Source organism: Mediterraneibacter sp. 210702-DFI.5.30, from assembly GCF_020560115.1.
In the GTDB taxonomy this organism is placed as follows: Bacteria; Bacillota; Clostridia; order Lachnospirales; family Lachnospiraceae; genus Mediterraneibacter; species Mediterraneibacter faecis.
This window is the reverse complement of the sequence record NZ_JAJCME010000007.1, coordinates 115,344-173,014: the sequence shown is the minus strand read 5'-3', so window position 1 is coordinate 173,014 and position 57,671 is coordinate 115,344. Positions and strand designations below refer to the sequence as shown.

Annotated in this window: 50 protein-coding genes (2 of these 50 cut by a window edge); 4 read left to right on the top strand and 46 right to left on the bottom strand. The window is 46.4% G+C overall.

Features of this window, described 5'->3' with window-relative positions:
- From LI126_RS09530 to LI126_RS09495, 7 genes are all read right to left on the bottom strand, one after another.
- Positions 1-386 carry the 5' portion of an ABC-F family ATP-binding cassette domain-containing protein gene (locus LI126_RS09530; RefSeq protein ID WP_227165272.1) on the bottom strand. Its footprint begins 1,144 nt before the window's first position, so only the first 386 of its 1,530 coding nucleotides appear in the window; it begins with the start codon at positions 384-386; its stop codon lies beyond the left edge, outside the window.
- 630 nt (positions 387-1,016) lie between these two features.
- Positions 1,017-1,487 (bottom strand): GyrI-like domain-containing protein, encoded by a 471-nt coding sequence (locus LI126_RS09525; protein ID WP_117494627.1) that lies wholly within the window; start codon positions 1,485-1,487, stop codon positions 1,017-1,019.
- Positions 1,484-1,726, bottom strand: a complete 243-nt coding sequence (locus LI126_RS09520) for a DUF3781 domain-containing protein (protein WP_006777329.1) — start codon at positions 1,724-1,726, stop codon at positions 1,484-1,486. Before LI126_RS09520 ends, LI126_RS09525 begins: the two co-directional genes overlap by 4 nt.
- Positions 1,727-1,956: 230 nt before the next feature.
- A complete protein-coding gene (locus tag LI126_RS09515; RefSeq protein ID WP_094030748.1) occupies positions 1,957-2,217 on the bottom strand; it encodes a competence protein TfoX in 261 nt (86 codons plus the stop codon).
- A gap of 430 nt (positions 2,218-2,647) precedes the next feature.
- Positions 2,648-3,061 carry a sigma-70 family RNA polymerase sigma factor gene (locus LI126_RS09510; protein WP_015540976.1) on the bottom strand — a complete coding sequence of 138 codons (414 nt, stop codon included), beginning with the start codon at positions 3,059-3,061 and terminating at the stop codon, positions 2,648-2,650.
- 452 nt (positions 3,062-3,513) lie between these two features.
- Entirely contained in the window at positions 3,514-4,725 is a 1,212-nt protein-coding gene (locus LI126_RS09500; RefSeq protein ID WP_118604644.1) for an MFS transporter, read from the bottom strand.
- Positions 4,718-5,572 (bottom strand): GNAT family N-acetyltransferase, encoded by an 855-nt coding sequence (locus tag LI126_RS09495; RefSeq protein WP_006777384.1) that lies wholly within the window; start codon positions 5,570-5,572, stop codon positions 4,718-4,720. The genes LI126_RS09500 and LI126_RS09495 overlap by 8 nt, the downstream gene beginning before the upstream one ends.
- 258 nt (positions 5,573-5,830) lie before the next feature.
- Here LI126_RS09495 and LI126_RS09490 point away from each other — a divergent pair, with 258 nt between their 5' ends.
- Positions 5,831-6,187 carry a helix-turn-helix domain-containing protein gene (locus tag LI126_RS09490; protein ID WP_117920631.1) on the top strand — a complete coding sequence of 119 codons (357 nt, stop codon included), beginning with the start codon at positions 5,831-5,833 and terminating at the stop codon, positions 6,185-6,187.
- Between the two features lie 222 nt (positions 6,188-6,409).
- On the opposite strand, the gene LI126_RS09485 is transcribed toward LI126_RS09490, so the two are convergent.
- Positions 6,410-7,822: a relaxase/mobilization nuclease domain-containing protein gene (locus tag LI126_RS09485; RefSeq protein ID WP_118604649.1), complete on the bottom strand. Its 1,413-nt coding sequence runs from the start codon at positions 7,820-7,822 to the stop codon at positions 6,410-6,412.
- A 121-nt stretch (positions 7,823-7,943) separates the two neighbouring features.
- Here LI126_RS09485 and LI126_RS09480 point away from each other — a divergent pair, with 121 nt between their 5' ends.
- The gene (locus LI126_RS09480) at positions 7,944-9,353 is read left to right on the top strand and encodes an ATP-binding protein (RefSeq protein WP_227165271.1); all 1,410 of its coding nucleotides are present in this window, start codon (positions 7,944-7,946) and stop codon (positions 9,351-9,353) included.
- A gap of 73 nt (positions 9,354-9,426) precedes the next feature.
- Here the strand turns inward: LI126_RS09480 and LI126_RS09475 are convergent, their stop codons facing one another.
- The 6 genes from LI126_RS09475 to LI126_RS09450 form a co-directional block, all read right to left on the bottom strand.
- Positions 9,427-9,726, bottom strand: a complete 300-nt coding sequence (locus LI126_RS09475; protein WP_117552929.1) for a CD1845 family protein — start codon at positions 9,724-9,726, stop codon at positions 9,427-9,429.
- Positions 9,723-10,025 carry a hypothetical protein gene (locus tag LI126_RS09470; protein WP_015529855.1) on the bottom strand — a complete coding sequence of 101 codons (303 nt, stop codon included), beginning with the start codon at positions 10,023-10,025 and terminating at the stop codon, positions 9,723-9,725. Before LI126_RS09470 ends, LI126_RS09475 begins: the two co-directional genes overlap by 4 nt.
- Positions 10,026-10,176: 151 nt before the next feature.
- Positions 10,177-10,515, bottom strand: coding sequence for a plasmid mobilization protein (locus LI126_RS09465; RefSeq protein WP_227165270.1), 339 nt, complete (start codon positions 10,513-10,515; stop codon positions 10,177-10,179).
- Positions 10,516-10,517: 2 nt separating this feature from the next.
- Positions 10,518-11,336: a DUF3849 domain-containing protein gene (locus tag LI126_RS09460; protein ID WP_227165269.1), complete on the bottom strand. Its 819-nt coding sequence runs from the start codon at positions 11,334-11,336 to the stop codon at positions 10,518-10,520.
- Between the two features lies 1 nt (position 11,337).
- Positions 11,338-17,496 carry an SNF2-related protein gene (locus LI126_RS09455; protein ID WP_442919972.1) on the bottom strand — a complete coding sequence of 2,053 codons (6,159 nt, stop codon included), beginning with the start codon at positions 17,494-17,496 and terminating at the stop codon, positions 11,338-11,340.
- 1,496 nt (positions 17,497-18,992) lie between these two features.
- Positions 18,993-19,337, bottom strand: coding sequence for a TnpV protein (locus LI126_RS09450; RefSeq protein WP_430392975.1), 345 nt, complete (start codon positions 19,335-19,337; stop codon positions 18,993-18,995).
- On the opposite strand from LI126_RS09450, the gene LI126_RS09445 reads away from it, so the two are divergent.
- Positions 19,336-20,103: a hypothetical protein gene (locus tag LI126_RS09445; RefSeq protein ID WP_227165267.1), complete on the top strand. Its 768-nt coding sequence runs from the start codon at positions 19,336-19,338 to the stop codon at positions 20,101-20,103. The genes LI126_RS09450 and LI126_RS09445 overlap by 2 nt on opposite strands.
- Before the next feature lie 96 nt (positions 20,104-20,199).
- Here the strand turns inward: LI126_RS09445 and LI126_RS09440 are convergent, their stop codons facing one another.
- From LI126_RS09440 to LI126_RS09320, 25 genes are all read right to left on the bottom strand, one after another.
- Positions 20,200-20,415 carry a transposon-transfer assisting family protein gene (locus tag LI126_RS09440; RefSeq protein WP_044907647.1) on the bottom strand — a complete coding sequence of 72 codons (216 nt, stop codon included), beginning with the start codon at positions 20,413-20,415 and terminating at the stop codon, positions 20,200-20,202.
- 1 nt (position 20,416) lies between these two features.
- A complete protein-coding gene (locus LI126_RS09435) occupies positions 20,417-23,701 on the bottom strand; it encodes a YodL domain-containing protein (protein ID WP_227165266.1) in 3,285 nt (1,094 codons plus the stop codon).
- Between the two features lie 6 nt (positions 23,702-23,707).
- Complete coding sequence (locus LI126_RS09430; protein ID WP_120094612.1) at positions 23,708-23,986, bottom strand: immunoglobulin; 279 nt, start codon at positions 23,984-23,986, stop codon at positions 23,708-23,710.
- Positions 23,983-26,091 (bottom strand): type IA DNA topoisomerase, encoded by a 2,109-nt coding sequence (locus LI126_RS09425; protein WP_227165265.1) that lies wholly within the window; start codon positions 26,089-26,091, stop codon positions 23,983-23,985. The genes LI126_RS09430 and LI126_RS09425 overlap by 4 nt, the downstream gene beginning before the upstream one ends.
- On the bottom strand, positions 26,078-26,761 hold the full coding sequence (locus LI126_RS09420) for a conjugal transfer protein TraG (RefSeq protein ID WP_227063872.1): 684 nt from the start codon (positions 26,759-26,761) through the stop codon (positions 26,078-26,080). Before LI126_RS09420 ends, LI126_RS09425 begins: the two co-directional genes overlap by 14 nt.
- Positions 26,758-26,952, bottom strand: coding sequence for a hypothetical protein (locus tag LI126_RS09415; RefSeq protein WP_004797798.1), 195 nt, complete (start codon positions 26,950-26,952; stop codon positions 26,758-26,760). The genes LI126_RS09420 and LI126_RS09415 overlap by 4 nt, the downstream gene beginning before the upstream one ends.
- Positions 26,949-27,713 carry a DUF4366 domain-containing protein gene (locus LI126_RS09410; protein ID WP_227165264.1) on the bottom strand — a complete coding sequence of 255 codons (765 nt, stop codon included), beginning with the start codon at positions 27,711-27,713 and terminating at the stop codon, positions 26,949-26,951. The genes LI126_RS09415 and LI126_RS09410 overlap by 4 nt, the downstream gene beginning before the upstream one ends.
- Positions 27,703-27,954: a DUF4315 family protein gene (locus LI126_RS09405; RefSeq protein ID WP_006777886.1), complete on the bottom strand. Its 252-nt coding sequence runs from the start codon at positions 27,952-27,954 to the stop codon at positions 27,703-27,705. The genes LI126_RS09410 and LI126_RS09405 overlap by 11 nt, the downstream gene beginning before the upstream one ends.
- 29 nt (positions 27,955-27,983) lie before the next feature.
- The gene (locus LI126_RS09400; RefSeq protein WP_227165263.1) at positions 27,984-29,720 is read right to left on the bottom strand and encodes a C40 family peptidase; all 1,737 of its coding nucleotides are present in this window, start codon (positions 29,718-29,720) and stop codon (positions 27,984-27,986) included.
- Entirely contained in the window at positions 29,713-30,093 is a 381-nt protein-coding gene (locus tag LI126_RS09395; RefSeq protein WP_009322011.1) for a DUF3851 domain-containing protein, read from the bottom strand. The genes LI126_RS09400 and LI126_RS09395 overlap by 8 nt, the downstream gene beginning before the upstream one ends.
- Complete coding sequence (locus LI126_RS09390; RefSeq protein WP_134107572.1) at positions 30,093-32,492, bottom strand: VirB4-like conjugal transfer ATPase, CD1110 family; 2,400 nt, start codon at positions 32,490-32,492, stop codon at positions 30,093-30,095. Before LI126_RS09390 ends, LI126_RS09395 begins: the two co-directional genes overlap by 1 nt.
- Positions 32,449-32,904: a PrgI family protein gene (locus LI126_RS09385; RefSeq protein ID WP_002576235.1), complete on the bottom strand. Its 456-nt coding sequence runs from the start codon at positions 32,902-32,904 to the stop codon at positions 32,449-32,451. Before LI126_RS09385 ends, LI126_RS09390 begins: the two co-directional genes overlap by 44 nt.
- A 20-nt stretch (positions 32,905-32,924) precedes the next feature.
- Positions 32,925-33,794, bottom strand: a complete 870-nt coding sequence (locus LI126_RS09380) for a VirB6/TrbL-like conjugal transfer protein, CD1112 family (protein ID WP_002576236.1) — start codon at positions 33,792-33,794, stop codon at positions 32,925-32,927.
- A gap of 68 nt (positions 33,795-33,862) precedes the next feature.
- Complete coding sequence (locus tag LI126_RS09375; protein ID WP_003525154.1) at positions 33,863-34,081, bottom strand: Maff2 family mobile element protein; 219 nt, start codon at positions 34,079-34,081, stop codon at positions 33,863-33,865.
- A 217-nt stretch (positions 34,082-34,298) separates the two neighbouring features.
- Positions 34,299-36,128 (bottom strand): VirD4-like conjugal transfer protein, CD1115 family, encoded by a 1,830-nt coding sequence (locus tag LI126_RS09370; RefSeq protein ID WP_227165262.1) that lies wholly within the window; start codon positions 36,126-36,128, stop codon positions 34,299-34,301.
- Positions 36,125-36,625, bottom strand: coding sequence for a PcfB family protein (locus LI126_RS09365; protein WP_227165261.1), 501 nt, complete (start codon positions 36,623-36,625; stop codon positions 36,125-36,127). The genes LI126_RS09370 and LI126_RS09365 overlap by 4 nt, the downstream gene beginning before the upstream one ends.
- 98 nt (positions 36,626-36,723) lie before the next feature.
- Entirely contained in the window at positions 36,724-37,035 is a 312-nt protein-coding gene (locus LI126_RS09360; RefSeq protein ID WP_008728385.1) for a DUF5720 family protein, read from the bottom strand.
- Between the two features lie 50 nt (positions 37,036-37,085).
- Positions 37,086-37,946, bottom strand: coding sequence for a DUF6017 domain-containing protein (locus LI126_RS09355; protein ID WP_007886611.1), 861 nt, complete (start codon positions 37,944-37,946; stop codon positions 37,086-37,088).
- A gap of 67 nt (positions 37,947-38,013) precedes the next feature.
- Complete coding sequence (locus LI126_RS09350; protein WP_442919970.1) at positions 38,014-38,205, bottom strand: hypothetical protein; 192 nt, start codon at positions 38,203-38,205, stop codon at positions 38,014-38,016.
- A 23-nt stretch (positions 38,206-38,228) separates the two neighbouring features.
- Positions 38,229-38,504, bottom strand: coding sequence for a DUF5720 family protein (locus LI126_RS09345; protein WP_008728382.1), 276 nt, complete (start codon positions 38,502-38,504; stop codon positions 38,229-38,231).
- A gap of 12 nt (positions 38,505-38,516) precedes the next feature.
- The gene (locus LI126_RS09340; protein WP_227165259.1) at positions 38,517-39,446 is read right to left on the bottom strand and encodes a ParB/RepB/Spo0J family partition protein; all 930 of its coding nucleotides are present in this window, start codon (positions 39,444-39,446) and stop codon (positions 38,517-38,519) included.
- Positions 39,403-40,224 carry a ParA family protein gene (locus LI126_RS09335; protein ID WP_004797470.1) on the bottom strand — a complete coding sequence of 274 codons (822 nt, stop codon included), beginning with the start codon at positions 40,222-40,224 and terminating at the stop codon, positions 39,403-39,405. Before LI126_RS09335 ends, LI126_RS09340 begins: the two co-directional genes overlap by 44 nt.
- A gap of 465 nt (positions 40,225-40,689) precedes the next feature.
- The gene (gene rpsI, locus LI126_RS09330; RefSeq protein ID WP_020437258.1) at positions 40,690-41,082 is read right to left on the bottom strand and encodes a 30S ribosomal protein S9; all 393 of its coding nucleotides are present in this window, start codon (positions 41,080-41,082) and stop codon (positions 40,690-40,692) included.
- A gap of 19 nt (positions 41,083-41,101) precedes the next feature.
- Positions 41,102-41,530 (bottom strand): 50S ribosomal protein L13, encoded by a 429-nt coding sequence (gene rplM / locus LI126_RS09325; RefSeq protein ID WP_005609864.1) that lies wholly within the window; start codon positions 41,528-41,530, stop codon positions 41,102-41,104.
- A 336-nt stretch (positions 41,531-41,866) separates the two neighbouring features.
- Positions 41,867-43,618, bottom strand: coding sequence for an AMP-binding protein (locus tag LI126_RS09320; protein WP_055147744.1), 1,752 nt, complete (start codon positions 43,616-43,618; stop codon positions 41,867-41,869).
- A gap of 350 nt (positions 43,619-43,968) precedes the next feature.
- Here LI126_RS09320 and LI126_RS09315 point away from each other — a divergent pair, with 350 nt between their 5' ends.
- Positions 43,969-45,396, top strand: a complete 1,428-nt coding sequence (locus LI126_RS09315; RefSeq protein WP_227165258.1) for a hypothetical protein — start codon at positions 43,969-43,971, stop codon at positions 45,394-45,396.
- A gap of 74 nt (positions 45,397-45,470) precedes the next feature.
- Here the strand turns inward: LI126_RS09315 and LI126_RS09310 are convergent, their stop codons facing one another.
- The 7 genes from LI126_RS09310 to LI126_RS09280 all read right to left on the bottom strand — a co-directional run.
- On the bottom strand, positions 45,471-46,607 hold the full coding sequence (locus LI126_RS09310) for a DUF3048 domain-containing protein (protein ID WP_055147738.1): 1,137 nt from the start codon (positions 46,605-46,607) through the stop codon (positions 45,471-45,473).
- Positions 46,608-46,797: 190 nt separating this feature from the next.
- Positions 46,798-51,420: a hypothetical protein gene (locus LI126_RS09305; RefSeq protein ID WP_227165257.1), complete on the bottom strand. Its 4,623-nt coding sequence runs from the start codon at positions 51,418-51,420 to the stop codon at positions 46,798-46,800.
- Positions 51,421-51,761: 341 nt separating this feature from the next.
- The gene (rfbA, locus tag LI126_RS09300) at positions 51,762-52,658 is read right to left on the bottom strand and encodes a glucose-1-phosphate thymidylyltransferase RfbA (protein WP_055157730.1); all 897 of its coding nucleotides are present in this window, start codon (positions 52,656-52,658) and stop codon (positions 51,762-51,764) included.
- A 25-nt stretch (positions 52,659-52,683) separates the two neighbouring features.
- Positions 52,684-53,760, bottom strand: coding sequence for a dTDP-glucose 4,6-dehydratase (gene rfbB / locus LI126_RS09295; protein ID WP_055147732.1), 1,077 nt, complete (start codon positions 53,758-53,760; stop codon positions 52,684-52,686).
- A 96-nt stretch (positions 53,761-53,856) separates the two neighbouring features.
- Positions 53,857-55,149: a lipopolysaccharide biosynthesis protein gene (locus LI126_RS09290; protein WP_227165256.1), complete on the bottom strand. Its 1,293-nt coding sequence runs from the start codon at positions 55,147-55,149 to the stop codon at positions 53,857-53,859.
- Positions 55,146-56,597 (bottom strand): GH25 family lysozyme, encoded by a 1,452-nt coding sequence (locus tag LI126_RS09285; RefSeq protein WP_227165255.1) that lies wholly within the window; start codon positions 56,595-56,597, stop codon positions 55,146-55,148. The genes LI126_RS09290 and LI126_RS09285 overlap by 4 nt, the downstream gene beginning before the upstream one ends.
- A 54-nt stretch (positions 56,598-56,651) precedes the next feature.
- Positions 56,652-57,671 carry the 3' portion of a glycosyltransferase family 39 protein gene (locus LI126_RS09280; RefSeq protein ID WP_227165254.1) on the bottom strand. It continues 897 nt past the right edge of the window, so the window shows 1,020 of its 1,917 coding nt (coding positions 898-1,917); its start codon lies off the right edge, out of view — the gene reads right to left on this strand; it ends in the stop codon at positions 56,652-56,654.

Below are 57,671 nucleotides of genomic sequence, written 5' to 3'. Positions count from 1 at the left end.
TGGGCTTCAAGCTGTTCCTGATAACGGGCGGCCAGTTCAAGGCTTTTCATATCACCGTCAGCAGCTTTTTCATAGAGCTGCAACGCCTGTGCCTCCATTTCAAATAACTTTGTGAAAGCGGATTTGAGAAATTCTTTCATCGTTAAGGTATGGTCGATTTCCGCATATTGGTCTAAATAGCCAATCGTAGCATTCGGTTGCCAGACAATGCGCCCGCTGTCTGGTATGATCTGCTCTGTACAGATTTTGATTAAAGTGCTTTTGCCGGTTCCGTTCTGCCCGACAATGCCAATATGTTCTCCTCTATTGAGTGTGAAGCCTGCATTTTTGTAAAGCAGGTTTTCACCAAAAGAATGTGTTAGTCCTTCAATTTCTAATAAGCTCATTTTTAAAAAACCTTTCTTAATATATTTGGAAAAAAGAAAAGGCAGAAAGCAGAGATACACAAGTGTATCCGCCTTCTGCCTTTGGCATAGCAACGCCAAAAACAAAAGGCTATGGACAAAACATTGTCCATAGCCTCGTACACATTATAACTGCATGGAAAGCCATTTTCTCAAAATGGGTATAAAATCCCCTTTATGGCTTCCCGATGAAATCGAAATGCGTCATTTATACGCTATACTCTGCACAATGTTTCATCGGTTTGGATTGTACAGAGTTGATTTTCTTTTTACGCTGATCGGTTAAATGAAAGTTCATATCTTGCTCCCCTTTGGAGATATATTTTTATATAGAATAGCACAAACATTCTTCTTTGTCAATCTTATGAAATAATATATCATGTAATATCAATTTTATATCTAATTTTGGATTATTCGCATAACCACTATACTTTCAAGCATTTTGGAGTATAGAAAACCATTCATTTTACCACTAATTTACCACGATTGAATGAGCCTTGATATGACTATAAAATAACACCCAAAAGACATCATTACACCTAAATGGTGTCTTTTTAAAAAGCAGTCAATCCTAAGACTAACTGCTTTGTGTGTATGGATATGGAATTGCTTCTAATCTTGAATAGGTATCCAAATTTCAATAACTGAATTATCTCTATTCCAATGGAAACGGTAATCATATTTTTCAAAGTGCAGGATAATATTTTTTATAGGGGTATATGGTGTATTAGGAATAATTTCCTGATAAATTTTTCTATAAGTTTCATATATTTTCCCCATAGCACCAATATGCTCCACGACCAAATATTTATATGACGGTATTTCTTTATACAGAAAGTTGTCTGGAAGAATAGTTCTCTTTGGTATAGAACAGAAATAATAAAGGTTTCCATTTCTTCGTTCCATAAAAGCATATTTTACCCAATTTCCCGATTGTGAAAGATATGATTTCTTCAAACTACTGTTAAATTTTCTCCAAAACTGTGTACTAATCTGAATATTCTTTTTTTGATAATTAGTCAGTTCTACTTCCTGCCCAATAACTGCAAATGCATTTAATTCCTTTATAGAAAAATTCATCATTTTACTTTGTGAGCAGTGATAACGGTATAACTGTACGCATTTACCGTTATAATACAATTATCAATCGTTATATACCAGTTTTTCCCTTTTCTTATGATTTTCGCATTAGAAAGACTGATTTTTTCTTTACACCATTCAATCACGTTTTCTACATTCAAAGATAAGTTCTTTTTAATTCGAATAACGCCAAGTTCAGTTGTATGAAGTCTATCCAAGTTTTCCAGTAATTCATTTGCCATATTTTGACACCTCATTTTTCAACAGATTTATTTGTATATTTCATATCCCAATTATATCATTCTCATATCAGCACTACAATAAAATTTTATGCTTCAATAATCTTGTTAAAAAGTTCTAAGAGTATATCATTTCATCACTCCAATCTATAATTTTGGTAAGAAAAAAGCAGTCAATCCTAAGACTAACTGCTTTGTGTGTATGGATATGAAATTGTCAAGTTAGAAACTGTTTATTTTTTCTTTTTAGGTTTTGGCGTTGGTAGTTCATCATACATCACATTAAATAACCCCGTCAGAAAATCTTTATTATCAATTTCTTCCACCAATAACATTTCTTTGGCATTTTCGTATGGAATTTCATAAGTAACTGTTGGCATATAAGAAATTGCAGACTTTGTTGGTTTTACCAGTAACCTATCATCATATATACCGCCAACGATTTTTCCACGATAATAGATAATAAATTCTCCCATCATTGCACGATATGTTATTTCTTGTAAATCATATTACATTGCCTACGCTAACAAAAAAATTGAAGAACTGGACACCCGACGCCAGACCATTTCAAAGGCAATCGCTGAATTGAGCGTTGAAATCATATCTCCCCAGCAGATAAAGAAGTTATCCTATTATCTCGACAACTGGGACAGTATAGATTTTGACGACAAAAGAAAAGCCGCCGATGGTTTGATCTCTACGATCAAGGCCACCAGCGACCGTGTTCAGATAGAGTGGAAAATCTGACATTTCTGCTCTATCGCCCCTCATTTCTATTTTATCTTGTTTGTACCCCTTGTACACCGATGTTTTCTTCACTCAAAGATAGCTTTACAAAATACACCTCTAAGGCTACTACAATAGGTAGGGCACAAGGTCTTATGCAGAAGCACTTTGAGACCTTGCGCCCTCTGTTATTCTACCCTAAAAATACTTTGCCAGCTGCTTCAGACCACGCCGGATGCTGTCACGGACACGGCTTGGATCTACACCTTCTACTTCGGCAATTTCATTTACCGTCATTCCCAGATAGTATCGGGCATAAATTCGCTTTGCCTGCTTCTCCGGCAGCTTCATCACAGCGGCATAAACCTGCTCCTGAAACTGTTTTTCCTCCAGAACCATCTCCGGTGTTTGCGGCTTCAACAGCACCGCATTTTCAATGCCATTCTCGCAATCCAGAGAATACTGTGCTTTATAACGATACATCTTTCGCTCATACGCAGCCTCCGCACGTTCAGCTGCTCGAATAGTCTCCATTACTTCCTCTGTCACATCTACAAAAAAGTCTGTTGTATAAACATCAGGATAAAGTTCCCGAAGGTTAATTTTCTTCATTATGTACCTCCATTTCGATTCACGGGTGATTGACGGGTGAAGCGAATGGAGGCGGAGACCGACACCGGCAGACAACCGGGTCATCTCCGAAAAAATGGCAACAAAAAACGCCAGATTTCCGTGAGGGAAAACTGGCGCGCCAAGAACAGCCATTATTATACTGAATTACATGGAACGATAATGCCGATAAGTAGCCATATCTCCCCGGAGGAGGAGCAAGACTTTTTTTAATTGGTGCAGCTCATGAGTGCTATGAATGACGAAAATTGACATGGCGGTATCCTCCTATATACCGCCCTCCTGATCGCATGAGCATCGTCGAAAAAGAAACGGCGGCTCTGAAATATGTTATTTCAAAACCGCCGTAAGGCCACTGTATTTTGTTTTGGCGCATAAATATCCAGCCGCCGAAACAACGGTTTTTTTTATTCCCGTTGGGCGACTTTTTTCTTTTAGATTGTTTTGAGTTCCCGACTATAATAAGCTATACCTGCAATTACAATAAGGGCTATACCTGATCCAACCATAATCCACTGCAAGGGAAGAATATCAGCCAAAGGGCCAAACATAGCCATACCAATCGGTAAAAAGCCAGCATACATCGTGCCAAGTAATCCAAATACACGCCCCTGCATAGAGGTGTCCGTTTTTTCTTGTAACATAGTGGTAATTACTGTTTGCACCATTGTTAATGCGACTCCATAACATACCATTAGGCCAAGGTAAAAAATAAAATTCTTTGAAAAGCCCATTCCGATTGCAAAAGAGCCAAACGCAAAAAGTCCAACTGCCAAAGTTTTTCCTCGGTGCTTAAAACCTCCCCATGTACTCATAATAACTCCGCCTGCCATCATACCTGCGAACCCTACTACTTCCACTGCGGTAAGATACCAGTAAGTATCACCGAATACTCGCCGAACAAGAAGTCCTGCAAGATAGCCTGCTGGAACACAAAAGAAAGTGAATAGTCCGTAGATGATTAAAAGCTTTCCAATTAGTTTGTCTGCAAAAGCGTATTTGACGCCAATTTTCATGTCAGAAAAGACGCTGGCCTTCTCAATGGAAATATTTTGTTTCGGAAGTGCCAAGCAGGACAATAGGCCCGTTCCCAAGATCGCCGTTACAATGTCTATCATAAGCGTCATTCTCAATGTGCTGATTGCAAAAACTGCACCTGCCGCCGCTGGAGCCGCAAAATTAACAATAGACTGCATTGTTGCATTGATGCCGTTGTACCGCATAAGCTGATCTTCCGGGACAAGCTGTGGGATAACGGCATTGACTGCTGGAGTTTGTATTCCTGCCCCCAAGGATCGTATGACCGACATAACAAGCAAACCGCCGAGCAAAGCAGGCTCCGATGAAATATGCGGAATTGCCAATACCATTACGAAAGTGACAAATGCAATCAGCAGATCTGCGCCTATAATCAATTTTTTCCTGTGGTATCGGTCTGCCCATACGCCGCCTATAAATGAAATGAGAAATTGCGGCAGATAGGAACAGACTGTAAATGCAGCCACCCACACGCCGCTGGATGTTTGCATGGTTGCATACCAAACGAGTGCCATTTGAACAAGCGTAGAGCCAAAGAGTGTGATACATTGACTGGTTAAGAAAAGGAGTATTCTTTTCTGCCAGCCGGTGCGTTGCGTGTCATCCATGTTGTATATCCTCCTGTTTTTTAGGAGGGAGCACAAAGCGCTGCGTGGGATAGCCAAACTCTGTCAGCAATTCTTTTTCGGCAAAACCAAGTTGCAATAGCATATCTCGATGCCCTGTATCGGCCTTGTCCTGTTCTCGAAAGGTTGTTGTGCTGATTTCCTGCCCTTGAAGATATGTTTCCAATAAGGCATCCAAGAATAACTTTTGAAGTCCGCGATTTCGATATTGCGGATGTACGCCAAGAAATTCTATACTGCCTGGAGAATAGGTAAATGCCATCGCTCCAATGAGAATATCTCCCTCCCTTAGCACAAGCGCACGCTTTTCGTCAATACTTTCTTCCAGCTTAGCTAAGTAGTCATCTTCATCCATTACAGGATACCCATCAATAACAAGCCGCATTAAGTTCATCCAATCGACAATATCTTTCTTTTCTGCTAACCGAATATCCTGTATTGTAAATTCCATAGCCGTCGTTCTTCGATGTAAAATGAACCGCAACTGCAAAGGATAAAAGCTCCGTTCTTCACGATACTCCGCAGGCGGCGATTTATACATAGCCTTAAAAGCTAATGAAAACGATTGCTGGCTCTCGTATCCGCAGATAAAAGCAATTTCGATAATAGGTTTATCCGAAAAGACCAGAAGCTTTGCCGCCTCTGTAAGCTGGCGGCGTTGCACATAATCATGAATTGTCATTCCTACGGTTTCGGTAAATAGTCGGTGTAAGTGATATTTTGAATAGTGAACAGCCTCCGCAACCGTTTCTAATTCCAGCTTTCCGTCAAGATGACTTTCGATATAGTCAATGACTGCCTCTATGCTGATGACTGATTGATTGCCCATTTATGTTCCCTCCTTTCCATCAAGCATAATAACAAAATCAAAAAAGATTGTTTTAATAATTATTGCGAATTTTGAAAATCCTCTCTAAATTCAGATGGGTCATTTATTATACTGCAATTATACTTGAAAAACAAATATTAAAAATAGTCTTTGGCTCTCGTTCTACCAAAATCAGTATAATCATTCCTATCAACAGGCATAATAAGGTTATTCCTTTGTGCAAATCGGCACGATAGAATATATTTGAGGTGAATGATTATGCCGATTGATGATTTAACTGCTTTAGGGCTAAAAATGCGAGAAGCCCGAAAGAATAAAGAGCTAACACAACAGGAGCTATCTGATCTGAGCCATGTTTCTGTAAAGCAAATCGCCAACATTGAAAAAGGGAAAATGAATCCTTCCTATTTGATTTTGAGAGCATTGGCAAAAGTCCTACACATCTCTTTAGATACGCTTATAAATCCAGATATTTCTCTGGAGGATGAGGGTGTCAATCAGATGAAAATGCTTTATTCCAGCTGTCCGCCAGAAATGCGTGACACCCTGTTGCATCACACCCAGGAAACGGTGAAAGAACTGACAGAGTTGTCCGAGAAATTTGAAACGAATTGAGCCAGTGAGTGAAATTTAACGATTCTCTCACTGGTTCTTTTCATTTTCGGAGAAAAGGGGCAAGCAATGCCTGTGTTAATACACACAGGCCCGCAGAGAAGAAAATCCCTCCGTGATTTTCCTCTCTGCTTGCTTGTTGAGGGCAGCGCCCCCAAGCCCCTTTGAACACAGAATTTCATTCTGTGGCTGCGCGTTCTGCGAACGCTTTTGACCAGGACCAGCTTACCGCTGGCCGTGGTCTTTTTCTTTTTCAACATCCTGTTCTACCTCCATTTTCAGGACCCGATCCACATTGGCCTTTGCCGTTAAAAGCTCTCGCATTTCTTCACGGGAACGCCGGTACTCGGCATAGGTCTTTTTCTTTTCTTCCAGCAATTTCGCATACTCTGTCTGCAACTCTTTGACCTTGGGCAGCTTCTTGACGCCCATCTCATCAAAGGCATTCTTAGCAGCCTGGTGGAGCAGAATTTCTTTCTCATGTTCTTCCCTGAATTTCTTAGAGTAACCCGCCTTGCGGTATGCCACATAGACCTCACGGGTCTTTGCATAATTTACGATGTGAGTACGCAGAACAGCGATCTCTGCCATGCGCTTTTCAGCCGCTTTGATCTGCGCCGAAAGCTCATTGTGATGTGCCGTGGCAGCCGCAGCCTTTTCTTCCAAAACCGCATACTCCAGCAGGTTGTGCTCTGACAGGTAATTCATGGTCTGCGCCATCTGCTTGAGGTTGAACACCTTAGCCCATCGAGCATAGCCAGCGCCTTTTCCAGCCTGCAATTTTGCCTGAATGTCCACCAGCAGATTGACCTTCGGCGGCTCTGCCTGTGTGACTGTTTTCTTTCGCGGGGTATGTGCTTTCTTCCCTAAGAGAACTGCCCGCAAATCTTCCAATCCATATCCTTCGCCCAGACTGTCCATGCGGGCGGCTTTCTCCCAACCAGAGAGCTTCAGTCGATACGATTTTCCGCGCTTTGAGACTTCACAACCATACTCTTGCAACAGTTTCAGCAGTTCTTCAAAGTCAGCAGGACTTTGTGATAATGCGTTGTCAATTGCCACACGAAGCAGCTCTCGGTGAGAGGGCTTTGCCTGATCTCCCAGCCACTTGTTATAGCTTTTTCCGTGAAGTTTCGGATTCTCTACAATGGACAGTCCGTTTTCAATGCAGATGGTATCACTTAACCGGCGAACCGCCTTGGTGCTGCCCCAAAAGTTTCGGAATTTCCGGTCATATTCTAAGCTGACCGATGACCAGATAATGTGATTATGAATGTGCGACTTGTCTATGTGGGTGCAGACCACAAAGGCATGATTGCCCTTGGTAAACCGCTTGGCAAATTCTACACCCAGACGGTTGGCTTCTTCCGGCGTGATTTCACCGGGTTTGAATGACTGGCGCACATGGTAAGCGATCACATCGTCCGCCCCGCGCACCCGCCCGGTGGCGGCGATATACTGCCGCTTCGCCAGAAGGAACTCTGCATCCGCAGTCCGGCTGTCACACGCATAGCCGGTAATGAGCTTGCCGTTATCTGTTTTCTGTGGATTTGCTACATAGTCGATGATATCACTGATTGCCCGACTTTCTGTGCGACCCTTGCCAACATGAAGCGGCATGATTCTTGTAGTTGCCATAATAGAAGGCCCTCCTCTCATAAATATTTTTTCGCTGAACTCTTTGCTTCTATCGTTGCAATAACTTTCTCCGCTGGGTATAATAAAAAAGAACATTCTACAACCTCAAAGGAGGGATTTTATGATAGAACAGCTCATTGCCGAAGCAACGGAATGTGATTTCAAAGTTGCTCTCGAAACAAAAAAGCCAAAAAGCTGGTTAAAAAGTGTCAGTGCCTTTTCCAATGGGATCGGCGGCACTCTGTTTTTCGGAGTCTCTGATGACCGGGAGCCTATCGGCTTGTCCGATGTTCAAAAGGATGCTGAAGCGATCAGCCGCTTAATCAAAGAACGTATCACACCATTACCGCAGTTTATCTTAAAGCCATTGCAGGAAGATGGTAAAAACCTGTTGGCTCTGGAGGTTTCTCCTGGCCGCAGCACCCCATACTATTACAAGGCAGACGGAGTAATGGAAGCATACATCCGTGTTGGAAATGAAAGCGTAATTGCACCGGATTACATTGTGAATGAACTGATCTTAAAGGGAACCAATCAGTCCTTTGACACCTTAACAACAGAAGCTGTGAAAAAGGATTACAGCTTCACACTCCTGGAGGCAACCTATCTGGAACGAACCGGCCTCCGCTTCGAGCCATCCGATTATGTCTCATTCGGTTTGGCTGACAAAAATGGGTTCCTGACCAATGCCGGAAAGCTCATGACCGATCAGCACACAGTTTATAACTCCCGTATATTCTGTACCCGGTGGAATGGCTTGGAAAAAGGCTCTATCTTTGATGATGCGCTGGACGATAAGGAATACGAGGGGAATTTGATTTATTTACTGAAAAGCGGCAGTGAATTTATTCGCAATAATTCCAAAGTCCGTTTTGTCAAAGAAGCTCAGTATCGGGTAGACAAGCCGGATTATGCTGAACGAGCTGTAACAGAGGCTCTTGTCAACGCTCTCATCCATCGTGATTATATTGTGCTTGGCAGCGAAGTCCACATTGATATGTTTGATGATCGGGTGGAAATCACATCTCCGGGCGGTATGTTTGGCGGCGGCTCAATTCAGGAATACGATATTTACAGTATTCGTTCGATGCGACGAAACCCTGTGATCGCTGATCTGTTCCACCGCATGAAGTACATGGAACGCCGTGGAAGTGGTCTGCGCAAAATCGTCAGTGAAACTGAAAAGCTGCCTGGATACACAGAGGCATATAAGCCCGAATTTTCCTCAACAGCGACAGATTTCAGAGTCATCTTGAAAAATGTAAATTACCATCATGGTCCTTCTATCATAGAAACGACCCATGATAAGACCTATGACGCAACCCATGATGCAACCCATGATAAAATCCTTGCATTTTGCATAGAACCACATTCAAAATTAGAAATCGCAGAACACTGTGGATACAAAAACACAAAAAACTTTACACAAAAATATCTGCGTCCGCTATTGAACAATGGAACACTCAAAATGACACTTCCCGATAAACCGAAAAGTAAACATCAAAAATATATTACAGTTCGTTCCGAATAAACAGAGAAGCAGGGCATTGGGTCTCATCTCCCATTGTCCTGCTTCTTTTCATTCCAAATTATATTCACATCATTTACCCATACACCCAATCCTGGATCGCAAATTTCAAACTCTGTACCTTGCCCAGCAGCCAGATCGCAGCCAGCGGCAGCCCCATCGGGCTAATCAAAAATGCCATAACCAGCAAAATTGCACCATTCTGCGGGGAATAGGTAATCAGCACAGCCACGCCAAGCAGAGCAATTACCGTGCTTAGTAGACCAAGCACCAGACCGGATATGTAGATCAGCCCCGTGCAGAGCCAGACAAAAAGCGTCAACGCCAAAATGACCGGTGCAGTTACGATCATCAGCAGACATTTCAAAATCTTCATTTCTGTTCCTCCTTCCAACGCTCCAGATACTGTTTGCATAGGGCATCCGCTTCTCTCTCATCATCTTCCGTCACTTCCCGTTTTCCTTTGGTCAGTTCAATCTCCAGATAAGTCCGGTAATCATCGGCTAAGAGGTCGAACAGTTCCTTGGGAGTATGGCACACCTCGCCAGAGCAATAGTGAAAATCTTGGTCAAATTCAACTCTTACACATCCATGGCGGCTGATATAAACTTCTATGGTCTCGTCTGCGGTTAGGTAATCCGCAAAAATCTCCAGCACCTTTTCAAAGGTCAGCATCTGTTTTCACTCCTTTGCTACGCTTCTTATTCTACTCATATTATCCGGTACAGACAGGCAAAAGACAAGGATACAGACAAAAAGAAAAAGCGGAGGAAGGTGCGGCGAAGAAACGCCGTTCCTCCCTCCGCAAATGGAGTATCTATCCCTGTTATGAAAGTTTGGAGAGTTGGGTAAGGATTTCCTTCACACCCTCCCACAGTTGTTCCTGCCGCTGGAATATATCCTCCAAGTCAGCATTATAAACCCGCCCGGTCTCATGCACTTTGCGGGTCAGCTGGTTCAAGTTGTTGCTGCTTCGGCGCATCAGGGAGACCAACTCCTTCATCTCTGGCAGTTCCAGCTTGACCACATAACCATCCAGCGCCATTTTCCGCAGATAAGCGCTCAAATTCTCTGTCCCGTATTGCTGCATCTTTTGATGGATCAGTTCCAGTTCTTCTGCGGACACCCAAAACAAAACCGGCACATCCCGCTTGCGCTTTGCCATGGTTATCGCTCCGGCTCCCGTTTTTTCGGGGCGGCAGACTTATGGGCGGGCAGCTCCTGTTTGAGCTTATCCCGTACTGAGGGACGGGACGGTTCCAGTTTTTCTCTCTGGGTACGGCTGCGCTGCTGTTCTTCTCGCACCAGATCAATAAAGCCATCCAGCACAGCAGGGTGGCTGTTTAAGGCATAACCACAACGGACGGTTTCGGTATTATCGTTAGGAATGGTCTTGGCCCATTCTTTGTTGCGTCGGGAGTAACGCCCATCCCAGTCCTGAAGCTGGACCGTGTTAGACAGAACCATGGACACACGCTCCATGCCATAGGTCTCGATCACACCCTTTGCCGCATCGTGGCTGAGATACATTCCGTCGAAGTGCTCCCGCACCGCCGCTTCAATAGATTCCTTGCATTGGCGATTTACATTGTTGGAAGCTCGGTACTGCTCCAGCTCCCCATGTTCTCTCGCATAGGCAGCTGAATGGGGATAGATCGGTGTTGTTCGCAGTTCCTCTTTAGCTCTGCACACATCGTCGGCACGGTTCTCAATACTGTCCCGGATCACATCCATATAGCCGGTCTCCAGCTTTTCAAAATAGCGGTACACATCCGCCAATGGAGAGGGAGATTCCAAAAGTGCCTTGGCCTGGGCGTCGGTCAGCTCCAGCTCCTCCATCGCCATCACAATATCCTCACGGACAGTATATTCATAGGTGTGGTGCAGGATTTCTTCCGGGGGCTGGCTTTTCAGCCAGTCCCGGAACTTATCCTGTTCGGCAGCCATCTTTTCATAAAGGGCTGTATTCAGATCGTTAGTATTCATGTTATCGCACCTCCTCATGCTGTTTTGGTTTCTTGTCTGTACTGCGGGGTTGCGCCGGGCGTTTTAGGTTATCCAGCACCGAAGTCCGTGTGCTTTTGGCAACAACAGACTCGGTGTGTGCCTGCCCCTTTCCGTCGATGTTGAGCAGGGTATCCAACTCCACCAGACGGGCATTTTTGCTTCTCAGTTCTTCTTCATAAAGGAATGGCTTTCCGACTTCCTCCTTTGCCGCAGCTTGCTGCTGACAAAGGTTATCCAGCTGTGCCTTTGCCGACTCCAGACGCTGGGGCATCTGAGCAAGGGCATTGTCGATACGGGTAAGATTTCCGCGAGGGTCTGTACCAAGGGTTGCCCGGTGGGTCATCTGTCCTTTCAGCAGGAGCGTATACTCCTGTTTCCAAGCGGAAAATTCCACGGACATGGCATAACCCCGGTAGTTGCCGATCTGCACCGGATCGGAGGTTTTAACCTCCTTGCAGGCATCCAAAAGGGCTGCACCGGCGTTCTCCTTATCGGTCAGCAGGTCTCCACGAATCTCCATACCGGCAAAGCCGTCCTCCGGGTGCGGGTGAGCTGCCAAAACCTCCAGGTCAGATTCAAAGCCCTTGATAAAACCCTTGTGCTTTTCAATCTCCTCTGGGAAGTATTTGAGCAGCTGGTCCTCCAGACGGTACTGCTTGCTCTGGTGGTCAGCTTTCATCAGCTTCAGGCGGGATACCTCCACATCCAAATCCATACGCTCCTTGATGCGGGGATCTCCGGCACACAGAGCCTTGATCTCGGCAAAACTGAGGGCTGTTTCGTCCACATCATCGCAGGAACGCACCGGTGATTTAGAAGTCATGATCTGACTGATAAATTTTTGCTTATTCTCCACCGTCTGCCAGAGGTATGCGTCAAAGGTTCCTTCGGTCACATAGCGGTACACATGGACAAGAGGATTCTGGTTACCCTGGCGCTCGATACGGCCCTTGCGCTGGGCAAGGTCTCCCGGTCTCCACGGACAGTCCAGGTCATGAAGTGCCACCAGACGGTCCTGCACATTGGTGCCTGCACCCATCTTGGCGGTGCTGCCCAAAAGGACACGCACCTGACCGGTACGGACTTTAGAGAACAACTCCTTTTTCCGCACTTCGGTGTTGGCTTCATGGATAAAAGCGATCTGGTCGGCAGGCATTCCCTGAGCAATGAGTTTCTGACGAATATCGTCATATACCGTAAAGACAGGTTCCTGCTCTGGCAGAGACACAGCATCTTCCAGTGCATGAAGCAGTGGATTATCCAGCGTTTTTGCCGCCTTGCTTGCAGGAGCTTTTGCCTGCGGTGTAGAAATGTCGCAGAACACCAGCTGGGTCAGCTTGTCAGCTTTGCCGTCCCGCCAGATCTGCATGATGTTGTCCACGCACTGATTGACCTTTGTGCCAGGTTCATCCGGCAGCATCTGGTTGACGATTCTCTGGTCAAGCCCCAGCTTGCGGCCATCCGAGGTAATCTTGAGCATATTGTCCTGAGACGGGTCAACGGTTCCGCTGTGCACCAGCGATGCACGCTCCGAAAGAGCTTTGACCATTTCCTGCTGATGTTCGGTGGGCTGCGCCACAACATTGTGGTATTCCACCTCCGGGGTAGGCAGATTCAGTTGGTCGGCGGTCTTGATGTCCGCCACTTCTTTGAACAGGTTCATCAGCTCTGGGAGGTTGAAAAACTTGCTGAATCTCGTTCTTGCCCGGTAGCCGGTTCCCTCCGGTGCCAGCTCCAATGCTGTGACGGTCTCCCCAAATCGGGAAGCCCAGCAGTCGAAGTGGGTCATGTTCAGTTCTTGCAGGCGTTCATACTGAAGATAACGCTGCATGGTGTAAAGCTCGGTCATGGAGTTGCTGACCGGCGTTCCGGTGGCAAAGATCACGCCACGGTTTCCGGTAATCTCATCCATATAGCGGCACTTGGCAAACATATCGCTGGACTTTTGGGCATCGCTGGTGGAGAGACCAGCCACATTCCGCATTTTTGTGTATAAAAACAGGTTCTTGTAGTTGTGGGCCTCGTCCACAAACAGCCGGTCCACACCCAGCTGCTCAAAAGTTACCACATCATCTTTTCGCCCCTCGGCTTGCAGCTTTTCCAGTCTGGCTTCCAGAGACTTTCTGGTACGCTCCAGCTGCTTGACGGTAAAACGCTCGCCGCCGCTGGCCTGCACCTCTGCAATCCCCTCGGTGATCTCGTCGATCTGCTCATAGAGAAGCCGTTCCTGACGCTCCCGGCTGATGGGGATACGCTCAAACTGGCTGTGTCCCATGATGATGGCGTCGTAGTCACCGGTCGCAATACGGGCGCAGAACTTCTTTCGGTTATGGGTCTCAAAGTCCTTTTTTGTGGTGACTAAGATATTGGCGGAAGGATAGAGACGTAGAAACTCCGACGCCCACTGCTCGGTCAAGTGGTTGGGAACCACAAAGAGAGATTTCTGGCACAAGCCCAGGCGTTTGGCTTCCATCGCAGCGGCCACCATCTCAAAGGTTTTGCCCGCGCCTACTTCGTGTGCCAACAGGGTATTTCCGCCATACAGCACATGGGCGATGGCACTTTTCTGGTGTTCCCGCAGGGTAATGGCCGGGTTCATGCCACCAAAAGTGATATGGCTGCCATCATACTCGCGGGGACGGGTAGAGTTCATTTCTTCGTTATACTGGCGCACCAAAGTCTGGCGGCGCTCCGGGTCTCTCCAGATCCAGTCCCTAAAGGCTTCCCGGATAGCCTGCTGTTTTTGGGCAGCCAGAGTGGTCTCCTTGGCGTTCAGCACGCGGCGCTCTTTTCCATCCGCATCCTCTATGGTGTCATAGATACGGACATCCCGCAGGTTCAGACTGTCCTCCAAAATCTTATAAGCATTGGCGCGGCTGGTCCCATAGGTGGTATAAGCTGCCACATCGTTGTAGGATACGGAAGATTTCCCCTTGATCTGCCATTCAGCAGTAAAGGAGGAATAGTTGACCTCTATGCTGCGCTGGAGATAAAACGGGGTGTTGAAGGTCTCGTACATAAACTGCTGGATATATTCCTTGTCGATCCAGGTGGCACCAAGGCGCACCTCGATCTCCGACGCATCCAGGTCTTTGGGCTGGGCGGCGGTAAGAGCTTCCACATTGACTGCAAAAGAAGGGTCCTGCTGTGCCGCCCGCTGCGCCTGACGCAGCTTGCGGCGCACATTCCCGGACAGGTATTCATCAGCAGTCACAAAATGGGGTGTGCCGTCCTGTTCCAGCTGTCCCGGTACACGGAAGATCACGCCTTGCAGCTCTCCGGCCAGTTCTTCTTTTGTTTTTCCGGTAAGCCGACTCATATAGCTCATATCTACGCAGGCCTTTTCCGAGATGGACACCGCCAGTGCTTCGCTTGCCGTATCCACAGTAGCCACTGCCTGATGGGGCTTGATGGTCCGTTTGGTGAACATATCCGCCTTGCGCTCCAGCTTTCCGTCCTCGTCGATAACTTCCAGCGCACAGAGCAGGTAATAGGAAGAATCGTCTGCATAGGCCAGACGGTTTGCACGGTCATTGATGAGACCGTATTTGGAAGAAAAGCTGTCATAGAGACTGTTCAGTTCCGCCTGCTTCTCCCGAATGGTGCTGTCCGGAACCGCTGCATCCATCTGAAGGTCGATCAGTTCCTGCACACAATCACGCAGTCCCACAAGACCTTTTACACGGGCTTCGGCGGTGGCGTTGAGGTCAGGGCGCACCATACGGCTGTTTTCCCGGTAGTACACCTGCCCGTCTACAATGGCATAGGAATAGTTCTTCACATTGGGGTCGGCAGGAATGGAGGTGTCAATAGCTTCGCCTTCGCCCAGCTCCGGCAGCTCTGCCTCCTGATAAGTGCCATGAATGTACTTCACAGCATCATGCAGCTGGTCGGAAAGCTCCAGTCCCTCGATAGGGTTCACGGTGTAGTCCATACCATGAGCAGTGCTTACCGGCTCCTGTCTGCCCAGCACCATTTCTGGGTGGTCGATAAAATACCGGTTGATGGCAAACCCGTCCTCCGTCTGTCCGGTCTGGGTCCATTCCGGCACAATGTCCAACGGGCGGTCCCGCTTTTGGAGGAAGATGATGTCCGATACCACCTCGGCACCGGCATTCTTTTTGAACGCGTCATTAGGCAGACGGATAGCTCCCAGCAGCTCGGCACGCTGGGCAAGATAGCGGCGCACGGTGGAATCCTTGGCGTCCATGGTATATCGAGAGGTCACAAAAGCTACCACACCGCCGAGACGCACCTGATCCAGTGCTTTGGCAAAAAAATAGTTATGAATACTGAAATTCAGCTTGTTGTAGGCTTTGTCATTGACCTGATACTGACCAAAAGGCACATTGCCGATGGCAAGGTCAAAGAAGTCCCGCCTGTCAGTGGTCTCAAAGCCGCCTACTGTGATGTCCGCCTTGGGATAGAGCTGCTTTGCGATACGCCCGGAAACCGGGGCAAGCTCCACACCGTACAAACGGCTGTTTCGCATTTCCTCCGGCAGCATACCGAAGAAATTGCCCACACCCATAGATGGCTCCAAAATATTTCCGGTCTCAAAGCCCATGCGCCCCACCGCTTCATAGATTGCCTGGATAACCGTAGGGCTGGTGTAATGGGCATTGAGGGTGGAGCTTCTGGCGGCGGCATATTCCTCCGGGGTCAGCAGCTCTTTCAGCTGGGCATACTCGGAAACCCATGCCGGTTTTTCCGGGTCAAAGGCATCTGAAAGACCGCCCCAGCCCACATAACGGGAAAGAATCTCCTGTTGTTCGGGGCTTGCCTGCTGTCCGGCAGATTCCAGCTCTTTCAGCAAACGAATGGCATTAACATTTGCCTGGAACTTGGCTTTTGGACCGCCTTCACCCAAATGCTCATCGGTAATGCGGAAGTTCTGTGCATTGCGGCGCAGGTTAGCCTTGTATTCCTCATAGGAGGCTTCCTCGGCAGTTTTGGCATTGGGGAAGGTCTGCCACTGGCCGTTGACCTGAATGGAAACCGGGTGTTCATCCAGAACTTCCTCAAAGGTTTTCTCCGGCTCTGTTACAGGGGCTGGCGGCTCCGGCTCCTCAATATGCAACCGTTCCACCACCACATCATAAGGTAGATGGTTCTTATCGCCCGGATAGACGGCCACGGTCTCGGAATGAAAGGCCGGGGATTCAGCAGACGGTTGGGGCTGTTCTTGTCCAAAGCCATCCAGCTGACGGGCATACATCCCGCGCAGCAAAGGCGCAACCTCATCCCAGCGGAAATACAGCACAGCCAGACGCTTTTCCTCTGCATCCATGACTTCCAGCTCCATGCCCTGTGCCGTGGTACGGTAATCGGCAATATCGCCGGTCTCCAGATTCAGGGTCTCGATCTCACCGGAATAGGCTCTGCTCAGCCAGTAGGCGATCTCACTGTTGCTCCTGCCGGATTGCAGTAGCGTGGAAAGCTGCTGTTTATCTGCTTCATCCATCAGTCCATGGGACAATACATCCCGCAAGTCTTGATCTGCCTTGTCCGGGTCAATGGGAAGAAACTCGGTATAGTAAGCATTGCGGCGGTCTGCCCGAAGCAGCTGCTCGAACTGTTCTTTGCGCTCTGCCCGATAGGTGGGATATACCATGCCGGTAGGCAGAAGCTGCACGGTGTCATCCCGCAGCTCGGTGATCTGATAGGCGTCATCCTCGATATACACGGTATCGCCCACGGCATAAACCGGGGCGGCAGGATCATAGGAGGTTCTTCGCGGAGTCGGGCGGCGAACTGCATCATATTCCTCATCGGAAATGGAAACCTCGAAAGTCTGTTCTGTCTCGGCAGCTGCGATCTGCTCGGCATCCGACATCACCTGTTGGATAAACGGGTCATTGTCCAGTTTTTCCGGGTCTGCCACCTGTCCGTTGACGATCCCTCTTTCCTCCAGGGCTTCCCGGATGGCGATAGGGTCGATATTGTCAAAACGATCCTGTTCTTCTTCGGTATAGAACCGGTCCTCCTGAATCAGCTGGGCAAGCCTGCGCTGTACCTTCGGCCAGGGCAGCTGTGTTTCCTCCGGGCTTCCGGCACGGACAACGAACGGGCTGTTGCTGCCACCGTATTCCTGAGCCAGCCATGCAGCTGTATCCTTCTCTCTTGCATGGTCTTTCATATAACGGACGACAGCGTGTTTACTCTCGATATTGCCGTTCCATGCACAAAGGGCAGTATCAATATCTTCCTGAGAAAGAGGGCGCAGAAGCTCATGGAGCTTTGGATAGGTTTCGTCGATCACTTCCCGGTGCAGGCGCTGGCGGAACTCCGGCACATCCGAATAAAGGCGGATCAGCTCCATATCCTTAGAGCCAAGAACCGCACGGCGCACAGCGGCATTGCCCTCGATGACAGCATTTTCACGGTCGGAATGACCGCAGGCATTTCGATATGCCACATCCTCAGATATGGCGGCAGTCACCACAGGCTTATACTGCTCAAACTGCTCCCGAAGGGTAGGCTTTGGCGTTTCTTCCTCCACCTCCGGCTGCTGGGCTTGAATGGCATCTTCTTCTGCCAATTCCTTTTCAGCCTGAATTTTGTCATACTGCGCCTGTTCCTGTTCGGTAAGATAGCGGCCTTTCTGGACAAGAGAGGTAATGCGCTTGGCAACCTTTTCCCAGTTCAAGTGAACATCCGGGCAGTCCTGCTTTTTATAGTGCAGTCCTTTCCCATCGTGATCTTCGCCGCTGTGTATTGCACCGGACAAGGCATGAGAGCGTCCGCCAATGCCATACTCGTCTTTGAGGAATCTCACTTTCTCCTTATCCGTATGGTTTGCCATGAAGAACGCATAGATACGGCCTTTTCCTCCGGCGAAACTGCTTCCGCCGGTCATGGCGGCGTCGATCTCATCCTCGGTAATAAAGTGCTGGACGGTTGGCACTTTGGAAAGATCCGAAGCAAAGGTTCTGCGTGGCAGGTCAAGATCCTTCAGGTTCTCCCAGATCTCCCTTGGTCTATGGTAATGAAAGCGCAACAGGTCACGGTCCTGCTGATAGGCAGTCCAGAAGGCGGCGTATTCTTCCTTGAGGATCTGGCGGAAAGCCGGGTCATTCAACTGCTCCGTCAGGCGGCGGGTCTCCTCCGGGAACCCATTGCCTCTGATTTCTGACAGGCAAGACAAATATCCTGCTTCTCTGGCTTCCTCGCTGAAATCGTGGTACAGATACCAGAGCTTTTCTGCAAGGAGGGAGCGTTCATAGCCTGCCGCTTCTGCAAGCTCCACATTGGAGGCAAACTGGCCGCTCTCCAAAAGCTCCCCGATACGCTCTGCGGCGCTCTCCCAGGAAATGACCTGGGCAGACCTGTCATAACGGACAGACTTCCCGTGGGAAAGATGGATACCATCCTCGGCATACCATGCGCTCACACTGCCAAGGCCGTTGCCGCCGTGGTACAGCGTTTTCAGTATCTCGGCAATCTCAGCGGTGGTTTTTTGCTTTTCAAAGGCAGCAACCACACGCTCTCTCTGGCGGTCTGTATTGCCGCCCAAACGCAGCACATGGTCAATATCATTTTGGGCAAAAGAAAAAGCAGAGGATGTATGCGCTACATTCTCTGCTTCATCTATGGATTGGATCTGCTCCGCTTCGGAGAGGAACAGGTTTAGGGTCAGCTGTTGATAAGCTCCGCCATCAGGATCTCCTCTGCCTGGGCTTTGCAGGTGTTCATCAGGCCCACCCACTTCATGGGATCGCTGGCTTTCAGTTCCTCGGTGGCTCCCGCTTCCTTCGCCAGCTGGGGCATCATCTGTTCCAGTCTGCTCTGGGCGGTCTCGTCGATCTCGATGAGGTGCGGGTACAGCTTCTCGCTCAGCAACATCTGGTTGTAGAGGATGGGACGGTGTTCTTTCAGGTAGGTTTTCCTCATCCTGCCGTACTTGCCCAGGGGTTTCTCTGGCAGCTGGCTCAGCTTCAGGTCGGGAATCTGATAGTCTCCGTTCTGGATGTAGGTCATGGGATTGTTCATCTTGCTTGCTCCTTTCTTGGTTGGCTTCGCGCTCTGCATTTCGGACGGTAACGCCGATCTGCCGCAGCACCTGCTGGTTGATCTGGCTGACCGCTGTTCCCAGCGCCCCGATGGTGGACGGGGTGTTGAAATCAAAGATCGCCATGAAATCTTCGTGGTCGAAGTAGCGTTCCGGCTCCAGTCCACAGCGGGACATCAAAGCGTAAGTGATGCTGACGGTGGCGGCTGCCTTGAACTGCACTCCGATGTTATACTCATCATATTCCTCCAAAAAGGAACCGTCAACGATATAGAAGAAGTCCTGCTGATGCTCCGTCCAGTATTCCTCGGCCAGTTTTCCGGCTACCTCAGTGAGCTGTCCGGCAAGATCATCACCGGAAACATCATAGGTGCGCTCCAGCATGGCCTGCACGGAATCCAGATGGCGCTCCTCCAACTGCCACAGCCAGGGAGTGCGGGAATGTTCACGGGTTCCGGTGTCGGAAATGTCAAAGACATAACGCAGGCGAGGTCTGTCCCCGGAATCATCCACCAGAGCAATTCCCTTGGAACCGCGCCTTATATAACGGCCCATCTTTTCATTCCACAAATCGTACTCCGCACAGGCGGTGGCGTCCGGTCGCTGGGCATAGATCATCAGCTGCTCATGGAACGGGTACTTGTAAAGGCGGGAAGCAGTAGTGAGAAACCCTGCCCATTCCTGCCAGCTCCCCGTGAGCTGTGTTGCCACCTTGTCCGCCATCTGTGCATATAGTTCAGCTTTGGTTGGCATAGTGTTCTGTCCTCCTTTCAGTTTTGGGGTAAAAAGGCGGGGTGGCAGATCGCCACCCCATCCCTGCGATTATGGTGTTTACTGGTCAAAATCCGGGTACAATTCCAATTCCGCAAATTCATCATCCGTCATGGTTTGGAGCTTGCCCAGTGCACCGTCGGTCAGCTCCCGCAGCTCGGTTTCCTCCGGGGCCAGCTCGCCGCGCATCTCACGCAGGCTGTCGATCAGTCCGGTGCGGCTACCGGTATTGTAAATGCACATCAGGTTCATTTCCTCAAAAGTAAAATTTCCCATATCAAATCTCCCTTTCCGCACTCTTTTTGGGTGCTGTCTTTTTGTGTTCTGCCTTGGGCTGGCTTTTCAGCTGGTCCACAACGGATTTCTTCTTTTCCCGTTCCTCCCGATGAACGGCGTCAGCCAAGTCCATGAGGGAGATAGGCTGACCGCTTCGGACCTGCTGTTCCAGATCTGCCACCGTAGGCTCTTTTGCGCCATTGTTGATGATACCGTCGATCATGCCGTAATCGTCCTCCATGGCCATCTCCGCATTTTTCAGCGGATTTTCCGGCAGGAATCCGGGGATCTGGGTAAAACCAACACTGTCACAGTAATGACAGGATACCTTACCATCCTGCTTGATCGCAACGATGTCACTGACACTCATAGAAGGACTGTGAAAATCCGCCGGTTTTTGCAGATTAAACTGCTCATATAGTTTTTCCAGCTGCTCCGGCACAGTGCAAGACTCACTCAACGGAGCAGTGTAGATGAGGTCATAATTACTGCGGTCTATGGAAATGGCATGGGACTTTAACCAGTCCAAATTCATAAAGCGCACATTCTGCGGATCGTCACGGCTCACCTGATAGATGGCAAAGCAATCTCTGTTCTGAGCGAGAAATGCTTGTTCCCGTTCCTGCTGATGTTCCTGACGCTCCATGACCTTTTCGTGGAACTGAGGGCTTTTCTCCCATTCCTCACGGTCCACACCGAAAAGTCCGCCATGATCCATGATTTCCTGCGAGTCAAATACCATACTCTCCGTATTGTCCTCATGCAGCACATAGACAGTCAAACCAGCAGCATCCAGTTCCAGCGCCCGTTCTCTGGTGACAGGGAGCATCCCATCATAGAAGTAGCCGTATTCCTGCATATCCGGTGCAGATACCTGCTCATCAGGCATAGGGTATTCATCCAGCGTCTGCTCTTGTGCTTCCGGCAGCTGAGAAGAAGCAGTCATCTGACTGACCTCTGCCTGCATCTGCTGATAGGCAGCATCCTGCAAGGTTTCAATCATAGACAGGGGCGCATACTTTACTGAATCGCTGCTCAAATCGTTATCATCACAAATCTGGAGAGCTGCCTTCATGCAGGAAAGCTCCGGCATATCCAGCTGACCACCATCCAGTTCTTTCATGGATGCGGAATCGTAAAGGGTATAGTCCCAGCCGCTGTCACAGGACTGGATATGAAGATAGGTGGCATTGTCGATCAGAAACAATGCCTCCTGCTGGTTGGCGTCCGCCCCCAGCACTTCCATTTCCGGCATTGCCGCAGCCAGTTCCTTTACTGCTTTTTGTACCAGAGGATTATCACGGTAATAGTCGATTGCCTGGATGGTGTCCAGATCAATGGTATGGCCGGTCAAAATCGGAAAAGGTCCTTCATAGTCGCTTCCGTCTTTCAGCTCAAAACCAATACCCTTGATCCCGTTCATTCGCTCTGCCGGAATTTCTTGATAAATGCGGATTGCTTCCTCCAAAGACAGATTATCGTGGTATTCTCCGAGGTTTGGAAATTCCATGCACTCTGCTACATAGTAGGTCAGATCGCCGGTCTGCTGTCTATCAGATACCTTAGCGGCATCTTCTGGCTGCTCTATCGGGGCGGGTTCCGGCTCTACCTTTGCATGAGGGTCGATTCCGCGCTCTTTGCAGATTTCCTTATAGTGGCGCTCAATGTCGGAGATCAAAGTGCCGGAGGTTTTGTTGATGGTCTCCAAACTGGCTCTCAGTTCTTTCAGCTCCTTGCCCTGACTCCAACTGGCAATATAGCCAAAGCTGTTTTCTCCTGTCTCAATTCCAAAATATTTGCAGACTGCATAGGAGATGCTTTCAGCCTCCACTTCTTCCGTGTGACGATTTTTGATTGCTTGTTTTTCTGCGGTTGCATCTTCCTCGACTGCAAGACGCCATTCAAACTGATTTTCGTCCACATAGCGCCAATCCATATCAGAAGCAAACTGTTCGGCTTCTTTTTCTGTGGCAAAATCCAGCTTGAAATCATGCTTGGTTCCACCTTCACTCTCCTGCACAACCTTCCATGACGGTAGCATTTCATATTTTTTAGGGTCATGAAGCTTGCTGTGGGCAATCTCATGTACTGTGGCTGAAACCGTCTGCACCTCACTCATGCCCTGACGAATGGCAATTTTCTGATGATCAGCAGAAAAATAGCCGTCCGTATCGGCAGCCATTGCTTCAAAAGTAATCGGCACCGGTGCGCTGCGGCGCAGGGCCTCCATGAATGCCTCATAATTTGGCACATTGCCGGAAAGGGATGATGCAAGCTCAGGCAAAGGTTTCCCGTCAGTCTGACTCACATCAAAGACCTTGACAGGGCGGAACATGGGAATCTCGATTTCTTTTTCCTCTGTAACGATCTTTCCGTCTTTATCCAAAATCGGAGCCTTGGTATCCGGGTCCAGCTTCTGCTCCTCGATTTTCTTCTTATACGGTGTCGGGGCAATGATAGTAATGCCATGCTCGCCCTTTTTTACATGACGCTCAAACTGGTCTTTCCACTTATTGTATCCGGCTACCAAAGTGGCATCCGGCTTCTGCATATAGATGAGCATGGTGTTGTTTACCGAATAGCGGTGAAATCGAGACATGACGGACAGATAGCGCATATACTTTTCGCTTTCAAACAGTTCTTTGATGCCCTGCTCGATGCCATCTGTGATTTCCCTTAGCCGTTCTCGGTTGGTGGGTTTATTCTCAGCCATGATTTTCAATCTCCTTTCCAAGTGTGTGATTTCTGCTGTGTGTTCTGCAATCCATGCCTTTTGTTCTTCTTCACTTTCATAAAGAAAAAGGTCCAGCAGGTACTCTACATAGGCTTTCTTCTGGATTGCTTCCACAAAGCGGTGGTGCGGTTCTTCCTCCGGTGTCCTGGGAGAACGGTCGGCTTCCCATTTTTTCAACAGATAGTAGTAATCGGACAGTACACGGTAACAGCGCTGTCGATCCTCCCGAAACTTCTGTGCCTCGGTTTTTTGCCGGACATATCTCCTGCGTGGCGGGGCCTGACTGTCATAGAGCAGGCCAAAGTCCTGTGCCAGTTTCTCCGCCGCTTCTTTTGGGGAGAGGTCAAAGAGCTTTGCGGTAAAGTCGATCACATCCCCATCTTCACCGCAGCCAAAGCAGTGGAATCGCTGGTCTACCTTCATGCTGGGGTTCTTATCATCGTGAAAAGGACAGCAGGCCATGCCATTTCGCCTGACTTTTATCCCATAAAACTCTGCCGCTTCTCTGGTGCTGACCGACTGCTTGACTGCTTCAAATACATTCTCTGCCATGTGCCTTTAACTGCTGGACTTTCTCACAGGGGGCTGGTATCCGGCAGCTTTGGCCCGTTCACTGGCAGCTTTGCGACGCTCGGCGCTGTATGGCTCCCGGACTGATACACACCGCTTGGGAACGGTAAAGTTATGGGCGTCCTTTCGGGTGATCTGGTCTGGGTGCTTTTTTGCCAGCAGTTCCAGCTTCTCCATCAGACGGGGATCATGAGTATAGATCTCAGCCATTGGTTCTGCCTGGTTATAGAGGAGAATGGTTTCCCGTTCCACTAAAGAGAGCTTCATCGGCTGCCTCCTTTCCGCTGGTCAAATTCCAGCTTAAAGTTGGCGTACTGTCCATCGTCCTCCAAAACCACAGTGGCATCGTAGGTCTTGCCGATTTTCTCCGAATATAGGCCCGTCACACGGACACGGCCATCGTTCAGCAGCGCAGACACCACAGCTTTGGTCGGCTGTTTTTTCTTGGCAGCCCACCATTTATTGTTTTTCCAGATTGCAAATTTGCAAGAATCATTCTGACAGAAGAAGCCTTTTTGCAGTTCTGCAACTTCCCCACCGCAGCGAGGGCATTTGCCTACCACCTCACGGGGCGGGGCAAACAGGTACTCGGTTCCCTTGATGACCTGATAAGTCCCCACCAGATCTTTCAGCATGGTGCTGATCCCGTCCAGAAACTCCTCCGGGGCAAGCTGCCCGTGCTCGATTTCCCCCAGGCGGTACTCCCACTCGGCAGTCAAAAGCGGAGATTGCAGCTGTTCCGGCAGAACGGTAATCAGGGAAACTGCATCGTGGGAAGGGAGAAGCTGCACCGTTTTCCTGCTCTTTTTTCGTTCCAGAAAACCGGCAGATACCAGCTTTTCCAAAATACCGGCACGGGTGGCCGGTGTCCCCAAACCTTTTCGCTCGGCATCCTCCGGCATATCCTCTTTTCCGGCAGTCTCCATCGCGGACAATAGGGTATCCTCCGTAAAGTGCTGAGGCGGACTGCTTTTGCCTTCTTTGACGATTGCCGCAGCAACCGAAAGGGTCTGTCCTTCGGTCAGTTCCGGCAGGGCTTTCTCTGCGCCCTCTTTTTTCGGCTCTGCATCCTTCATTTTGGCACGGTAGGCGTCCTCCAGTGCTTTCCATCCGGGGTGCTTCACCGTTTTTCCTTTGGCGGTAAACTCCCTACCGACATACGCTGCAATCACAACGGTTTCCGAATAGATATGGGGCTGGGCCACGGCACACAGCAGACGCAGGGCCACTAGCTCCAGCACCGCTTTTTCTCCCGCAGGAAGGGCAGAAAGGTCTGCATCCTTGAGATTTCTGGTAGGGATTACTGCGTGGTGGTCGGTTACTTTCTTATCGTTGATGACTGTCTGCGGATCACAGGTAATGGCGATCCCTTTGCGAAACGGCATAGCATTGGCAACCAGATTCACCAACACCGGCAGGCTGTCTGCCATATCACCGGTCAGATAGCGGCTGTCAGTACGGGGATAGGTGCAGAGCTTCTTTTCATACAGGCTTTGCAGATAGTCCAGGGTCTGCTGGGCCGTAAATCCAAGCAGGCGGTTGGCATCTCTTTGCAGGGTAGTCAGGTCATAAAGGGCAGGTGGCTTTTCGGACTTTTCCTTGCGCTCCACCTTTTTGATTGTGACATTTGCACCCTGACAGGCTTCTTTCAGCTGTTCGGCAGTAGCTTTATCCGCCATGCGCTCCCCGGATACGGTAAGACCGGGCAGCTCCAGCGCCACGGTATAAAAGGGAACCGGCTTAAAGGTGTCGATCTCAGCTTCTCGCTGGACAATGAGCGCCAGCGTTGGGGACATAACGCGCCCGATGTTGAGGGTGCGGTGGTACAGCACGGAAAAAAGCCTTGTGGCATTGATCCCCACCAGCCAGTCGGCCTTGGCACGGCAGAGAGCAGCATCCCGAAGTCCATCATAATCTACACCTGGGCGCAGGTTTGCAAAGCCCTCCCTTATGGCGGAGTCCTCCATCGAAGAAATCCAGAGCCTTTTCATCGGCTTTTGGCAGCCTGCCAGCTCATAGACGCTGCGAAAGATCAGCTCGCCCTCGCGTCCGGCATCACAGGCATTTACTACCTCCGTCACATCCGGGGCGTTCATCAGCTTTTTGAGAATATCAAACTGCTTTTTCTTATCCTTTCCCACTACCATCTGCCAATGCTCCGGCAGAATAGGCAGGTCATCATATCGCCACTTGGCATACTTGGGATCATAACTGTCTGCATCCGCAAGACCGGCCAGATGGCCCACGCACCAGCTGACACGCCAGTCGTTCCCCTCCAGATAGCCGTCCTTACGAGCAGTCGCGCCGATCACGGCGGCCAGACTTTGTGCAACCGATGGTTTTTCAGCGATTACCAGTTTATATCTCATCATCTTCAGCCTCCCATTCTTCCCGCACAGGCGTGTGCAGTTTTTTCTCTATGCTGTTTTCCTCATCCAGTAGCAGGTTATAACCAAACCGGTAGTCATAGCGGTACAGTTTCCCCAGCAGGTCATTGATGATGATACGACAAGCCAAAATGACACGGGTTTTATCCACCTGCATCAGCTGGTAGCGTTGATAATTGCTGTAATATTCTTCGTGACGGCGGGTATTGCAGGCGGCATCTTCAAGTAAACTATCTACTGCATCCTGACAACCATCTTCTTTTTCCCCTTCCATGCAGTTCAGAAGTTCCATCATCAAAGGAAAGCTCTGTTCATCCATAGGAGCTTCTGCTGCAAGAAAACCGATCAAAGCGGATAAGAGCAGACGAGCCGCCGTCTGTTCTTGTTCCGTCAGCACGGCCATTGTTTTCTCCGCATTTGGCAGGATCTTTTCTTCCACAAAATCTGCCGCATCGTCGGAACAAAGCTGACGGATAGAATCTATGGACAATGAAACTGTCACGGTATCTAAGGAGAAATCAAAGGGGTAATCTTGCTTTGGCTTTCTCCGAAGTTTGTTTAACATGGTAGAAAGAATGTCGCCGCCAAAATACACGGCGATCACCAGCAGGTCAAAAACAGCAATCAGCTTGATAAATATAATCAGAACACTCATTTTTTTCGCTTCCTTTCTTTGAGCCAGCGTTCCATCTCACGATGGCAGATACCTACGCAGGGGCTTCCATAACTCCCGCAACCATAGCAGGGGTGGTTGTGGGGTAAAGAAGGAGGACGGGAAGTTTCCCTCCCGCCCTCCGGCCTGCGTGTCATCATGCGTTCATAGGGACTGTCTGTGAAACGGGTCATTTCACGCTGTCCTCGTCATCTTCTTCTGTGCTGCCCCCGTCAGCGTCAGGCTCATCTGACTCCTCATTTTCGGTTTCCCATTCCTCGGAATCTTCCTCGCCATAATCATAATCGTCCAGACTGTCATTACCCTTGGTCTTAGGTTTATTCTTCATGAGCTTCATGTAGGCAAATACGCCACCGCCGCCCAGCAGAGCCAGCAGAAGGATCAGGGCAGCCGGGTTCAATCCGGCAGGCTTCTCCTTTTCCGGCTCCGATGTTTCTGCCGGAGGTTCCGGTGCTTTGCCCGTACATTTACTCTTATCAGTTGCACAGACCGGACAAGCCGTATTGACTGCCCCTGCTTCACATTTTGTCGTGCAGCTGCATACCGCAGGCGGCTCCTCTTTTGCTTTTCCATCTTCCATCAGTGCCATCAAATCCGCTTCATCCACCTGATTCAGAAAGTGAACAGCAGTCTTTTTATCCTCATTCGCCCTGTCAATCAGGATGTAAAAGTAATTTCCAGCTTTGGTCGTAACAGTAATAAGCTGCTTATTGCCTCCAAAATCATCCACCAGTGCCGCATTCCCCTCCGGTGTAAGTGCCGGTGCTGGTTCTGTTTCTTCCACAATCACGTTGCTATCATTGGTAGAATCCTCTGCCGGTGCCGCCGGAGCCTGTTCTGACCCCTGTGCAAAAGCAGGGATCGTAAAGCCAAATGCCACAACCATTGTCAGGCAAAAGGCGGAAAGTGTTCGGAGCAATCGTTTATTCCTCATAGCTGTTTTCCTCCTGTTCGTTATTGTCATCAGCCAAACTGCCGGGAACTGTGCCACCGGACAGCATGGCGCTCAACTGGGTCGGGGTCATACGCAGGGCGCGCACCATCTGGACGATCTCCAGATTTTCTGCCTCGGTTTTCTGTGCTTCCAGCGCCTTGAGCTTTTCCTGATACTCTGCGATCTTCTCGCGGACCTTTGTAATCTCCTGGTCAATGCGCTCAATTTTGTTCTTTGCCATCGTCTATCACTCCTTCTTAAAAATCTCTGTTACCAGTTCATCAGGCCGTAGCCCTTAATGCTTTGATAATTCAGGTCATAACTTTTGATCTTGCAGGCATCGCCGGAATTTCCCTCCACGGTATAAACACGGCTGCCATCCGTACCGATCACGATACCCACATGGTCTGCTGTCCCATCCAAATCCCAGTCAAAGAAAATTGCATCTCCGGGAGCCAGATTGTTATAGCCTCTTGCACCCCATTGTCCATGAGACTGGAACCACGGAACGCCCTGCCACTCACAGCCTGCAAAGCGCGGTTCACTTTTTCCTGCCTGGTTATAGCACCAGGATACGAAGCAGGCGCACCATTCCACACGGGAGTCAAAGCCGTACCAGCTCCAGTAGGGATAACCGCCCACATTGCCCACCTGACGCTTGGCCAGTTCCACCAGCTGAGCATTGCCGGGGCGGGTACCGTTAATGAACTGCACACCGGACAGATCTTCCGAACCGCTGGTATCAGGGGAGCCGCCGCCAAACAACAGCGGCTTATTGCCCATGGTCTGCCGGTAAACCTGATACATTTTCATCTGCTCCGGGGTCAGAAGTTCCGACGCCACAGCGGAAATGGGCTTGCTGGCGAGTTTCACATTCAAAATGTAATACTCATAGGGAACTTCTTCTGAGGTGGTCTCGCCGGTCTCCGGGTCGGTTGAGGTCTCCGTGCGGTAGCGAATCTCCACTTCCTCAGTAAGCGTCAGCTGATACTGTGCTGCAAACACACGCGCCAGCTCTGCCTGAGCGCTCTGCCGGGTGTAGCCTTGCAAGACGGCAGAGAGAAATGCTGCCAGCTCATGAGGGTCATGGCCGATCATACCAAGGTCATAGCGATACTCGTCATACCCTGGGTGACTGCTTTCAATGTTGTCGATTTCCTCCTGCAACTGGGCTTCTCTGGCTGCATAATCTGCCTCCACCGCCAGCATTTCCGGGTCATCCGACGGATAGGTGGTGCCGGAGAGAACGGAACCGATGCTCTGCGCCATCATGGAGCAGGAGGACATGGTATTCATCAGCATACAGGTAATGAGGAACAAAACCCCTGCCATCAGGAAACCCTTCTTGTGGCGCATGACGAATGCCCCTGCCTGCTGTACCTTTTCTTTTACCGTCCTTGCGGCTTTTCCGGTTTTGGATGCAGCCTGGGCGGTATTTCCGGCAGTCTGACCGGCGTGTTTGGCGGCGGCATACTGCTTTTTGATGGCCTGCTTTTGCTGCCAGCGGGAAAGCGGATTGCTGGCAAACTGAGGATTTTCCCGCAAAGATTTCTGGTACAGAACATTTACATTTGCCTTTTCCAGTTGGCGCTCTGCCTGTGCTGCTTTGCGGTACGGCTTCAGCTTGTGGCTGCGATAGCCCTCCCGCACCAGATAAGCGCCGGTCTCCACCGCTTCCTCGGACTTGTGGGCGCTTTCCACGCCCACATTGTCCTGCTCTGTTTCCCGGATCTCTTTGTGGAGCTTGCCTGCGACCAGATGGACGGGAGCTTCCCTGACTCCTTGAGAAACTTTGGAAGGTGGCTTTTTCTTGTCCTCAAAGGTCAGCTTCGAGGTCTTTTTTCTGGTATCCGGGTCAATGACCGTTTGCCTGACCTTTTTCTTTGGGATATTGGCCTGCGCCTTATCTGCTCTGGCCGCAGCTTTCTCCGCTTTACGGATCGGCTTTTCCAGTGCAGGATCAGACCGTTCCTCATCAGTAAAGCGCAGGCGCGGCTCTTTATTCAAACCATTCTCCCAGCATGAGGGAGGACATCATGTAGTGCAGCTCTGCATAAATGGCCATTCCCACAGGATCGTTGAACATACAGCCGGACAGGTAGGCATAAAACTGTGCCACCACATCGGACAGGATCTTCGCCTCTGTTCCTTCCAGAATCAGGCCGCCCATACCTTCTTTAGCACGAATGGCGCTCCAGACCTCTGCCAGACGGAGTAGCCCCACCTGACCGGTCTCATTCAGTTCGGCTGCCTGATCTGCCGCCGTGCGGCACTCACTTACCGCATCGGCCATGACTGTAAGCAGCTGGCTGCGCTGGGCATTTACCGCCCTGTCAAAAAACATCAGCGGATTTTTATTCAAAATGTTGGGGTTCATCATCATTCATCCTCCTTTTTCAGTTCCTGGGGTTTGGTAGTCATAATGCGGTAAAGCTCGGTATTCTTCGGGAAGTGGTCTACAAACGGCAGGATCGTGGAGCCATAGAACAGCAGACCCTCGCCCTCACCGGAGTGAGTCACATAAGATAACTGGTGTGTGGAAATGCCCAGCTGCTTGGCGAGGATCTGCCGGTCCCCGCCAGCCTGATTGAGCATATACACGAAGTCGGAGTTTTCAAAGATGTTCTCTACCTCGCGGCTGCTCAAAAGGTCTTTGACATTCTGGGTGATACCTGTCGGAATACCGCCCCATTTTCTGAATCGCTTCCAGATTTCCACCGTATAGGCGGCGGTCTGCTCCTCCTTCAAAAGCAGGTGCATCTCGTCGATGTAGTAACGGGTGGACTTGTGGGCGGCACGGTTGATGGTGACACGGTTCCACACCTGATCCTGAACTACCAGCATACCGATTTTTTTAAGCTGCTTGCCCAGTTCCTTGATGTCATAGCAGACAATCCGGTTATCAATGTCCACATTGCTCTGATGATTAAACACATTCAAAGAACCCGTTACATAGATTTCCAATGCCGTTGCAATGTACTGAGCTTCTTTTTCTTCCTGCTCCCGCAACAGGTTATAAAGGTCCTCCAAAATCGGCATATTCTCCGGCTTTGGGTCATTGAGATATTCGTTGTAAACCAGCCGTACACAACGGTCAATAATGGTTTTCTGCACCGGCTGCAAGCCCTCCTTACCGCCCACGATCAGCTCACACAAGCTGAGGATAAAGTCAGACTTGAGTGACAGCGGGCTTTCATCATCCGAATAGTCCAGATTCAGATCCATCGGATTGATATAGTTGGTTGAAGTAGGTGAGATCTTGATGACCTGCCCATGCAGACGCTCAACAAGAGGTGCGTACTCCGCTTCTGGGTCACAGATAATGACATCATCACTGGTAAGCAAAAAGCAGTTGGCGATTTCTCGTTTTGCGCTGAAGGACTTACCGGAACCCGGCGTACCCAAAATCAGGCCGTTGGGGTTTTTCAGCAGCTTTCGATCCACCATGATGAGGTTGTTGGACAGGGCGTTGATGCCGTAGTACAGGGCTTCTTTCCCGTTCTGGAACAGTTCCTGCGTAGTAAAGGGCACAAAAATAGCCGTGGAACTGGTGGTCAGTCCTCGCTGGATCTCGATCTGATTGAGTCCCAGGGGCAGACAACTCATCAGCCCTTCTTCCTGCTGGAAGTCCAGCCTGGTCAGCTGACAGTTATACTTCTGAGCAATGGAGCCTGCCTGGAAAATGTTGTTGCCAAGCTGACGGGGATTGTCCGCTGTGTTCAGCACCAGAAAGGTCAAAAGGAACATTCTCTCGTTGCGGCTCTGCAAATCCTGCAAGAGTTTTTTCGCTTCACTGCCGTAAGTAGCAAGGTCAGATGGAATGATGTCCATGTCGTATCCGGCGCGGACTGCTTTTTTCTGTTCTTCGATCTTACTGCGGTCCAGATCGGTAATCTTGCGCTTTACCGTTTTGATGGCTTTCACCTGATCCACCGACTGAATGTGCATACTCACAATGAGCGAGCTTTCCATATCCAGAAAATCAGCCAGCAGACGGTCATTCAGCTCCGGTGCGAGGATCTGCAAAAAAGAAACAGCTCCGTATTTCTTGCCCATACGGAACTGCTTGCCGGTGCGGAACTCAAAGGAGCTTGGTGCAATAAAATCCTTTGTGGACAGACCGGAAGGAGCCAGCCAGTCCCATTCGAACTGAAACGGGAGTTGTTCATCCATGTGGAATACCGCATGAAGCTGAAAAAGCCTTTCTTTACCGTCCAGCGTTCTGGCAGCTACACCAAGACGCTTAAAGTTATTAAGTATATCGGTCTCAATACGCTCCAGACGGGGCTTGGCGGCTTTAATGCTGTCCGCGTCGATACCAAAGGTCAGGTATTTGGTCTTGATGAGACCGTTGTTACCTCTGGCCAGCTGATTTTGCAGCATTGTGGTGTATTCCTCGCGGATACTGTCAAAGGCGTCCCTCTGGGGCGGGATGGAAATGGAGTTAGCAAAGGTCTCCTCCGATGCCGCAAGATTCAAAAAAGACAGCTGGAAATGAATCGAGCTGTCAAAATAATTGAGGAAATCACACCAACCCTCAAAGATTGCCGTCTTATCTTCGTTTTGGGAAAGCTGATAGTTGATGTCCTGAAACTGAATGGTCTTTGTGTAGTGGCTGTCCGATATGCGGCAGATTCCGTCCGGCCACATCCGTTCATAAGGGATACTGTCCTGCGCAGATTTTCCTTTTTTGTCCGTACGGTTAGCGCGGGCAATGGCCGCTTCGATCTGCTTCTTATCGGCGCGGGACAGCTTTTTCTTTGTCTTTACCGGCTGCACAGTTTTTTCCTCGGTTTTTCCGAACATCCGATGCAGCCATTTTTTTATTGCGGTGAACAATGTCATACACCTCCTTATCGAGCATTTCCTGCCGCTTTAATACGGCATAAAAGTTGTTGGTCTGGTAAGGTCGCTGCTTTGGACGAATCACAGCTACTTTGAGAATGTTGCCCACGATCTTTTCCAGGGGCTGTCCATGCTTTTCGTACATAGCCAGCATAAAGAAGGGCAGCATAACCAGCATCATACACATAGCCGCTACACTGTTTCCGGTAGGTTTTCTGAGCAAAAAGAAAAGCGGTACGCCAATAAGCGCTCCGCCCGTGAAGCAGATAAGCTGCCGCTTGGTCAGATTGAACATGACCTTTGTTTTGACTTTTGTTAAGTCCTTGGGTACGGGTACATAAGCCAATGTGGAAACCTCCTTCCGTTTTAGTGCGCCTGAAAGACTGATTTGGCGAGACTGCCGGTTTTGAACAGCGTAAAACATAGCAGTACGGTGTAGCCCACGCAGCTCCAGATTGCCATGATGATGTCATCTTCCAGAGCGATGTTCTGCACCAGCACAGCATAAATTGCCACGCAGACGATAATGAGAAACGCCTGAAAGCCCAGTGCCAGCAGGGATCGGAGGTAATTCTGTCCCATACCGCCCCATTCTTTGCCCATCATTGCAGCCATTGGAACGGGAGCCACCGAAGTTACAAGGTAGATCTCGATCATACGGCCATAAATAACGATAAAGATACAGATATACAACGCCCACATGGTAATGCCAATAAAGAGGGATTGGAACCACAGTCCGAACAGCGGTCCCAAATCCATTTCCATCAGCCTCGGTTCCAGATCAGTCATAACTGAGGAAATGTCAATGGACGCATCCGAATTGATAATCCCTGCCGCCTGCGCCACCACGCTCTGCGCCATATCAAAGACGCCCATCACGATATTCCATGTGTTTGTGACAATGAGGATGGCGGCAGCTGATTTGAACACCCACTTGAAAATCATCCAGGTATCCACATCATGCAGGTTGTTCTTGTCTGCAATCATCTGGATCAGGTCTACGGTCATCACGATAGCCAGGATCACACCTGCAATCGGCACCATGATGGAGTTTGACAGATTCTCAATCATATTGAAAATACTGCCATTCCATCCCTGTGGGGTCTGTCCTACCTGTACGGATATATCCGCGACCTGTTGGTTTACGCTGTCAAACATCCCCGAAAGGTTGCTCATAATACCGCCCACCAGCATTTCTTTCAGCCAATTTGTCAGGGCTTCAAGTAAGAAATCCATACGGTGTCAACCTCCTTTCCGCCGCCCCGCAGAACTGCGGGAGCGGCAAGGATTTCATGCAGGAACGCTTAGACAGAGAACAGCCCGGAGAGCAGAGGTACAAGGACCATGCCAACTACGGCTACACCAGCGCCGGCCATGAGCTGCTTCATGCCCTGAGATTTTGCGCCAGGGTTGTCGTTGCCGTAACCTTCCAGCAGGTTGATGACACCCCAGATACCAAGACCGGCACCGAGCGCGATAACGAGAGTCTGAAGAACGGTAATTGCCTGTTCAAAAAATGCCATATAGTTTGTTAGCCGGAATCTGATTAAAAAATATGTTTGTCATGTTTCATAGGCATACAAAAGCCGGAACAATCTGCCGCCCGGTTTCCGGGAGCATGATTCCGGCTGTCCTCCTTTTTCATTATTTTTCTTGCGATTGTCCGCTTTGTACGCCAATGGCCCATAGAGGGCAGGTGCGGCAAATAGATACGATCACTCCCTTCTAAAGCGGAACAAATTAAGCGCCCTTTGTGTCTACTTCATATACATCGCAGACCTCATCAGGCTTGAGTTTTAGTCTGGCAGACAAAAATGCTTCAATATCAAAGGTATTTCGCTTGTCTGCATCAGCTGTGTATTTGAAATTAGGGTGTCTGGTAATGTCATACTTGTCTGAAAGAAACGGACGCACACCGCGCAACTGCAAGATGCACTTGCCGCCATCCATAACTGCCAGCTCGTCCTGGCTCATCAGCTCTTTTCCCAATTTCTGATAGTTGAGCGAGTGGGAGGTCTCCCGTCCCCGGCTCTCTCCGGTGTTGTAAGTGTCTATGGTCTCCTTTCCCAGAACAGCCGCCAGCTCTTTCAGCGTTGTTGGCTCTTTGCCACCCAGGAAGATGGAAGTATCCATATTGCCGATGATGGTATCGGCATTATCTTTGTAAATTGCCTTGAGCTGGCTCTGTGCCTGCAACACCAGACAGGCAGAGATTTCACGGCTTCGGATGGTGGCCACCAGCTTTTCCAGTTTCGGAATCTGCCCGATGTTAGCACACTCATCAATCAAACAGCGCACATGAACCGGAAGCCTGCCGCCATACACATCATCGGCCTTTTCACAAAGCAGGTTGAATAACTGGGTGTAGCACATGGAAATGAGAAAGTTAAAACTGTCATCCGTATCACTCATAATGAGGAACAGGGCAGTTTTCTGGTCTCCCAGAGTGTCCAGCTCCAGCTCATCATAGGCTGTGACCTCACGCAGCTCTGCAATGTCGAATACCGCAAGGCGCGCACCACAGGAAATCAGGATCGACTTGGCTGTTTTTCCTGCCGCCAGCTTATATTTCTTATACTGGCGCACCGCAAAGTGGTTTGGCTTTTCTGCTTCCAATGCGTCAAACATCAGATCCACGGGATTTTTGAACTCCTCGTCATCCTCCCGGACCTCCATGGCGTTGATGAACTCAATAAGGGTGGAGAAGTTCTGCTCCTCCACCGGAGCCTCATAGTGGATATAGCCAATGAGCGCACAATAGAGAAGCGTTTCTGCCTTGACCCAGAAATCGTCTCCGGCCTTGCCTTCGCCTTTGGTATTGGCGATCAGCGTCGTGACCAGCTTCAATATGTCCTTTTCGCTATGGATATAGGCGAAAGGGTTATAGTGCATGGATTTCTTGAAGTTGATGGTATTGAGGACCTTGATCCGGTAAGGCTCATAAATGACCTTGCCGTGCTTATCCTTCATGGGCTTTCCGTCCTTTCCCAGTTTGGGTGCGCCCCTTTGGAGCATTTTCCCGCACTCCACCAAAATGGTTCCCTTTGGGTCTGTGACCACATAAGAACTGTGCATCTGCATCAGATTTGGTTTGAGCCAGAAGCGGGTCTTACCGGAACCGGAGCCGCCGATCACCAGCACATTTTTGTTTCTGGCGGTCTTTGGGTCCTTGGGGCGGCTGTTCATGGTCAGGCTTTCGGTTTTTGTGAGAATGACATTGTTCTGGAACACCGGGTCGATGTAGGGAGCAATATCCTCACGGGTTCCCCAACGGGCAGAACCATACTCCATGCCGTGACGGTACTTCTTGGCGTTTTTACTTTTGAGATACACCGCCAGACGCAGGCCAGCACCGCAGCACAGCCCCACCAGCAGATCCAGCGGGTGCAGGCTGGGCCAGAAGCTTTGCAGCGCCCCAGGCAGGACAGCAAACAGAGAAAGGAATTTCTCTGAAGCATTTGCCCCCTGAGCCAGTCGCCATGCCTCCCCGAAGTTGGTAGTAAACAGCCCCATCAGGAGATAGGGCAGGTTCAGCAAAACGAGCTTTTTGATGTCAAACTGCTTTTTCATCGTTCCAGCTCCTTTCGCTTGGTGCGGTCCACCACGGCATTTTTGACCATCTCTTTGAACTGACTGAGTTTTGCCAGCACAGACGGGCGTTCTGTTTTCTCGGCCTTCTTGACCTTTTTGCTGGTGTACTCGGTAAATGCAGCGGTCAGCGCATCGGCGTCACGGCCTTTGAAAAAAATCAGGTACTTTGGCGGAGAACTGCTGCGGTCCTTTTTCACCGCATAATCCACACCATATTTCCGGGCGATTTTCTCAAACTCCTTGATAGAGGGGTCTGTGATCTCAATGTTGGATATTCCCTGATTCTGCCCGACAAGCTGCTTCACAGTCTGTTTTCCATGCGGAACAACCGGCGCATCACGGCTTCTCTGTTTTTCCAGCTTCTTTTCCTTTCGATGTGCCATGTACTTGCTTATGGCAGCCTTAAACATTCTGCCGGTAAACTTTGTTCCACTGACAACCAGCGTCAAAGTTCTGTTTTCCACTTCTTCCTGCATTTTCTCGCCTCCTTTCCACGAAGTTTGCAGGGAATCTCTTTTTTTGCTAAGGCGGAACCACCAGCCGCCGCAGAAGATAACGCTTCATACCGCCCTCCTTAGCGTAACTGGTCAGAACGGTCATAGTGCAGATTGCCCTGACGTACCTTTGCGTGGCTCAAAATCTTAATCTGCCCCTTTTCCTGACTATCCAGTGCTTTTTCATAACCGGTATCCGACAGAAACAGGCGTGTTCGTTCGCCTTTCCAGCCAACAGGGGAATCGTTCGTCAGCACATCAAAAATAATCATGTGCCGGGTGTCCTCCGCAAAACGCTGGAGGTCCATATATCCATGACCGTGATAATTCTGCGCTCCTGCCTTTGCTCGCATTTCTTCCATCAGCTGCCCTATGGTCTTTCCCTCAGACATCATGCTTGCTCCTTTCTCCCGGCAGTTCCGGGCAATAAAAAAGCGACCATTTACCAGCCGCCATACAGATCGTGATTTACTTGTGAGGTGTAATGATTGCTTATCGTGGTCGGTGCATTGAACAGAACGGTCAGAAGATACTGCTTCATGTTACGAATTTCCGTGGTGTTCTTCTGTAAACAGTCCATGACAAACTCAATGTGCGAGTTATCCAGCTTTAAGAACCTGGAACGAACGATTTCATGCGGAAAATCACTTCCGGCAATACGGGTGGTCTTTCGCTTTGCACAGACCGTTTCCACGATCAGCTCCACAATCTCATCCAAATCCTCCCGATAAGTTTCATACTGCTGACACAGGTATTCATACCCGATATTCTCCTGAATCAATTCCCGATAACTCTCTATCTCTGTGAGTGACATCGCATCCCTTCCTTTCCGTTCCGGCAGACAATCTGCCGCGCAATCCCGGAAGGGAATGGAATCGGTACTTGATCCATAAATATTTTGTTTTTGAGTATTTGATTTCTCTATATTTAATTCTGCGGGCTTTTCCGTATCCGGTTTATCCATATACGGGTTTTCCGTATCTGGTGAATCCGTATCCGGTTTTCTAAGCTGTGGCTGCTCGTATATGACATACTCTGTATCGCTGATGCGTCCCTGCCGGTCACGCAGCTTGTGCCGTACAATATAACCGGCGGCCTCCAATTCCCGCAACGCAGCACCTATGGCATCCACGCCCTCCTTACAGATCTTTGCAAGACCACGGGTGGTGTAATTCCAGTCCTCCGGCAAAGACAGCATCATGGAAAGCAGCCCCTTGGCTTTTAACGACAGGTTTGCATTTCGTAAATGATGATTGCTCATCACGGTATAATCACGGGTCCGTTCAATGCGAAAAACGGCCATCGACCTCACTCCTTCCGAATTTTGGGTACAAAAAAACCGCAATCCTCATTCCAAAGAATTGCGGTGTTCAACACTTTTCAAATTTTCTTACATAGAACCAAAACAGCGGCTTTCGAGGACGCGCCTCTGTAAATGGCTCCTCCTGGGCAAAAGGAAGTGTTTGCATCACTCGGTCAATATCCGTTGATTCCATGTCATGCTGAGATTTGCAATTTTCCCGGATTGCTTCTTGAATTTCCTTTACCGTACACATAGTCATTCCTTTCCTTTCGTTGTATGAGTTTATGAGCGGCGGCGTTTTCCCGGTTTGAAATCGAGGATATGTCCCTCAATCACACGAGCGTAACGCTTGATCTTGATCTCCCGGCGCTGTTGGCTTTGCAGGGCAGCCTGATACCCATCCTCGGTCAAAAACAGCCGCATTTCCTCTCCGGGGCTGCCGTAAGCTGTGCTGGGACGCAGGACGGAAAACTCAATCATCCAGCGGGTGTTATCCCAAAACCTCTCTACGGCGAGAATCTTGTGTCCTTTCAGCTCACGGGCTGAAATATCCCTCATAGGCGGCTCCTTTCATCGTTCCTGGTCTCTCTGACGCTTTTTCTGCCATGCCTCCAGCAGCTTGATGATGGTTTCCTGCATCCGCTGGGGCGTATAGCTTTTAGGGAAATACTTCCGCAAGGTGTCAGAGGTAAATGTCACTCGGTCCAGATCGCTTTTCTTTTCCTCACCCATGATGACACGCATCATATCGAGGGTCAGATGCCCCTCCTGACTGTATTTTTTGAGCCGCTGGGCTTGAGAAAGAGAAGGGGTAGCCTGTTCGCTGTCCATCGCGTCCAACAGGTCTACCTGTTCCTCCTTTTTGAGAAAGGACAGCTCATAAGCAGGATTTAAGGCAACTTTCTTTTCATCCACCATGTCCATCAATTCAGGAATCAGCTCTGTCAGACGGATATAGCGCTGAATTTGATTTCGACTTTGCCCCACCTGTTCAGCAAGCAACTGGTCTGATCGCTTTTGTGTCCCAACTTGGGACACATTTTCTTTACTCGGTCTGCCAGCCTGTCTTTTCATGGCATCCAGTTTCATCTTGTAAGCAAAGGCTCTTTCACTGGGGAGAAGACTTTCGCGTTGCAGATTGCTGTCAACCATAATGATCGTGGCGGCATCATCATCCAAATCCCGAACAATGACCGGCATGGTCTCCTTTTCTGCCAGCTCACTGGCTCTGTGCCGCCTGTGTCCGGCTACCAACTCATAACCGCCCTCCGGGTCCGGTCGAGCAATCGCTGGAACCAGAACGCCATACTGCTTGATACTGTCTGCGGTTTCCATCATTGCTTCGTCATCCTTGACTTTGAATGGGTGGTTCTTAAAGGGATGCAGTTCAGACAGCGGAATCTCCTGAATCTTTTCCAGCTTTGCATCCTGACGGCCTTCTTCGGTGGAGAACAGATCATCTACCGAGGCCAGCTCTATTTTTTTCGCGCTGCTTTTCAAGTTTCAACACCTCCTTCGTCAGATTTCGATACCCCTCTGCCACCTTGCCGCCAGGGTCATGGGCGAAAATACTTTTCCCCTCTGCACTGATTTCCTTTGCCCGGACAGAATGGGGGATCTCTGTGCCGAATACTTTGATCTTGCTGCCATAGGTCTCCCGCAGGAGCGCGGAAATCTCTTTGGCAAAGTTGGTTCGGCTGTCCACCATCGTCAGCAGGATACCGTCAATCTGGAGCTTGGGGTTGATTTGCCTCTTTACCTTGTTTACCGTGGAGAGCAGCTGTTCCAGCCCTTTAGCGGGCAGATACTCTGCCTGAACGGGAATGATGATCCTGTTCGCAGCCGCCAGCGCATTGACTGTGAGCATACCAAGGGAGGGCTGGCAGTCGATGAGGATATGGGAGTATTGCCCCTTCAGTGTGTCCAGATATTGCCGCAAGATAGTCTCACGACTCATAGCATTTACCAAAGAAACCTCCATACCGGAAAGCTGAATATCCGCAGGCATCAGGTCAACGCCTTCTGCATGATGCAGAATACCTTCTCCGGGGCGTATAGGCTGATCCATCAGAATTTTGCCCATTGCATCCGACAGTGTAAATGGCAGCTTGTCCGGTTGCGGATTTCCCAAGCTGATTGTCAGGCTTCCTTGCGGGTCCCCGTCGATCAGCAGGACTTTCTTTCCGGCCTGCGCCAGCCCGATTCCCAAGTTGGCACAGGTCGTTGTCTTGCCAACGCCGCCTTTCTGGTTGGCAATGGCGATGATTTGCGTGTTCATTGATTTCACCTCATTTCTAATTATTGCTGTTGCTTCTGGAAATAGAAAAAGCCGCCACTTCAAAATTAACAGTGAAGTGACGGCTCTTTCTATCGCCGGAATACGAGTTCCTGAAATGAAAAAAGCACCCAGCATTTATACTGTGTGCTACATCAAATTCATATTCAATTATTCAAATTAGCTCAAACTATGCCAAACTGCCACAGCCAAAAAACGAGGGGAAGGAGGGCTGAAAAGCACCCCAAAAATCGGCTCTCGGTTAACCACTTTGGGAACCACTTCCCCCTCTTTTTGCCCTCTTTTTAGCCAGTTAACCACTTGCGGACCACTAAAAATTGGATGAAATCGGCTCTCGTTTTGCCAAATTTGGTCAAACCATATCAGCCCGTTTAGATATAGCAAAAGCCCGGAAAACCTTGATTTTCCGGGCTTTTTGAACCATTTTGATATAGTCTGAGCAGTCGATTATCTCTTGCTGAACTGCGGAGCGCGACGGGCGGCCTTGAGACCTGGTTTCTTACGCTCTTTCATACGTGGGTCACGAGTCAGGTAACCTGCTGACTTGAGAACCGGTCTGTAATCTGCGTCTGCCTCAAGGAGTGCTCTAGCGATTCCGTGACGGATAGCTCCAGCCTGTCCTGTGTATCCACCACCACATACATTAACGATTACATCGAACTTGTCAGCTGTCTCTGTAGCCACGAGCGGCTGGCGAACAACAACTTTCAGAGTTTCAAGTCCAAGATACTCGTCGATATCTCTTTTATTGATTGTGATCTTTCCTGTTCCAGGTACAAGATATACTCTTGCGATAGATTTTTTTCTTCTTCCTGTTCCGTAATATTTTGCGTTAGCCACTGTTATTTCCTCCTTCTACCTAAAATGTAAGAACTTCCGGCTTCTGAGCCTGATTTGCATGCTCTGGTCCAGCGTATACATGAAGCTTCTTGATCATGTCTCTTCCCATAGGTCCTTTCGGAAGCATTCCCTTAACAGCAAGCTCGATCACCTTCTCTGGCTTCTTAGCAAGAAGCTCAGCAAGTGTAGTCTCTCTCATTCCTCCAACATAATCAGAGTGATTGTAGTAGATCTTCTGCTGTAATTTCTTTCCTGTTACTTTAACTTTCTCTGCATTAACAACGATTACATAATCTCCTGTATCGATGTGCGGAGTATATTCCGGTTTGTTCTTTCCTCTGAGTACCTTTGCGATCTCAGATGCAAGACGTCCAAGTGTAGCGCCTTCAGCGTCAACCACATACCATTTTCTTTCAATCTTATCAGGGTTAGCCATATAAGTTTTCATGGGTGTTCCTCCTATAAATAATCATTATATACTATTGCTTATTTATTTGAAATCAGCATACTCCGGGGCTTTGGTGCATACTGTTTCTCCTTATGTCATACCTTGCTATTATATGTTGATTTATGTTCTGTGTCAAGTGTTTTTTACATAAAATCGCATTTTTTCTTTCAGTTCTCAACAGCAAAGCAAAACTTTTTCATTCTTTTACAAAATCATCTCTATTTCACACTTAAAAAGTGCCGAGTCATATGGACTTTTCCTATGACTCGGCACTTTTTTCCCATTCCCCCAACCAACGGTTATTGCTCCCTGAAACAATCAAAACCTTTGATTTCCTTATTTTTCTTCTTTTGCCTGCTCTAATTCTTTAAGAATCTGAGCTGTAAGACCTTTTCTATCTGTTTTGAAGTGGAAGTAAGGTCTTTCAGTAATTTCTCTGATCTCTACCGGATATTCATGTTCTTCCAGTGTATCTTTCAGCAGTTCTGCTACTTCCTCAAGTGTCTTTGTTCCATCAAGAATCACAAACAGATATGGACGATAATATCCTTCATGCTCCTGATCCGGAACGAGACAGAAGAATCCATCTTTCACTCCAGGAGTTCTTACTGTTTTTGTCTCCATTCTCATTACATGAAGTGGCTTGTCTCCATAAGCTTTGATTTCACCACGACCAAGAATATGCACAATTCCCTGCTCTGTGATATAAGCCTCGTCTCCTGTATGTAACCATGTGTTTCCATCCGGATGCTCAACAAGTGTCTGCTCTGTCAGTTCTTCACCTCTCCAGCCTGAGTAATGAAGCATCATAGACGGACCTGTCATACAGAGTTCTCCTGATTCTCCGTAATTTAATTCATTCAGATCTTTGTCAAATACACCAAGTACAGTTGCTGTCATTGGCATACCTACACATCCATCCTCCAATGGGAACATTGGGTTCGGCAGTGTGAGGTTTGAGCATCCCTCGCTCTGTCCATAACCTGCACTTAATTTTGCCTGAACGTTGTGTTTATGGAAAAATTCTTCTACCTCTGCATACTTACGGTCATTCATAGCTTCGGCACCTGCACCGATTGTTCTCAGGTGAGACATATCGTAATCTTCCGGAATTCTCTCACTGGACATTAACATCTCGCAATAGAGTGGGATCAATGCCCAGAAGTTCGGTTTACGATCCATGAATTCAATGTCAATATTCTCTAACGGACAGAATGGATCAAGTGATACCATTAATCCTGTAGAAAGTGGGAAGATTGTCATTGAAACTGTTACTGCGATCAATGCCGGTGGAAGAATTGGTGTCCACCAGACTTCCTGCACATCTGACGGCGGAATAAAGATTGACATCTGGTATGCAGTTGCTACTATATTCGCTGAAGAATGGATTACAAGTTTAGAAATTCCTGTTGAACCACTTGTGTATGCTCCAAACACAGCTCTGTCAGGATCTACTGGTGCAAGATATTCACCTTTGAAGTTTCTTCCCAGTTCCATAAACTCCTGCCAGCTCATATCGCCTTCTGTTGTCTCTGTCTCTGCCGGATAGCGGGCTGTGATTTCTTCTAATACATAATCCTTCATCTGGCTCTTGTCTGCATATTCAAATGGTGACACTTTAATCATACGTGTCATCGGAGTTGTTGTACGGAATAACTCTTCATCTTCTTTTGAAAGATAATCCATTACAAATGCTGTATCTGTTTTACATTTACGGATTGCAAAACAAAGTTCTTCCGGTTCGTCATCACGACAGATAATTGCTACACCGACTCTTTCTGCTGCAAGAAGCAGAATAAAATGAGCTGGCGTAGATACTAAAAAGGACGGAACTCTGTCACCTTCGTTAAATCCGAGGGCTTTCAGTGCTCTTGCCGCAACATCTACATCTTCCCATAACTGTTTCCATGTAATCTTATTTCCATAATACTCAAATGCGATCTTATCCTCATTCGGGTTTTTCATTTTCAGGAAAGCTTCGATTGTAATTCTTGGTATCTCAAGATTTCTGAACTGTTCCGGATAAAAGTTCAGCCAAGGTTTGTCAATACTTGCTTTACCTGTCAATTTCTGCTCTGTAAAATTCATAATTTTGTCCCCTTCTTTTCTTTTGTTTTTCTTGTCATTTTTCCCCAAAAATACTTTCAAATTTTATCACAGGTTCTTTCAAATGACAATTTATGGAAACTTGAATCAACATGATTCACATGAATCATCTTGTTTTCCAAGCTTCATTTTTGAAATAAATACAAAATCGTAGGTAAATTATGGTTCTTTTATTGCAATTTTATTTTCTCTGCTCTAAACTAATATCATACTATCAACTTCTTTAAGGTATTTTTAAAGGAAGGGGGACATATTACAAGTTATTCTATGCTCTGTAATATAACAAAAATATGAAAGATAAAAACCGTTTCAGCATTTTACTAGAACACCTTATGGCTATTGCTGAGCTAAAAAATAGTATTCTTGCAAAAGCTGTTCAGTATGATGACTCCTATATCAGTAAATGGATTAGCGGAAAACTATTGCCAACTGAAAAAAATCATGAAAATACACTTCAGGCTATCAGTCACTGCATTGTTGAAGCACTTTCAGAAGAAAGCACTGCACAACTGTTACAGGAATATCAGTTACAGGACATCAATGATCTTGAAACTGCTATTTATGACAATCTCGAATCTGAATATATATATGTAAAAGAATTACAAAACTCAACCGGTACAGAAGTAGCTCCAAAAATTTCTTATTATCCGGAGCTTACATTAGACCAGTTCATTTTTAAAATGAAACACCCTTCACTTCGAAAAGTTAATTCTCTAAACGTATACGCGATTGTTGATATTTTGAATGTCGATCCTAATTACCAGCTTTTGATTGCAGAACTCAACAGTGCACACGGCGGCCGGAATCTTATTCTACCTGGTGTACATTTTTCACTTCTTATGGACCTGGAATCGGCTGCTTCCACTCCTGCCTATACCGCTGGTTTCTTAATGAATGTGATGACCAATCTCTCTAATATTGATTTTAATCTTTATTCTGGTTCGCAGGCTCAACGTAAGCTCATTTTTGCAATCAGAGACACTTATGCTATCTCTGGAATGTTAGTAGATAGCAGTCACTGTCTTGGAATTACCACAATTGAAGACAGTGATCTAACGAATGAACTTTATCACAAGATCAGACTTCTTTGTAATAAAGAAACACTATTAATCCGGAAAACAACCATTCCGGAAATGATTCATCGCTTTGAATATGAACAAACGTTAATTTCACAGAAGCAATACTGTCTCATCGGACACCTGACAGAACATTTTCTTCCGGAAGATCTATATACGGAGCTCCTGGATGAGTATTGCCTGAATAACAACGATCTTCAGAAGGAGGACGTAAAAAAACTAAATCACCTGACACAGCGCATTTTGGAGACCACACCAATCCATCTGATCATTTATGCTTCCGTGTTAAAAGATTTCACAGTTACAGGAGAACTTGATTTCTTCGGTGTAAGAATATCATTAACTATATCCCAAAGACTGCGTTGCCTTAAGAATCTGGAACAGCTGTTAAACAGACTTGATCTTATGCATGTATGCGTTCTTCCGGAAGGAATTCTTTCCGACCATCAGCACATAGCACACCCGACACTTTTTGTATCAGATTCTTTGTGTTATCTGCGTTTAAAGAAGTTGACTCCGGAATATAACATCTGCATTCCAAATAAGATTATATTGGATCATATCTTCGAAGAGTTTTTCGATGATGTCTGGGATTCTAATATTGATAAAAACAGCCATAATACTGTAGTAGCCATGATTCAGCATGCAATTCATGCAATGGAAATCATGCTTGAAGTCAACTAAAAATGAGTATCAATAAGCAATCCCCTACCTGTTGCTATTTCAAATTAATCTGCAACCGGCAGGGGATTATTTATTTATTCATATGTTGTCTGATTCGGATAGTTAAATGCAATATAACTCTTTCCGCGGTTAATTGATATTTCATTTCCTGATTCATCATAAAATGTTAATCTTGATAATTCATTATTTTCCTCTTTACTCCAATGAATCTTCTGTTTTGCACCGTTCGAAATGTAATATCCCATGGAGTCTTCCCAGCCATCCCAGTCAACTGCTTTATGTCCCAAATCATCTTTGACAGAGATAGTGGTCTCTAACACAAACACATTGGTAAAAGCAAGCTGGTTTCCTGTCTTTCCGTCTATCTGGGCATTTCCATCAATTTCTTTTTTATAAGTATTGCTTGCTTCATCATAGACAAGTGTAGCAGACTGTGCGCCAAAATCAATGCTCACTTTCTTACACACATCTTCTGATGGTTTCACTTGTTCATTTAATCCATTAAACTGAAATGCTGTTCCTTTCTTATCATCCGCAAGGTCTGTTCTCTTTCCAGTATTTTGCACTACTTCTGCAAACTTTGTTCCATCAAAGTATCCTGTGTGTTCCAATGCATACCCCTGATTCCGACGTTCCATATCTCGTCCAAACAGACCTCCTGCATTGTAAATTCCATCATACTGATCCAGGTTCAAAGCTTCCAGATAATCTGCGATACTATCATCAATTCCCCAGTTTACATAAAACGCATCAAATCCCTGAGACAATGCCGGGAAATAATATCTGCAGCTTCGTATCGCACAGATCTGCGGAACAGTTGTATAATCCGCATAAAGAGCCATAAAACGCGTCTGATCACCCTCTACCGGGATTTCAAAGATAATATCTGCTTTTTCTACTCCGTACTGTGGCATTGCTGCCGGAATATTATTCACCATAACCGCCACCGGACGTTTACCGATAGCAGCATCTGTCAGATCCGCAAGACCTGTCAGCAGGTTTTGATTTTCCGGAATCTTTTCTTCTTCCGGTTCTTCCGGCACTTCTTCTACTGGTTCTGGCTTTTCCACTTCTATTTTCTTAGTCGGTGGTTTTTCTGTTTTTGTCTCTTTTTTCTTAGAGCAACCTGAAAGAGCCAGAACTATCATAGATAAAATCAGTAACAGGCACATTCCCCTTCTTTTTTTCTGCCCGCCTCGTTTCTTCTTCATACACTTTCCCTCCCTTACATTTGAAATATAACGAATATTAACTGAATTAATTATATCATCCCCCAGTGTCTTACACAATCAAAGAGGACCATATTATGCAAAAAGCACAGTGAATAAATCACTGTGCTTTTTGCGTATAATCTTCATAAGTTAAATCCTGTTTATAACTTATGATTCAGATCTCATTCAATTATTTTGCTTTTCCATATACATACTCCGGTGTTCCACCAACAACCTTGTTTCCGTTAGAGTCTGTATGGTATGGGAATACCCAGTAGAAGTTCCAATCTGTGCTGGATGCCTTCTTATCTGTAAATGTTGTGCCTTTTGTTGTCATACCGATGTAACCATATTTCTCGCCTGGATGGATTCCGTATACAAGATACCCTTCTGCTCCGGCTGACTTCGTCCATGTAAGTTTTACTCCACCCTTTACAGATGAAGCTTTCAGGTCTGTAACAGCTGCGCATTTCTGTGCTTTACCATATACATAGTGTGCTGTCAGTCCTGGATACATCTTGCCATTTTCGTCTTTGCAGTATGCAAATACCCAGTAATAGTTGTAATCACTTGTAAGTGCTTTTACATCAACAAAAGATGTCTTAGATGTCATACCGATATAACCATACTTGTTACCGCCTCCGCGGATTCCATAAATCAGGTATCCTTCTGCGTCCTTCACTTCACTCCATGTAAGTTTTACCTTACCTACTGAAGAAGATGCTTTCAGGTTTTCTACTGCTGCAAGTCTTTCTTTTTCAACTACAACTTCCTTAGTTGTCGGATTAACAACTTTCTTTCCATCTGGTGATGTTACGGATGCTGTATAAACAACTTTTCCTTCTTTTGTATAAGTTGCTTTTTCGACTGTTTCACTATCAATCTTAACTTCTGGTGTCTGAACATGTGTTGCATCATTTGCACATGTAAATGTTGCTGTTGTTGTCCACTTACCATCTTTTTCTTCCCAGTCTGACCATACCGGATCGCCGTATTTGTGACCAAGTTTTGCAATTGCTACTTCTTTTGTCTCTTTTGCAAGTACAGTATTATCATCTGTTGATGTTACTGTTGCTACATAAACATCTTTTCCTGCTTCTTCACATGTAGGTGCTTTATATGCATCTGTATCTTTTACTACAGATACGGATACATTTTTCTGAACTTCTCCACATACGGAACACTTCACTTCATCAACTGTTACTGAAGTGCCTTCTTTCTGATCTGTCTTATAACCTGTGATGTTTCCATCATCATCTTTAATTGCAGCTGCATCCCAGTTGAATTTTACATCACTATATGTATGCTGTCCTGCTTCGCCTTTTACTTCTGTAGATACTAAATATTTTACACCGTCTTCAGTTTTATCTGCTGCTTTGTATACAGCTGTTACACCTTCATCACATGTTCCAGCATGGCTGACCATCTTAGCATCTACTGTTACAGCTTTATCCAGTGTCTTATTGATAGAATCACGGTTCGCTTTATTAGTTGCATTATCGTCAGATGAAAGCAAGCAATCGAGCTTGTCAATTTTATCTGCACAAGATTCACATGTAAGATTCTGGAATGTTACTGTTGAGTAATCATCACTCCATTTTGCATCTGTCGGTACATATGTATGACCCTCTGCTTCATTTTTAATTGCTGCATCCCAGATAGCTTTTCTCTTCTCATATGTGGAATTCGCCTGCTCGTATTTAGATTTAACAGGTTCTGTAATACAAGCACCACATTCCGGGCATACATAGTTATCTGCTTCGTTTTTAACACCATCTGTCTTTGTATAGTATACTTCATGGAATTTGATGTAATGATGTTCATGTGCTGTATTTTCTTTTTCTACACGTGTACCATCTTTAATCAAACCACAATCAGAACAACGTTCCTCTGTAAATGCATCACGGCCACAGGTTGCAGGTACGGAAACTGTTTCATAATTATGAGAAGTACCTGTCAGTGTCTTCATATCAACTGTATCAACGAAGTTAGCTGACCACATGAACTCGTCATTATCATTGCTCTGACTGCCCATGAACTGCTGATACTTCTTGTAGTTTGTATAAGTCGGATTGTAATCTGTCTCTTCGAATTGATAACCATAACAACCGGAACTTGTATGATCAAGCAAGCCAGTCTTACCTGAAATGAACGCGAAGTTTGTACCGATTGAAACAATCAGTTTGTCACCCTTCACAGTCAGACCTGCGATTGGATGATTTGTAACAGTAAAGTCTGCACTGTCTTTGCTTGTTGTTGTAAACGCCATACCGCCAAACAGCTTTGTATTATCACGTTTTGCAGATACTGTATTGTATTCCTTCACAACGGCTACTGCACCGTCTGCAGGATTGTAGGATACGATATCGTTGGATACGTTGAAGTAAATCTTACCATCTGTGTACAGCGCTGCTGTCAGACCGATAGATGGGTAGATGCTCTGTTCATCTACGAACTGTGCATACAGTTTTGTCAGAAGGTCGTTCTTCACCATCTTGCCGTCTTTGAGAACGCTTACAAATGTATCGTCATCATCGTCGTTTTCCTTGTCTGTGAAGTTAATCAGTGTCTCATAGTCACTGTCGCCATCACCTGCATCCTTTTCTGTCAGTTTATGACGAACAATCTTGTACTCTGCAGCCTTCTGGCTCTGATTCATGCTTGAACTGTTTACTCTGTCAAACAGGTCTGTAGAATCATACATGTAGTACGCATAACCGTCTGCATAGTAAACATTGCTTGCCGCACGCGCCATCCATGCTGTCTCATAGGTCTTATCAGTTGCTTCGTTTTCATAGAGAGATCTCAAAGAACTGAAATTACCATCATATAATTTTCTGGCACTTGTATCACTGAACAGGAAGTATGTATGGTTCATATCACCGTCTGTCTCAACACGGTCACGGCTCATAACTTCTGTGTAGACATCTGTGTAACAAGGATCCACATAAAACCACTGTCCATCAACCTTTACTGCATTCCAATAATGGTCGGATCCGAAGTCCTCCTGTTCTTCGCCGTACATTGTAACATCAGACTGGAAGGAGATTCTTACAAGGTCAACTGTGTAATTCTTTGAAGTGTCAAGCTTGCCATCTGTATAGTACAGTTCTTTGGCTGTCTTCCAGTTGGAGCTGTCATAGCCTACATTCGTATCTTTCAGATAAATATCCTTATCCAGACACTGTACAAGGTATGTGTAAGCTTTGGAGTAACCAAGACATACGGATGTACCCATACCGAATGCACCAAACTGAGAACCTTCCCAATAATTGATAACACCAGTTGTCATACCGGTTGCAGCCTGCTTCGCATAGATTGGAATCGCCTGCTTAAAGCTTGTTTCCTTCGTTCCATCACCGTCCATATCCAATGCCGGATCATCGCTTTCTAACTGCTGCTGAGTAATCTGCTCAACTGTCATCTTGTAACCAGGCGCATTCTCAGGATCAACCTCAACGCCATTTTCTTCAGCATCTTTGATAAAGGCATCTGCCTTAGTCTTCATCTGGTTAGCTGCATCCTCACCAAAATTGGTTCTTACATAGCCATCCGGATCTTTGTCAATGGCTTCTTTGTTCTGCTTGATATAGCCTTCAGCCTGCTCTTTCGCGGCTGCTTTCTCTTCATCTGTGGCTTCACTTTCAGCTTTGCCTAAAGCCTGCTCATAAACCGCCTGCTGAATAGCCTTTTCATAGAACTGTGTACGCAAATCATTTTCGATGCCTGCAAAAATCTGATCATGGAAATTCTGTTTAATCTGAGGTTCATAAACTTCATAGATCGCATTATAAACATCATCTTCATGCTCCTGCTTCTGAGGATCCTTTGCAATCATCGGCTTGTCATCATCTGATTCCTTACCGGAGTTCATGATGTAGGACATATCAAATGTATTGTTATGTGCCAGCCAGTCATTCAGAACAAGCAGCTTCTGTGCCTTTGTCTGCGCACCTGATGCTGTAACTGCAGCAAGGGCTTCCTCTCTTGCATTTGTTACATCTTTACCATAATACTCAATACCTAACTTATCACCATATGTGAAAGTAAAGATCATACCTGTCAGATCATCATACTTAACCTTGCCATCTCTGACATCCTGAACAGTTTTGCCGTCTAAGGCAAGCATCTCACCAAGGATACCAAGACCATCCGTATCATCATTGAAATCCAGAAAGAATGGATTCTGAACACCGAGTACATTGGCATTATCTGCCCACTGATTCAGATAGTTCTGATACTGCTTAACAACCGTATCAATCTGTTCATCTGTCAGCTTCTGAGTTGTCTCCTGTCCATCTGCTTCATCTGCTTCATACAGGTCTGCTGTACTGATGTTAGATTCATTGGATTCTGTGCCGGCTTCGCCGCCGACAATTTCAACCTCTTCCAGTGCTTTTCTCAGACTCTGGATAGCAGGATCAGATTCATCAATCTCCACGTCCTTTGCCATCTGTTCTGCAACAGCTGCATTGGCACCCTGGAAGTTAATTGTCGGGATAGAAATTGTATAACCACCATCCACCTTAACTTCATTATCTCCTTCTTCAGCTGCCTGAGCATCAGCTTCATCCGCTGTATCCTGCTCGTCCGCCTCTTCAGGAGTCGCATCGTCAGCTGCTGTGGAATCATCAGTTGCATCATCCGCTACAGCATCAGCTTCATCTGTTGTTTCCTGAACAGCTGCGGCATCGCTATCTTCCTCTTCTGCTACATTATCTGTCGGTTCTGCATAAACAGGAGCCGGAACAGATGTTGCAAGCATAGCAGCTGAAAGAACGATACCTAAAAGTTGTGTTTTTTTCTTTTTCATAGTTCTCCTTTATTTCCTTTCTTAAACAATTTCCATATACTCTCCTCTGAGCGTCCTATCCATTTCTCGCTCGTCATCACCCCTTTTTCTTCTTTGGACCTACCCTCCTTCCTTGATTCAAACGTGCCTGCAATAATTATAAGTAAATGCTTCAATAAAAATAAATAGTAAGTCCATATTAAGAGTAGTATACCACCTAAAATCCGGAGCGTCAATTAGCCTTCCAGAATTTTACAAATTTTACAATCTGTAAGATTACTCCACTCAAAATACCAAAAGCAGATATTATGCCACATTTTCATTCAGCTTTCACTTCTTTGTGTCATAATACCTGCATTTATTTATTTCTGTTTGCGCATCTCACCAGGTTCTTTACACAAAGATAATATGTACTGTCCGTATGGTGTCTTACGTAAACGGCTTCCTAACTTCTTCAATTGTTCTTTATCAATAAATCCTTTTTTATATGCAATCTCCTCTATACAGGATACCTGCAATCCCTGGCGGTTCTGGAATGTTGCCACGAAATTAGCTGCATCCATAAGTCCATCCGGAGTCCCCGTATCCAGCCATGCAAAGCCACGCCCCAGAAGTTCCACTTTCAGTTTTCCCTCTTGAAGATATCTGTTGTTGATACTTGTAATCTCAAGTTCTCCACGTTCGGAAGGCTCGACTTCCTTTGCATACTGTACAACAGAATTATCATAGAAATATAATCCCGGTACGGCATAGTTAGACTTTGGTACTTTCGGTTTTTCTTCTATAGAAAGTACATTATTGTATTCGTCAAATTCTACTACCCCATAGGCTTTTGGATTCTTTACATAATATCCAAAGATTGTGGCTCCATCGCGTTCATTCACCCTCTGCAAAACAGGGGAGAAGCTTTGTCCATAGAAAATGTTATCTCCCAGAACCAATGCCACGTCATCATCACCGATAAAATCCTCTCCAATGATAAATGCCTCTGCAAGTCCTCTTGGTTTTTTCTGAACTTTATATTCAAATCTCATTCCAAGTTGTGATCCATCACCAAGCAGTTCTTTGAACACACTGACATCTCTTTCTGTAGTAATGATCAAAACATCTCTGATTCCCGCAAGCATAAGCACGGAAAGTGGGTAATAAATCATTGGCTTATCATAAACCGGCAAAATCTGTTTTGAAACTGCCTGTGTAATCGGATACAATCTTGTTCCTGATCCTCCGGCAAGAATAATTCCTTTTCTCTTCTTCATATGATCTGCTCCATTCATCTACTATTTACAGATGATACATCTCTTTATAATAGTTCTGATATTCTCCGCTTGTAATGTTCTCCATCCAGTCCAGATTCTTGAGATACCATTTTATCGTTTTACGGATTCCCGTCTCAAAGTCTGTCTCCGGCTCCCAGCCAACTTCTTTGCGGATTTTGTCCGGTGCGATTGCATATCTTCTGTCATGCCCTTTTCTGTCTTCGACATACTCGATCAGATTTTCATTAATATGTTCTCTGCGTGGGTCAGTTTCCGGAAGTACATCATAGAGCAGTTTCAAGATTGTCTTCACAATCTCGATATTTCTGCGCTCATTGTGTCCGCCAATATTATAAGTCTCACCCAGTCTGCCCTTTTCCTGTACCATATCGATTCCCTTAGCATGATCTTCTACATACAACCAGTCTCTGATATTGAGTCCATCTCCATAAACCGGAATTTTCTTTCCGTTCAAAGCATTATTGATGATCAGTGGAATCAGTTTCTCCGGAAACTGATATGGTCCATAGTTGTTACTGCAATTTGTAATATTAGCCGGGAACTTATAAGTATCAATATAAGCCTTTACCAACATGTCTGAAGATGCTTTACTTGCTGAATACGGGCTGTGTGGTGAATACGGTGTTGTCTCATAAAAGAATGTTCCATCCTCTTCCAAAGATCCATACACCTCATCTGTTGATACATGGAGGAACTTTTTTCCTTCTTTATAGGTTCCGTCTTCCTGTTCCCATGCATTTCTTGCGGCATTCAAAAGAACTGTCGTTCCAATTACATTCGTCTGCACAAAAATCTCCGGATTCTTGATACTTCTGTCTACGTGGCTCTCTGCCGCAAAATGTACAACTCTGTCAATATCGTACTCCTGGAAAATCTTATTTACAGCTTCTGCATTACAGATGTCTTCTTTAATAAAGACATAGTTTTCATTATTTTCAAATTCTTTCAGATTTTCCGGATTTCCTGCATAAGTAAGTTTATCCAAATTAACAATTTTAATATCCTTATACTTTTTAAACATATAATGAATATAATTGCTTCCGATAAATCCGGCTCCACCGGTTACTAAATATGTTTTCATTCCCTGTTTCCCTCGTATTTTTACTATTTTTATCTGATCTTTTTCTAATTTTATTTTAACATACCGTTTTTTAATTTAAAATAATTAATTGGAGATTTATTGTTTTTTCTCTGCAACTGTTTTTCCATCACTGTTTGCATATCCTTTGATAATCCCTATCGTCAACACAATAAATACCGCTCCGAGGATCATGACTACTGCTGTGTAAAAAACTGATATTCCAATCATTCCATGCTTTTCTGTGATTGTTTTTCCACCAAAAACAAACAATAAAAAAGCTAACAGATATCCTATATTCAGCAGTTTTTGTTTTCTTGCGACAGTAATGATCATCTGAAGAAAATTAACAATTGCAAGTGCGCCTCCTCCAATTAGCAAAATCACAAGTGATTTCTTATAATCTGTCAGATCCACACCGTAAATTAATGACAAGACAGGAATTCCAAGTAAGTATCCCCCTATGATCGCAGCCACAGAAAGCAACAGGATCAAAGCAATCTGTCGTAAGATCAGCTTATTGAACTGACTGATCTTTTTCTCATGCCATAAAAGAGCCATTTTGCTGATTACCGGCTGATAGACGAACTGACTCAAAAGACTTATCACAAAGACTGGCATAAAAATGTAGGTGAAACATGCCTGCGCTTCACTTGACATCACCTTATCAATCGCATATTTCGGTGCATTTCCAATGTAAATCACCAAATAAGATGCTATAAAAAGCGGAAAACATTCTACAAATATATTTTTAACATTTTTAATTTCAAATGTTTTCTTTTTTATTTCAAATCCTCTTATTGCCGTATAATTCAATATCACGAACTGAATAAATGATACAAGCAAAGCCACTGCAGATGTCAGGATAAGGTTTTTGCTGAAATAATAACATACTAAGTATACAAAAATATAAGTACACATTCTGATAGACAGGATCTTTCCGGCCACATCCAGGCGAAGATATTGCTGGAACATTCCATGAATCACATCTTCTACCGCATCGATCACTTTTGCCAGACAGATTAGAATTATAACTATAGATTTTGAAGAATTATACAATCCTGATGCAAGATTCACTCCGACATAAACAAAAGATGCAGCAATCATAATTATACTCGTTATGATTCTCGCAACTGTATATTCTTTAAAACTATATTTTTCTTCGACATCTGACACTTGAAACTGGCGTATTCCATATTTTCCTATCGCCATCATAAGATTTCCTATCGCAAATGCAATCGTAAATACGCCCGCATCGATCACCGGATCAATGCGGGATATAAGCATCAGTATAAATACTGTCTGGAATGCATTCAGCATTGCTGCACATGTATTCCATAAGTACGCCGACTTCATTTTGTCCTTACTGCCAAATAGAATCTTTTTTATCATAATCCTGCTCTTCCATATACATAGTGTGCTGTACCGCCCGCTACTTTATTTCCATTACCGTCTGTATGATATGGGAATACCCAGTAAAAATTATACTCATCTCTTAATGCATTTTTATCTGTAAACGTTGTTCCTGTTGTTGTCATGCCAATATATCCGTAACTTCCTTCTCCTCGAATTCCATACACAAGATAACCTTCCGCACCTTCTGATTTTGTCCAGGTCAACTTTACCCCTCCACTGACAGAATATGCTTTCAGGTCTGTTACTGCTTCACATTTTTGAGCTTTTCCATAAACATATTTTTCCGGCGCACTTCCGGCGAGCATATTTCCTTCTGAATCTTTACGATAAGCAAATACCCAATAAAAATTATAATCACTCGTCAATGCTTTTGTATCCGAGAAGGAAGTCTTGCTCGTCATCCCAATATAACCATACTTCCCGCTACCACGGATTCCATAAACTAAATATCCATCTGCCCTCTTTACTTCTGACCAGGACAGATTCACCGCACCTATCTTGGAAGAAGCTTTTAAATTCTGAACTGCTTCCGGTTTTTTATTTGTAGTTTCTGCACCGAAATCCATGTTCAGATCTACTTTTCCATCAATTCCGTCAACCGTACCAGAATCTGTGCATTGCCACATTGAATACTCTCCCTGATAAGTACAGGTAGAATTGTACTGTGCAACCCAATGGTCAACTGTATCAAAATAAGAATCTGTCAGATAATTTGTAAACCAGTCTTTATTCGCATATACTGCCACATCATATCCTGCATCTTCTATGATACTGCAGAATGTCTGTGCAACTTCTGCGATCTCTTTTGTGCTCAGTTCTTCCCTCACACTATTTTCTTCCAAATCATAATAAATCGGATAAGAAAGATCATATCCTTTGATCAGACGAAGTACATGATTTGCTTCGCTTTTTGCTGCTGTCACACTGTCTGCATAAGAATAAATATAAGTACCAAAAGGAATTCCTTCTTTTGTACATGCATCTGCATTTGTCTTCCAATATGGATCATCCTGACTTGTCTCATCATCTCCATATCCACAACGTATAATTGCATAATCTACATCTGTTGCCTTTACTTTTGCCCAGTCAATGTCTCCATTCCACTTACTTACATCAATTCCTTTGGCAACAGCTCCTATGATTTCTTCTCCCTGGTCATTATAGAATTTTCCGTCTTCTTCATACCACGCATCCGAAGAACTGCGCAGATATTCTGCTGTATCAGGCAAAATTGGGGTTCCATCTTTGTATCTCCAGCTGTTGCTTCTGTCTTCTCGTTGTGCCTGCTGTGGCTCTGTTAAATCTTCTTGTACTGATGTACTTTCTGTTTCTTCTGCAAATACAGTAACAGAAGGTAATGTTTCCAAAACCAGAACTGTAGCAACCGCCATTGCAAGTACACGTTTAACTCCCTTATTCTTCATACTTTCTTCAACCTTTCCATGTCTACTCCGATGTTGTCATGCTGCCTGACTGCTTCATTCTCCTACAATATACCAGTTATAATCATAATCTTCGGATTTTGTCATATCTCCCGGAGCAAGTACAATATAGTAATCATTTGCATATTCCAGGCGATAATCATTTCTGTGCAGGAATTTCATAAACCAGTCTTTTTTTCCATTGTACTGATTATATAATTCACTTTCAATCAAAACATCGTAATTATATTCCTCAAACCCATAATAATTGTTTGTTCTGCAGAATATAACAACCGGTTTCTCTTCCCAGTTCTCTTTTGCAAGTTTCAGGTCTTCTTTCAGTTTCTCTTCTGTATAATTCGGATTGGTAACCCATGGCTGTACATAAGATTCCATTTCATTCAATGAATACATCAAAATAGCTCCGCCAAATACCATTAATGGACGTTCTTTCTTCTCATCTAAATGATTTATGCAATCCAGAACACCATTGACAGCATCTGCTTCTCTCTCTGTTGTCTTCATATATTTTAATTTATCACTGTTAACAGAATATCGAAGTGAACTTCTATCCACACTGTCAAAATTCATTGTGCAATAAAGCATGTCTGCAAATTTCACTCCCATGCAGACAAGAATAATCCCTGTACAAGCTAAAACTGCACCATGTCGGATTTTCAATCCATATTTTTCTGTCATTGCATTAACTGCTTCAAGTGCGGCTTTACTGAAAACAAACCTGCAAACGGCGGATACTGCAAATGGAGCAATGATCCAAAATGCAAGAATCACATGTTTTGTTCCTGTATTAGAACCTGCAATTGTCAGAAGTGGAAGCATAATGGCACAGATTCCAAGAATAATCAGATCTGGATTTCCATTCTTACTATACATGTTAAAAAATACATAGCAAAAAGTTACTACATACAATATACCTATAAAAAAGGACGGACCTGTTGTCATCTGCGGCCAGTTTGGTACTGTATTTACATCATATGCATAAACCAACATATAAACAGCAATTCCAATCACTACTGCGCTGAATGCAATATTCAGGATTATTTTCTTCGGATGAAT

Bases quoted from the DNA above. Each gene is read 5' to 3' on its own strand.
- LI126_RS09525 (WP_117494627.1), bottom strand. From the start codon at position 1,487: ATGATGAATTTTTCTATAAAGGAATTAAATGCATTTGCAGTTATTGGG.
- LI126_RS09520 (WP_006777329.1), bottom strand. From the start codon at position 1,726: ATGGCAAATGAATTACTGGAAAACTTGGATAGACTTCATACAACTGAA.
- LI126_RS09510 (WP_015540976.1), bottom strand. From the start codon at position 3,061: ATGAAGAAAATTAACCTTCGGGAACTTTATCCTGATGTTTATACAACA.
- LI126_RS09500 (WP_118604644.1), bottom strand. From the start codon at position 4,725: ATGGATGACACGCAACGCACCGGCTGGCAGAAAAGAATACTCCTTTTC.
- LI126_RS09495 (WP_006777384.1), bottom strand. From the start codon at position 5,572: ATGGGCAATCAATCAGTCATCAGCATAGAGGCAGTCATTGACTATATC.
- LI126_RS09490 (WP_117920631.1), top strand. From the start codon at position 5,831: ATGCCGATTGATGATTTAACTGCTTTAGGGCTAAAAATGCGAGAAGCC.
- LI126_RS09485 (WP_118604649.1), bottom strand. From the start codon at position 7,822: ATGGCAACTACAAGAATCATGCCGCTTCATGTTGGCAAGGGTCGCACA.
- LI126_RS09480 (WP_227165271.1), top strand. From the start codon at position 7,944: ATGATAGAACAGCTCATTGCCGAAGCAACGGAATGTGATTTCAAAGTT.
- LI126_RS09475 (WP_117552929.1), bottom strand. From the start codon at position 9,726: ATGAAGATTTTGAAATGTCTGCTGATGATCGTAACTGCACCGGTCATT.
- LI126_RS09470 (WP_015529855.1), bottom strand. From the start codon at position 10,025: ATGCTGACCTTTGAAAAGGTGCTGGAGATTTTTGCGGATTACCTAACC.
- LI126_RS09465 (WP_227165270.1), bottom strand. From the start codon at position 10,515: ATGGCAAAGCGCAAGCGGGATGTGCCGGTTTTGTTTTGGGTGTCCGCA.
- LI126_RS09460 (WP_227165269.1), bottom strand. From the start codon at position 11,336: ATGAATACTAACGATCTGAATACAGCCCTTTATGAAAAGATGGCTGCC.
- LI126_RS09455 (WP_442919972.1), bottom strand. From the start codon at position 17,496: ATGAAAGACCATGCAAGAGAGAAGGATACAGCTGCATGGCTGGCTCAG.
- LI126_RS09445 (WP_227165267.1), top strand. From the start codon at position 19,336: ATGGGATTGTTCATCTTGCTTGCTCCTTTCTTGGTTGGCTTCGCGCTC.
- LI126_RS09450 (WP_430392975.1), bottom strand. From the start codon at position 19,337: ATGACCTACATCCAGAACGGAGACTATCAGATTCCCGACCTGAAGCTG.
- LI126_RS09440 (WP_044907647.1), bottom strand. From the start codon at position 20,415: ATGGGAAATTTTACTTTTGAGGAAATGAACCTGATGTGCATTTACAAT.
- LI126_RS09435 (WP_227165266.1), bottom strand. From the start codon at position 23,701: ATGGCAGAGAATGTATTTGAAGCAGTCAAGCAGTCGGTCAGCACCAGA.
- LI126_RS09430 (WP_120094612.1), bottom strand. From the start codon at position 23,986: ATGAAGCTCTCTTTAGTGGAACGGGAAACCATTCTCCTCTATAACCAG.
- LI126_RS09425 (WP_227165265.1), bottom strand. From the start codon at position 26,091: ATGATGAGATATAAACTGGTAATCGCTGAAAAACCATCGGTTGCACAA.
- LI126_RS09420 (WP_227063872.1), bottom strand. From the start codon at position 26,761: ATGAGTGTTCTGATTATATTTATCAAGCTGATTGCTGTTTTTGACCTG.
- LI126_RS09415 (WP_004797798.1), bottom strand. From the start codon at position 26,952: ATGACCCGTTTCACAGACAGTCCCTATGAACGCATGATGACACGCAGG.
- LI126_RS09410 (WP_227165264.1), bottom strand. From the start codon at position 27,713: ATGAGGAATAAACGATTGCTCCGAACACTTTCCGCCTTTTGCCTGACA.
- LI126_RS09405 (WP_006777886.1), bottom strand. From the start codon at position 27,954: ATGGCAAAGAACAAAATTGAGCGCATTGACCAGGAGATTACAAAGGTC.
- LI126_RS09395 (WP_009322011.1), bottom strand. From the start codon at position 30,093: ATGATGAACCCCAACATTTTGAATAAAAATCCGCTGATGTTTTTTGAC.
- LI126_RS09380 (WP_002576236.1), bottom strand. From the start codon at position 33,794: ATGGATTTCTTACTTGAAGCCCTGACAAATTGGCTGAAAGAAATGCTG.
- LI126_RS09375 (WP_003525154.1), bottom strand. From the start codon at position 34,081: ATGGCATTTTTTGAACAGGCAATTACCGTTCTTCAGACTCTCGTTATC.
- LI126_RS09370 (WP_227165262.1), bottom strand. From the start codon at position 36,128: ATGAAAAAGCAGTTTGACATCAAAAAGCTCGTTTTGCTGAACCTGCCC.
- LI126_RS09365 (WP_227165261.1), bottom strand. From the start codon at position 36,625: ATGCAGGAAGAAGTGGAAAACAGAACTTTGACGCTGGTTGTCAGTGGA.
- LI126_RS09360 (WP_008728385.1), bottom strand. From the start codon at position 37,035: ATGTCTGAGGGAAAGACCATAGGGCAGCTGATGGAAGAAATGCGAGCA.
- LI126_RS09355 (WP_007886611.1), bottom strand. From the start codon at position 37,946: ATGGCCGTTTTTCGCATTGAACGGACCCGTGATTATACCGTGATGAGC.
- LI126_RS09350 (WP_442919970.1), bottom strand. From the start codon at position 38,205: ATGACTATGTGTACGGTAAAGGAAATTCAAGAAGCAATCCGGGAAAAT.
- LI126_RS09345 (WP_008728382.1), bottom strand. From the start codon at position 38,504: ATGAGGGATATTTCAGCCCGTGAGCTGAAAGGACACAAGATTCTCGCC.
- LI126_RS09335 (WP_004797470.1), bottom strand. From the start codon at position 40,224: ATGAACACGCAAATCATCGCCATTGCCAACCAGAAAGGCGGCGTTGGC.
- rplM (WP_005609864.1), bottom strand. From the start codon at position 41,530: ATGAAAACTTATATGGCTAACCCTGATAAGATTGAAAGAAAATGGTAT.
- LI126_RS09320 (WP_055147744.1), bottom strand. From the start codon at position 43,618: ATGAATTTTACAGAGCAGAAATTGACAGGTAAAGCAAGTATTGACAAA.
- LI126_RS09315 (WP_227165258.1), top strand. From the start codon at position 43,969: ATGGCTATTGCTGAGCTAAAAAATAGTATTCTTGCAAAAGCTGTTCAG.
- LI126_RS09310 (WP_055147738.1), bottom strand. From the start codon at position 46,607: ATGAAGAAGAAACGAGGCGGGCAGAAAAAAAGAAGGGGAATGTGCCTG.
- LI126_RS09305 (WP_227165257.1), bottom strand. From the start codon at position 51,420: ATGAAAAAGAAAAAAACACAACTTTTAGGTATCGTTCTTTCAGCTGCT.
- rfbA (WP_055157730.1), bottom strand. From the start codon at position 52,658: ATGAAGAAGAGAAAAGGAATTATTCTTGCCGGAGGATCAGGAACAAGA.
- rfbB (WP_055147732.1), bottom strand. From the start codon at position 53,760: ATGAAAACATATTTAGTAACCGGTGGAGCCGGATTTATCGGAAGCAAT.
- LI126_RS09290 (WP_227165256.1), bottom strand. From the start codon at position 55,149: ATGATAAAAAAGATTCTATTTGGCAGTAAGGACAAAATGAAGTCGGCG.
- LI126_RS09285 (WP_227165255.1), bottom strand. From the start codon at position 56,597: ATGAAGAATAAGGGAGTTAAACGTGTACTTGCAATGGCGGTTGCTACA.